General features: G+C 62.9%; 55 protein-coding genes. 32 read left to right on the plus strand and 23 right to left on the minus strand.

Annotated elements, in window-relative coordinates; genetic code table 11:
• Positions 1-184: 184 nt before the first annotated feature.
• The 3 genes from coaA to hisF are packed head-to-tail and all read right to left on the minus strand — an operon-like array spanning position 185 to position 2,296.
• Positions 185-1,177: a type I pantothenate kinase gene (gene coaA, locus K7H91_RS20235; protein WP_230722016.1), complete on the minus strand. Its 993-nt coding sequence runs from the start codon at positions 1,175-1,177 to the stop codon at positions 185-187.
• Positions 1,174-1,497, minus strand: coding sequence for a phosphoribosyl-ATP diphosphatase (locus tag K7H91_RS20240; RefSeq protein WP_230722017.1), 324 nt, complete (start codon positions 1,495-1,497; stop codon positions 1,174-1,176). The genes coaA and K7H91_RS20240 overlap by 4 nt, the downstream gene beginning before the upstream one ends.
• Positions 1,498-1,513: 16 nt before the next feature.
• Positions 1,514-2,296 (minus strand): imidazole glycerol phosphate synthase subunit HisF, encoded by a 783-nt coding sequence (gene hisF / locus K7H91_RS20245; RefSeq protein WP_230722018.1) that lies wholly within the window; start codon positions 2,294-2,296, stop codon positions 1,514-1,516.
• Between the two features lie 94 nt (positions 2,297-2,390).
• On the opposite strand from hisF, the gene K7H91_RS20250 reads away from it, so the two are divergent.
• A complete protein-coding gene (locus tag K7H91_RS20250; protein WP_230722019.1) occupies positions 2,391-3,131 on the plus strand; it encodes a DUF3800 domain-containing protein in 741 nt (246 codons plus the stop codon).
• Between the two features lie 146 nt (positions 3,132-3,277).
• Here K7H91_RS20250 and hisA read toward each other — a convergent pair whose 3' ends face one another.
• Genes hisA through hisB form a run of 3 tightly spaced genes read right to left on the minus strand, consistent with a single transcriptional unit; the run spans position 3,278 to position 5,318 of the window.
• Complete coding sequence (hisA, locus tag K7H91_RS20255; RefSeq protein WP_230722020.1) at positions 3,278-4,006, minus strand: 1-(5-phosphoribosyl)-5-[(5-phosphoribosylamino)methylideneamino]imidazole-4-carboxamide isomerase; 729 nt, start codon at positions 4,004-4,006, stop codon at positions 3,278-3,280.
• Between the two features lie 16 nt (positions 4,007-4,022).
• Positions 4,023-4,679 carry an imidazole glycerol phosphate synthase subunit HisH gene (hisH, locus tag K7H91_RS20260; protein WP_230722021.1) on the minus strand — a complete coding sequence of 219 codons (657 nt, stop codon included), beginning with the start codon at positions 4,677-4,679 and terminating at the stop codon, positions 4,023-4,025.
• Between the two features lie 30 nt (positions 4,680-4,709).
• Complete coding sequence (gene hisB / locus K7H91_RS20265; protein WP_230722022.1) at positions 4,710-5,318, minus strand: imidazoleglycerol-phosphate dehydratase HisB; 609 nt, start codon at positions 5,316-5,318, stop codon at positions 4,710-4,712.
• 142 nt (positions 5,319-5,460) lie between these two features.
• Here hisB and K7H91_RS20270 point away from each other — a divergent pair, with 142 nt between their 5' ends.
• From K7H91_RS20270 to hslU, 5 genes are all read left to right on the plus strand, one after another.
• Positions 5,461-5,940 (plus strand): DMT family transporter, encoded by a 480-nt coding sequence (locus K7H91_RS20270; protein ID WP_230722080.1) that lies wholly within the window; start codon positions 5,461-5,463, stop codon positions 5,938-5,940.
• Positions 5,937-6,365 carry a DMT family transporter gene (locus K7H91_RS20275; protein WP_230722023.1) on the plus strand — a complete coding sequence of 143 codons (429 nt, stop codon included), beginning with the start codon at positions 5,937-5,939 and terminating at the stop codon, positions 6,363-6,365. Before K7H91_RS20270 ends, K7H91_RS20275 begins: the two co-directional genes overlap by 4 nt.
• An 82-nt stretch (positions 6,366-6,447) precedes the next feature.
• Positions 6,448-7,008 (plus strand): ATP-dependent protease subunit HslV, encoded by a 561-nt coding sequence (hslV, locus tag K7H91_RS20280; protein WP_230722024.1) that lies wholly within the window; start codon positions 6,448-6,450, stop codon positions 7,006-7,008.
• On the plus strand, positions 6,998-7,501 hold the full coding sequence (locus tag K7H91_RS20285; protein ID WP_230722025.1) for a GNAT family N-acetyltransferase: 504 nt from the start codon (positions 6,998-7,000) through the stop codon (positions 7,499-7,501). Before hslV ends, K7H91_RS20285 begins: the two co-directional genes overlap by 11 nt.
• 13 nt (positions 7,502-7,514) lie before the next feature.
• Complete coding sequence (hslU, locus tag K7H91_RS20290) at positions 7,515-8,816, plus strand: ATP-dependent protease ATPase subunit HslU (RefSeq protein ID WP_230722026.1); 1,302 nt, start codon at positions 7,515-7,517, stop codon at positions 8,814-8,816.
• 177 nt (positions 8,817-8,993) lie between these two features.
• Here hslU and K7H91_RS20295 read toward each other — a convergent pair whose 3' ends face one another.
• A complete protein-coding gene (locus K7H91_RS20295; RefSeq protein ID WP_230722027.1) occupies positions 8,994-9,629 on the minus strand; it encodes a class I SAM-dependent methyltransferase in 636 nt (211 codons plus the stop codon).
• 115 nt (positions 9,630-9,744) lie between these two features.
• On the opposite strand from K7H91_RS20295, the gene K7H91_RS20300 reads away from it, so the two are divergent.
• Positions 9,745-10,653 (plus strand): LysR family transcriptional regulator, encoded by a 909-nt coding sequence (locus K7H91_RS20300; RefSeq protein WP_230722028.1) that lies wholly within the window; start codon positions 9,745-9,747, stop codon positions 10,651-10,653.
• Positions 10,654-10,784: 131 nt separating this feature from the next.
• Complete coding sequence (locus K7H91_RS20305) at positions 10,785-11,846, plus strand: aldo/keto reductase (RefSeq protein WP_230722029.1); 1,062 nt, start codon at positions 10,785-10,787, stop codon at positions 11,844-11,846.
• A gap of 195 nt (positions 11,847-12,041) precedes the next feature.
• On the opposite strand, the gene K7H91_RS20310 is transcribed toward K7H91_RS20305, so the two are convergent.
• On the minus strand, positions 12,042-12,446 hold the full coding sequence (locus K7H91_RS20310; protein ID WP_230722030.1) for a hypothetical protein: 405 nt from the start codon (positions 12,444-12,446) through the stop codon (positions 12,042-12,044).
• A gap of 515 nt (positions 12,447-12,961) precedes the next feature.
• Between K7H91_RS20310 and cyoA the strand changes: the two genes are divergently transcribed.
• The 9 genes from cyoA to nrdF all read left to right on the plus strand — a co-directional run bounded on the left by cyoA (position 12,962) and on the right by nrdF (position 22,596).
• Positions 12,962-14,068 (plus strand): ubiquinol oxidase subunit II, encoded by a 1,107-nt coding sequence (gene cyoA / locus K7H91_RS20315; protein ID WP_230722031.1) that lies wholly within the window; start codon positions 12,962-12,964, stop codon positions 14,066-14,068.
• Entirely contained in the window at positions 14,068-16,050 is a 1,983-nt protein-coding gene (gene cyoB / locus K7H91_RS20320; RefSeq protein ID WP_230722032.1) for a cytochrome o ubiquinol oxidase subunit I, read from the plus strand. Before cyoA ends, cyoB begins: the two co-directional genes overlap by 1 nt.
• Positions 16,047-16,664 carry a cytochrome o ubiquinol oxidase subunit III gene (cyoC, locus tag K7H91_RS20325; RefSeq protein WP_230722033.1) on the plus strand — a complete coding sequence of 206 codons (618 nt, stop codon included), beginning with the start codon at positions 16,047-16,049 and terminating at the stop codon, positions 16,662-16,664. Before cyoB ends, cyoC begins: the two co-directional genes overlap by 4 nt.
• Entirely contained in the window at positions 16,661-17,107 is a 447-nt protein-coding gene (gene cyoD / locus K7H91_RS20330) for a cytochrome o ubiquinol oxidase subunit IV (protein WP_230722034.1), read from the plus strand. The genes cyoC and cyoD overlap by 4 nt, the downstream gene beginning before the upstream one ends.
• 123 nt (positions 17,108-17,230) lie before the next feature.
• Complete coding sequence (locus tag K7H91_RS20335; protein WP_230722035.1) at positions 17,231-17,962, plus strand: SURF1 family protein; 732 nt, start codon at positions 17,231-17,233, stop codon at positions 17,960-17,962.
• Between the two features lie 690 nt (positions 17,963-18,652).
• Positions 18,653-18,874 carry a glutaredoxin-like protein NrdH gene (gene nrdH / locus K7H91_RS20340; RefSeq protein ID WP_018065714.1) on the plus strand — a complete coding sequence of 74 codons (222 nt, stop codon included), beginning with the start codon at positions 18,653-18,655 and terminating at the stop codon, positions 18,872-18,874.
• Between the two features lie 130 nt (positions 18,875-19,004).
• Positions 19,005-19,406, plus strand: a complete 402-nt coding sequence (gene nrdI / locus K7H91_RS20345) for a class Ib ribonucleoside-diphosphate reductase assembly flavoprotein NrdI (RefSeq protein WP_230722036.1) — start codon at positions 19,005-19,007, stop codon at positions 19,404-19,406.
• Positions 19,407-19,408: 2 nt separating this feature from the next.
• Positions 19,409-21,598 carry a class 1b ribonucleoside-diphosphate reductase subunit alpha gene (nrdE, locus tag K7H91_RS20350; RefSeq protein ID WP_269066405.1) on the plus strand — a complete coding sequence of 730 codons (2,190 nt, stop codon included), beginning with the start codon at positions 19,409-19,411 and terminating at the stop codon, positions 21,596-21,598.
• A 17-nt stretch (positions 21,599-21,615) separates the two neighbouring features.
• Positions 21,616-22,596 (plus strand): class 1b ribonucleoside-diphosphate reductase subunit beta, encoded by a 981-nt coding sequence (gene nrdF, locus K7H91_RS20355; RefSeq protein WP_230722037.1) that lies wholly within the window; start codon positions 21,616-21,618, stop codon positions 22,594-22,596.
• A 55-nt stretch (positions 22,597-22,651) separates the two neighbouring features.
• Here nrdF and K7H91_RS20360 read toward each other — a convergent pair whose 3' ends face one another.
• Positions 22,652-23,752: a DUF2778 domain-containing protein gene (locus tag K7H91_RS20360; protein WP_230722038.1), complete on the minus strand. Its 1,101-nt coding sequence runs from the start codon at positions 23,750-23,752 to the stop codon at positions 22,652-22,654.
• Here K7H91_RS20360 and K7H91_RS20365 point away from each other — a divergent pair.
• Both K7H91_RS20365 and K7H91_RS20370 read left to right on the plus strand, forming a co-directional pair.
• Positions 23,739-24,254 (plus strand): hypothetical protein, encoded by a 516-nt coding sequence (locus K7H91_RS20365; protein WP_230722039.1) that lies wholly within the window; start codon positions 23,739-23,741, stop codon positions 24,252-24,254. The genes K7H91_RS20360 and K7H91_RS20365 overlap by 14 nt on opposite strands.
• 10 nt (positions 24,255-24,264) lie before the next feature.
• Positions 24,265-26,091 (plus strand): SLC13 family permease, encoded by a 1,827-nt coding sequence (locus K7H91_RS20370; RefSeq protein ID WP_230722040.1) that lies wholly within the window; start codon positions 24,265-24,267, stop codon positions 26,089-26,091.
• A gap of 4 nt (positions 26,092-26,095) precedes the next feature.
• Here K7H91_RS20370 and K7H91_RS20375 read toward each other — a convergent pair whose 3' ends face one another.
• Together K7H91_RS20375 and K7H91_RS20380 are read right to left on the minus strand one after the other, a co-directional pair.
• Positions 26,096-26,470 (minus strand): DUF2147 domain-containing protein, encoded by a 375-nt coding sequence (locus K7H91_RS20375; protein WP_230722041.1) that lies wholly within the window; start codon positions 26,468-26,470, stop codon positions 26,096-26,098.
• A 213-nt stretch (positions 26,471-26,683) separates the two neighbouring features.
• A complete protein-coding gene (locus K7H91_RS20380) occupies positions 26,684-27,244 on the minus strand; it encodes a TetR/AcrR family transcriptional regulator (RefSeq protein ID WP_230722042.1) in 561 nt (186 codons plus the stop codon).
• A gap of 44 nt (positions 27,245-27,288) precedes the next feature.
• Here K7H91_RS20380 and K7H91_RS20385 point away from each other — a divergent pair, with 44 nt between their 5' ends.
• Complete coding sequence (locus tag K7H91_RS20385; protein WP_230722043.1) at positions 27,289-27,834, plus strand: dihydrofolate reductase family protein; 546 nt, start codon at positions 27,289-27,291, stop codon at positions 27,832-27,834.
• Here K7H91_RS20385 and nadC read toward each other — a convergent pair.
• The 4 genes from nadC to K7H91_RS20405 form a co-directional block, all read right to left on the minus strand.
• Positions 27,813-28,661: a carboxylating nicotinate-nucleotide diphosphorylase gene (gene nadC / locus K7H91_RS20390; RefSeq protein WP_230722044.1), complete on the minus strand. Its 849-nt coding sequence runs from the start codon at positions 28,659-28,661 to the stop codon at positions 27,813-27,815. The two genes, K7H91_RS20385 and nadC, sit on opposite strands and share 22 nt — an antisense overlap.
• 10 nt (positions 28,662-28,671) lie before the next feature.
• Positions 28,672-30,189 carry an L-aspartate oxidase gene (locus tag K7H91_RS20395; RefSeq protein ID WP_230722045.1) on the minus strand — a complete coding sequence of 506 codons (1,518 nt, stop codon included), beginning with the start codon at positions 30,187-30,189 and terminating at the stop codon, positions 28,672-28,674.
• Complete coding sequence (nadA, locus tag K7H91_RS20400) at positions 30,186-31,157, minus strand: quinolinate synthase NadA (protein ID WP_230722046.1); 972 nt, start codon at positions 31,155-31,157, stop codon at positions 30,186-30,188. Before nadA ends, K7H91_RS20395 begins: the two co-directional genes overlap by 4 nt.
• Before the next feature lie 154 nt (positions 31,158-31,311).
• Entirely contained in the window at positions 31,312-32,208 is an 897-nt protein-coding gene (locus K7H91_RS20405) for an NUDIX hydrolase (protein WP_230722047.1), read from the minus strand.
• Positions 32,209-32,676: 468 nt separating this feature from the next.
• On the opposite strand from K7H91_RS20405, the gene K7H91_RS20410 reads away from it, so the two are divergent.
• From K7H91_RS20410 to K7H91_RS20430, 5 genes are all read left to right on the plus strand, one after another.
• Positions 32,677-34,272: an ABC transporter substrate-binding protein gene (locus tag K7H91_RS20410; protein ID WP_230722048.1), complete on the plus strand. Its 1,596-nt coding sequence runs from the start codon at positions 32,677-32,679 to the stop codon at positions 34,270-34,272.
• 213 nt (positions 34,273-34,485) lie between these two features.
• A complete protein-coding gene (locus K7H91_RS20415) occupies positions 34,486-35,493 on the plus strand; it encodes an ABC transporter permease subunit (protein ID WP_018065701.1) in 1,008 nt (335 codons plus the stop codon).
• A gap of 10 nt (positions 35,494-35,503) precedes the next feature.
• A complete protein-coding gene (locus K7H91_RS20420) occupies positions 35,504-36,412 on the plus strand; it encodes an ABC transporter permease subunit (RefSeq protein WP_230722049.1) in 909 nt (302 codons plus the stop codon).
• Positions 36,413-36,416: 4 nt separating this feature from the next.
• Complete coding sequence (locus K7H91_RS20425) at positions 36,417-37,262, plus strand: ABC transporter ATP-binding protein (RefSeq protein ID WP_230722050.1); 846 nt, start codon at positions 36,417-36,419, stop codon at positions 37,260-37,262.
• Positions 37,259-38,104 (plus strand): ABC transporter ATP-binding protein, encoded by an 846-nt coding sequence (locus K7H91_RS20430; RefSeq protein WP_230722051.1) that lies wholly within the window; start codon positions 37,259-37,261, stop codon positions 38,102-38,104. Before K7H91_RS20425 ends, K7H91_RS20430 begins: the two co-directional genes overlap by 4 nt.
• A 117-nt stretch (positions 38,105-38,221) precedes the next feature.
• On the opposite strand, the gene K7H91_RS20435 is transcribed toward K7H91_RS20430, so the two are convergent.
• The 8 genes from K7H91_RS20435 to K7H91_RS20470 all read right to left on the minus strand — a co-directional run bounded on the left by K7H91_RS20435 (position 38,222) and on the right by K7H91_RS20470 (position 47,771).
• Positions 38,222-39,883 carry a glycerol-3-phosphate dehydrogenase/oxidase gene (locus K7H91_RS20435; RefSeq protein ID WP_230722052.1) on the minus strand — a complete coding sequence of 554 codons (1,662 nt, stop codon included), beginning with the start codon at positions 39,881-39,883 and terminating at the stop codon, positions 38,222-38,224.
• Positions 39,880-40,656, minus strand: a complete 777-nt coding sequence (locus K7H91_RS20440) for a DeoR/GlpR family DNA-binding transcription regulator (RefSeq protein WP_230722053.1) — start codon at positions 40,654-40,656, stop codon at positions 39,880-39,882. Before K7H91_RS20440 ends, K7H91_RS20435 begins: the two co-directional genes overlap by 4 nt.
• On the minus strand, positions 40,653-42,182 hold the full coding sequence (locus tag K7H91_RS20445; RefSeq protein WP_230722054.1) for an FGGY-family carbohydrate kinase: 1,530 nt from the start codon (positions 42,180-42,182) through the stop codon (positions 40,653-40,655). The genes K7H91_RS20440 and K7H91_RS20445 overlap by 4 nt, the downstream gene beginning before the upstream one ends.
• A gap of 86 nt (positions 42,183-42,268) precedes the next feature.
• Positions 42,269-43,123, minus strand: a complete 855-nt coding sequence (locus tag K7H91_RS20450) for a DeoR/GlpR family DNA-binding transcription regulator (RefSeq protein WP_230722055.1) — start codon at positions 43,121-43,123, stop codon at positions 42,269-42,271.
• Between the two features lie 271 nt (positions 43,124-43,394).
• Positions 43,395-44,348, minus strand: coding sequence for a D-ribose ABC transporter substrate-binding protein (locus tag K7H91_RS20455; protein ID WP_230722056.1), 954 nt, complete (start codon positions 44,346-44,348; stop codon positions 43,395-43,397).
• A gap of 75 nt (positions 44,349-44,423) precedes the next feature.
• A complete protein-coding gene (locus tag K7H91_RS20460; RefSeq protein WP_230722057.1) occupies positions 44,424-45,536 on the minus strand; it encodes an ABC transporter permease in 1,113 nt (370 codons plus the stop codon).
• A gap of 28 nt (positions 45,537-45,564) precedes the next feature.
• Positions 45,565-47,106 carry a sugar ABC transporter ATP-binding protein gene (locus K7H91_RS20465; protein WP_230722058.1) on the minus strand — a complete coding sequence of 514 codons (1,542 nt, stop codon included), beginning with the start codon at positions 47,104-47,106 and terminating at the stop codon, positions 45,565-45,567.
• Positions 47,103-47,771, minus strand: coding sequence for a DUF2291 domain-containing protein (locus K7H91_RS20470; RefSeq protein WP_230722059.1), 669 nt, complete (start codon positions 47,769-47,771; stop codon positions 47,103-47,105). The genes K7H91_RS20465 and K7H91_RS20470 overlap by 4 nt, the downstream gene beginning before the upstream one ends.
• A 480-nt stretch (positions 47,772-48,251) precedes the next feature.
• Between K7H91_RS20470 and K7H91_RS20475 the strand changes: the two genes are divergently transcribed.
• The 7 genes from K7H91_RS20475 to K7H91_RS20505 all read left to right on the plus strand — a co-directional run bounded on the left by K7H91_RS20475 (position 48,252) and on the right by K7H91_RS20505 (position 55,726).
• Positions 48,252-49,217 carry a sugar-binding transcriptional regulator gene (locus tag K7H91_RS20475; RefSeq protein ID WP_230722060.1) on the plus strand — a complete coding sequence of 322 codons (966 nt, stop codon included), beginning with the start codon at positions 48,252-48,254 and terminating at the stop codon, positions 49,215-49,217.
• Positions 49,218-49,229: 12 nt separating this feature from the next.
• Positions 49,230-50,846 carry an FGGY-family carbohydrate kinase gene (locus tag K7H91_RS20480; protein WP_230722061.1) on the plus strand — a complete coding sequence of 539 codons (1,617 nt, stop codon included), beginning with the start codon at positions 49,230-49,232 and terminating at the stop codon, positions 50,844-50,846.
• Complete coding sequence (locus K7H91_RS20485; RefSeq protein WP_230722062.1) at positions 50,843-52,345, plus strand: glycerol-3-phosphate dehydrogenase; 1,503 nt, start codon at positions 50,843-50,845, stop codon at positions 52,343-52,345. Before K7H91_RS20480 ends, K7H91_RS20485 begins: the two co-directional genes overlap by 4 nt.
• A gap of 23 nt (positions 52,346-52,368) precedes the next feature.
• Positions 52,369-53,301: a TIM barrel protein gene (locus K7H91_RS20490; protein WP_230722063.1), complete on the plus strand. Its 933-nt coding sequence runs from the start codon at positions 52,369-52,371 to the stop codon at positions 53,299-53,301.
• Positions 53,302-53,640: 339 nt separating this feature from the next.
• A complete protein-coding gene (locus K7H91_RS20495) occupies positions 53,641-54,066 on the plus strand; it encodes a cupin domain-containing protein (protein ID WP_018065737.1) in 426 nt (141 codons plus the stop codon).
• 17 nt (positions 54,067-54,083) lie between these two features.
• Positions 54,084-54,926 (plus strand): fumarylacetoacetate hydrolase family protein, encoded by an 843-nt coding sequence (locus tag K7H91_RS20500; RefSeq protein ID WP_230722064.1) that lies wholly within the window; start codon positions 54,084-54,086, stop codon positions 54,924-54,926.
• A complete protein-coding gene (locus K7H91_RS20505; RefSeq protein WP_230722065.1) occupies positions 54,923-55,726 on the plus strand; it encodes an SDR family NAD(P)-dependent oxidoreductase in 804 nt (267 codons plus the stop codon). Before K7H91_RS20500 ends, K7H91_RS20505 begins: the two co-directional genes overlap by 4 nt.
• The last annotated feature ends 159 nt before the right edge of the window (positions 55,727-55,885 follow it).

Genomic DNA, 55,885 nt, shown 5'->3' on the forward strand with positions numbered 1-55,885 from the left:
AACAATCCTCGTGCTTGACACGAGGATCCAGGCAACGCGGCAAGGGTTCGCAATAGTTTCTGAAATTCAATGGCTTAAGCCGCTTGGATGCTCGGATCAAGTCCGAGCATGACCCCTGTGAGGTGCGCCAACGAAGGTGCTGACCAGCGCATCCAGGGGTTTGTCCGCTAATTCGCGGTCGCGCTCAGAGCTTTCTCAGCGCGACCGTTTCCACCAGATGATCGCGGCCCTTGCGCAGGATCAGATCGGCGCGCGGGCGGGTTGGCAGGATGTTGTCGATGAGGTTCTTCATGTTGATGTTGTTCCAGAGATCCTCCGCCGTCGACAGCGCGTCCTCCTCGGTCAGCCGCGCATAGCGATGAAAGTAGGAGGCCGGGTCGCGGAAGGCGGTCTGGCGCAGCTTCATGAAGCGCTCGACATACCAGTGATGGATCAGGTCAGTGCTGGCGTCGATATAGATCGAGAAGTCGAAGAAATCCGACACCATCGGCACCATCCGGCCACCAGCCGGCAGGTCGCGGGCCTGCAGCACATTGATGCCCTCGAAGATCAGGATATCGGGGCGGTCGACGGTGACGAAGCCGTCGGGCAGGACGTCATAGCTCAGATGCGAATAGAGCGGCGCCTTCACATTCGGCATGCCGGCCTTGATCGCCGAAAGGAAGCGCAGGATCGCGGCGGTGTCGAAGCTTTCGGGAAAGCCCTTGCGGCGCATCAGCCCTTCCATCTCCAAGACGGCATTGGGATAGAGAAAGCCGTCGGTGGTGACGAGGTCGACCTTGGGGCTCGATGGCCATCGGGCGAGAAGCTGCTTCAACAGGCGCGCCGTGGTCGACTTGCCGACCGCGACCGGGCCGGCGATGCCGATGATGAAGGGCGTTTTCGCGTCCGCCTCGCCGAAATTGAGGAACCGGCCGCGCTGGCGGAACAGCATCTGCGAGGATTCGACATGGCTGGACAGCAATCGCGACAGCGACAGGTAGATGCGCCGCACCTCTTCCAGATCGATCGGGTCGTTCAGCGAGCGAAGCTTGTGCACCTCCTCGGCCGTCAGCGTCAGCGGCGTATCGGCGCGGAAATGCGACCATTCCTCGGCGGTAAAGAAGCGATAGGGCGACACCGTGCCGCCGGAACCATCACCGTCCGCGACGAGCGTTTCCTCGAAACCGGCGATCATGAGGGCGTGCGTCCCGCCTTCTCGGCGATGCCCGACTGGCCGGTGCGGCTTGCAAGTTCGGCCATGACGTCGGAGAGCGGAATGTCGGCGATCTTCAGAACCACGAGAAGATGGAACAGCACGTCGGCGCTTTCCTCAACAAGATTTTGCCTGTCTTGGGCAATCGCCGCGATCACCGCTTCGACGGCTTCCTCGCCGAGCTTCTTGGCGGCCTTGCGCTGGCCGCCGGCAACGAGTTTGGCGGTCCAGCTTTCCTCGGGCGAAGCCGCGGCGCGGGTTCTGACAATTGCCTCCAGATCGGCAAGTGTGAATTCTGACATGTCCTCTCCTTTGCCGTCAGTCGAGCCTGACGGCAATCCCGCTGTCAGCCATATACTGTTTCGCCTCGCCTATGGAATAGGTGCCGAAGTGAAAAATTGACGCAGCCAGAACAGCCGTGGCGTGGCCATCGCGTATGCCTTCCACCAGATGATCGAGCGTGCCGACGCCGCCCGACGCGATCACCGGCACGGAAACCGCATCGGCAAGCGTGCGGGTCAGGTCGATGTCGTAACCCGCCTTGGTGCCGTCGCGGTCCATTGACGTCAGCATGATCTCGCCGGCGCCGAGAGCGACGACCTTCTTCGCAAATTTCACCGCATCGATGCCGGTCGGCTGGCGGCCGCCATGGGTGAAGATTTCCCAGGCGCTGTCGCCTTCGCCCGCCGGCGTTTCGCGCCGCTTGGCATCGATCGACACCACGATGCACTGATTGCCGAACTTGTCGGCGGCCTCGGCCACGAAATCCGGGTTCTTCACCGCCGCCGAGTTGATCGACACCTTGTCCGCGCCGCAGAGCAGCAGCTTGCGGATATCGGCCACCGTGCGCACCCCGCCGCCGACGGTCAGCGGCATGAAGCAATGCTCGGCGGTGCGGGTCACAACGTCGAAAATGGTCTCGCGATTGTCGGAGGTGGCGGTGATATCGAGAAAGCAGAGCTCATCCGCGCCCGCCGCATCATAGGCTTCCGCCGCCTCCACCGGATCGCCGGCATCGATCAGATCGACAAAGTTTACCCCCTTGACGACCCGACCGTCCTTGACGTCGAGACAGGGTATGACGCGGGCTTTGAGGGTCATCGCCGGTACCTTTACAAGAGTAAGCGCCTGAGGCTTGCTGGCAGTTCAGAATTGAGAATGGTTTGTAGGACGTTGAAGCGGAAAGGGCAATAAATTGCGGTTCAGCGATTACATTGTTTATGTCGATGAAAGCGGCGATCACAATCTTGGGGCCATTTCACCGAATTACCCGGTTTTCGTGCTGGCTTTCTGCGTTTTTGAGAAGGCCTCCTATATCGAAGCCACCGTGCCGGCGTTTCAGCGGCTCAAGTTCAAATGGTTTGGCCATGATGCCGTGGTATTTCACGAGCGCGAGATGCGGCAGCAGAAACCGCCTTTCGCGTTCCTTCAGAATCGAGATCGCAGAGAGATCTTCATGACTGATCTGAACGAGGTTATTGATCAGGCCGAATTTACCGTCATTGCGGCCGCTATTGATAAAACGCGACTGAAAAGCAGATACGAGGACCCCGGCAACCCTTACGAAATCGCCCTGAAGTTCTGTCTGGAGCGCCTTTATCGCCTGATGATTGACCGTCACTCAGAGAATGACTTAACCCATTGTGTTTTCGAGAAGCGAGGAAAAAAGGAGGATGCAGAGCTGGAACTTGAATTTCGCAGAATATGCGACCGGTCGAATTATCACGGCGATGTCATGGATTGCTTTGATATTCGCTTTGTCGAGAAAACCGCAAATTCCTCTGGCCTTCAGATCTCCGATCTGATTGCCCGACCGATCGGGTTGCACGAACTGCGGCCAGAGCAGCAAAACAGGGCTTTTGATATTATCGAGCGTAAATTTCGCACAGGCGGAGAGGGAAGGTATCGCGGATATGGCCTCAAGAGCTTTCCCTGAAAAAGCGAAAGGCCCCGGAGCAACCTCCAGAGCCAGACGCCGACTGGGAACATCCCCCGGTCCACTTGACCTTAATATGAGGTCGCGGGGGCGAATTGTCAAGAACAGCGTTTGCATTCAACAATTTAGCGCCTAACTGATTCGTTTCATTGGCCTTTCAGCAGCGCCAGTGCCTCCGCCGGATCGATCCGGCCATCATAGAGCGCGCGGCCGGAGATTGCACCTTCCAGAATCTGGGCGTCCGGCTCTCTCATCCGGGCGATGTCGTCCATCGAGGCGAGGCCGCCGGAGGCGATGACGGGGATTTCGACGGCGGCTGCGAGCGCCAGCGTGGCCTCCCAGTTGATGCCGGTCAGAATGCCGTCGCGGTCGATATCGGTGTAGATGATCGCGGCGACGCCCGCGCCCTCGAAGCGTCTGGCAAGCTCCACCACCTCAAGCTCGGAGGCTTCCGCCCAGCCTTCGACCGCCACCTTGCCGCCGCGCGCGTCGATGCCGACGGCGATTTGGCCTGGAAACGCCTTGCAGGCGGCCTTCACCAGTTCCGGATCGCGCACCGCCACGGTGCCGAGAATGACGCGGGCAAGGCCCTTCGACAGCCAGTTCTCGATATGCGCCAGTGAGCGGATACCGCCGCCGAGCTGCACCGGGTTCTTCGTGGCCTTCAGGATCGCGTCGACGGCCGCGCCATTCACGCTCTCGCCGGCGAACGCGCCGTTGAGATCGACCACATGCAGCCACGAAAACCCCTGATCCTCGAAGGCCTTCGCCTGCGCGCCCGGATCGGGGTTATAGATCGTCGCCTGCGCCATGTCGCCAAGCTTCAGACGCACGCACTGGCCGTCTTTCAGGTCGATTGCGGGGAAAAGGATCATTTCATTCTCTCAAAATTCAGGGCGCCCACGTCAGAAAATTGGCGATCAGCTTGAGGCCGAGGGTCTGGCTCTTTTCCGGGTGGAACTGGCTGCCGGCCTTGTTGCCCTCAGTGACGAAGGCGGTGACGGGGCCGCCGTAATCGGTGGTGGCGATCACCTGTTCCGGCCTCTTTGCGGCAAGGTGGTAGGAGTGGACGAAATAGGCGTGGAGGCCGTCCTCGCCGGTTTCGATGCCGTCGAACAGCGGGTGCGGGGTCGTCAGCGTCAGCGTGTTCCAGCCGATCTGCGGGATCTTGAGCGCGGGGTCTGCGGGCGTGATCGGGGTGACATCGCCGGCGATCCAGCCGAAGCCTTCGGAGACGCTCTTCTCCAGCCCGCGCTCCGACATCAGCTGCATGCCGACGCAGATGCCGAGGAAGGGGCGGGCCTTCGCCTCCACCGCCTCGCGGATCGCCTCGACCATGCCGTTAACGGCTGCAAGGCCGGCGCGGCAATCGGCATAGGCGCCGACGCCCGGCAGCACGATGCGGTCGGCGCTTGCCACCACATCGGCCTTGTCTGTCAGCACGATTTCGGCATCCGCGCCGCTTTCGCGGGCGGCGCGTTCGAAGGCCTTGGTGGCCGAGCGCAGGTTTCCCGAACCATAGTCGATGATCGCGACTGTCTGGGTCATGGTGTCATTTCCGGTGTTATGGCGCGGCGCTCAGGCCAGCATGCCCTTGGTGGACGGCACGCGGCCTTCCTGACGGGGATCGATCTCGGCAGCTGCGCGCAAAGCCCGCGCCACCGCTTTGAAACAGGTCTCGGCGATATGATGGCTGTTGGCCCCGTAGTGGTTGAGCACATGCAGCGTGATACCGGCATTCTGGGCGAGCGCGTGGAAGAATTCGCGCATCAGCTCGGTATCGAATGTGCCGATCTTCTCGCTCGGGAAGGTGACGTTCCAGACCAGGAACGGCCGGCCGGAAAGGTCGAGCGCGGCCTTGGTCATGGTCTCGTCCATGGCGAGATCGATCGAGGCGTAGCGGGTAACGCCGGCGCGGTTGCCGAGCGCCTTCGCCAGCGCCTGGCCGATGGCGATGCCGACATCCTCCACGGTGTGGTGGTCGTCGACATGCAGATCGCCCTTGGCCTCGATCGTCATGTCGATCAGGGAATGGCGGGAAAGCTGGTCGAGCATATGGTCGAAGAAGCCGATACCGGTCGCAATCCGCGCTTCGCCGGTGCCGTCGACATTGACGGACACGGAAACGGCGGTTTCATTGGTTTTGCGCGAAATTTCTGCGCGGCGGGCTTCGGTCTGAGCGGCCATAATGCCTGATGCCTCCATCGAAACGGGATAATGGGCGTTTCTTATCAGGCAGGCTCGGGAAGCGCAAAAGAAAAGCGGGCGTGTTTCCCGCGCGCCCATTCTCGGCTAAGGGAGAAGTCGATCCGTGTTGAAAGCCCTTCCGATGCCCGCCGCCCAACGCCCCGCCTTGCTTTATTTCCTCGCCGCCTTCGCATCTGGCTGCGTGCTGGCGTTGATGACCCATCTGAACGCGGTCATGAGCTTTCACAGCAATGCGATGTTCGCCTCGTGGACGGCCCATGCCACCGGCACGGTGGTGTCGATCGCGCTGCTCGGGCTTCTCGGTCTCAGGAAGCGGGCAGGCGCGGCCGAGGCGAAGCCTGCCATACCGTGGTGGGCTTATCTCGGCGGCGTGTTCGGCGCGGCAACCGTGGTGTGCGCCGCACTTGCCGTCAACTCGCCGCTGGCGCTTTCCGGCGCGATTGCGATCGGGCTTGCCAGCCAGGTGCTGTTTTCGCTGGCCGCGGATTACTGGGGCTTTTTCGGCCTGCCGGCGCGCAGGCTCGACCGGCGTGACGTGATCGTGGTGGCGCTGATTCTGGCCGGCGGCCTGCTGGTCATCATGGCGGGGGCCACGGCATGATCGCGGCGATCATCTATGCCATCGTCACCGGGGTTCTGGTGATCCTCAGCCGGCAGGTCAACGGGCGGCTCAGCCTGTCGACCTCGCCGATGACGTCGTCCTTCTACAACCATCTGGTCGGCTTCGCCGTCATGAGCGCGGTTCTGCTTGCGCTCGGCGGGCTGTGGCCATCATCGCTTGCCGATATCCCGCCCTATGCCTGGCTCGGCGGACCGCTTGGCGTCATCTTCGTCGCCGCCGGCTCGTGGGTGATCCCGAAGATCGGCGCGGTCAATACGGCGGTGCTGATCATCGGCGGCCAGATGATCGCCGGCGCGGCCATGGATATGGCGGAGGGGGTGACGGCCTCGCCGGTGCTGCGGTTCTCCGGCCTCGCGCTTATTCTGGTCGGCATTCTTCTGGCGCAGGCCCGTCCGAGAGCCTGAGCGGATTGCAAATGTGGCATGGCTGCCTACATAGGGAGCCGGAAAGGCCCGTCCCGATGGGCCGCAATTGAGGTTTTTGATCATGAGCGAACACAATCCCTTCGGCACCATGCATGCGACGACGATCATCACCGTGCGTAAGGACGGCAAGGTGGTGATGGCCGGCGACGGCCAGGTCTCGCTCGGCCAGACGGTGATGAAGGGCAATGCCCGCAAGGTGCGCCGCATCGGCAAGAACGGCAATGTGATCGCCGGTTTCGCTGGTGCGACCGCCGATGCCTTTACGCTGCTGGAACGGCTGGAGCGCAAGCTGGAGCAATATCCCGACCAGTTGATGCGCGCCTGCGTCGAGCTTGCCAAGGACTGGCGCACCGACAAATATCTGCGCAATCTGGAAGCGATGATGCTGGTGGCCGACAAGGACATCACGCTTGCCGTCACCGGCAATGGCGATGTGCTGGAACCCGAGCAGGGCGTCATGGCGATCGGGTCGGGCGGCAATTACGCGCTTTCGGCGGCACTCGCGCTGATGGACGGCGACAAGCCCGCCGAAGACGTCGCCCGCCGGGCCATGGAGATCGCCTCGCAGATCTGCGTCTACACCAATGGCAACATCATCGTGGAAACGCTGGATGCCGCATAGTGACGGCGTCATAGGTTTCCGCCCGCTTGTCGAGGATGACCTCGATATGATGGCCCGCTGGCTTGCCGAACCGCATGTCGCCGCTTGGTGGCACCGTGCGGAAAAACAGGTCGAGCAGATGCGCTCCCATATCGATGATCCGACGGTGTCTCCCTTCGTGGTGCTGCTGGACGATGCGCCGTTCGGCTATATCCAGCTTTGCGATCTCGATCATGAGCGCGAAAAAGAGCCGGCGCTGGCGAGCCAGCCCATGGGCACGTTCGGCGTCGACCAGTTCATCGGCCCGGCGGAGATGATCGGTAAGGGCCTTGGTACACGGCTGGTTGCCGCCATGGCGGAGCGGGCTCTGGCAAATGGCGCAAGCCGCGTGCTCGTCGATCCGCATCCAGACAACGGCGCGGCGATCCGCGCTTACGAGAAGGCCGGCTTCGTCCGGCTTGGAACTTTCAGCATGACAAGCGGTCCGGCGCTGCTGATGGCCCGCGATCCTTGAGGAGCAGTGACAGATGACCAATTTTTCCCCCCGCGAGATCGTTTCCGAGCTCGACCGCCACATCATCGGCCAGCACGACGCCAAGCGCGCCGTCGCGATTGCGCTTCGCAACCGCTGGCGCCGCCAGCAGCTTCCCGACGACCTGCGCGACGAGGTGATGCCGAAGAACATCCTGATGATCGGCCCGACCGGCGTCGGCAAGACCGAGATCTCGCGTCGCCTCGCCAAACTCGCCGGCGCGCCCTTTATCAAGATCGAGGCCACCAAGTTCACCGAGGTCGGCTATGTCGGCCGCGATGTCGAGCAGATTATCCGCGACCTCGTCGAAATCGGCCTTGTTCTGGTGCGCGAGAAGAAGCGCCAGGAAGTGCAGGCCAAGGCCCATGCCAATGCCGAGGAGCGCGTGCTCGACGCGCTGGTCGGCAAGACCGCCTCGCCCGCGACCCGCGACAGTTTCCGTAAAAAACTGCGCGCCGGCGAACTCGATGACAAGGAAATCGACATCGAGATCAACGATACCGGCTCCGGCATGGGAGGCTTCGAAATCCCGGGCATGCCCGGCGCCAATATCGGCGTGCTGAACCTTTCCGAAATGTTCGGCAAGCAGCAGAAGACCAAGAAGGTCCGCACCACGGTCAAGGCCTCCCATGACGACCTAGTCCGCGACGAGTCCGACAAGCTGCTCGATGACGAAGTAATCCAGCGTGAGGCCGTGCGCCTGGTGCAGGAAGATGGCATCGTGTTTCTGGACGAGATCGACAAGATTGCCGCCGGTGACGGCCGCATGGGCGCGGGCGTCTCCCGCGAGGGCGTGCAGCGCGACCTGTTGCCGCTGGTGGAAGGCACGACGGTTGCCACCAAATACGGCCCGATCAAGACCGACCATATCCTGTTCATCGCGTCCGGCGCGTTCCATGTGTCGAAGCCCTCCGACCTCTTGCCGGAGCTTCAGGGCCGCCTGCCGATCCGCGTCGAGTTGCAGGCGCTGACCAAGGAGGATTTCCGTCGCATCCTGACGGAAACCGAGGCGAGCCTGATCCGCCAGTACAAGGCGCTAATGGGAACCGAGGAAGTCTCGCTCGACTTCACCGAGGACGCGATCGATTCGCTCGCAGATGTGGCGGTGCATCTCAACGCCACCGTCGAAAATATCGGCGCGCGGCGGCTGCAGACGGTGATGGAGCGGGTGCTGGACGAAATCTCCTTCACCGCCCCCGACCAGTCCGGTCAGGCGCTGACCATCGACAGCGACTACGTCCGCAAGCATGTCGGCGACATGGCCCAGGATACCGACCTGTCGCGGTATATTCTGTAGGCGCGCCGAGACCCGTAGCGGGGCCGTGCCAGCCCTCTCATGCGTGATGCTCGGGCTCGACCCGGGCATCCAGGCCGCACGGAGAGCGTTGTCTGGACCCTCGGGTCAAGCCCGAGGGAGACTTGAGCTACGATCGCGGTTCAAGGTGGACTCTGTCCGACCGGGTACAGAACCTTTCTATTCCGCCTTCCGTGCAATGAGGAAGGCCGCCTTGTTCTTGCCGGGGCACCATCGGTGGGCGATGGCAAAGCCGGCTGCTTCCATCTCCGCGACGAGTTCATCTTCGGTGAACATGCCGACATGGGGCGCCTTGCCGACCATCTGCATGAGCGGGATCGCCGCCCTGATATAGAAGGAGAAGTCGCCGAGACAGGCGGTCGACGAAATGAAGACGCCGCCGGGCTTCAGCATCGCGTGAACCTTGGCGATGACGCTCTTGCGGTCTTCCAGAAGGTGCAGGATCGAATGCGCCATGACGACATCGTAGAGGCCGGCGCTGCTTTCAAGCGCGTCGATATCGCCCTGCTGGAACCGGACATTGGCGATCCCCTGCTCCTCCGCCTTCTTGCGGGCAATCGCGATCATGGCGTCGGAAATGTCGAAGGCGTCGATCTCCGCCACGGCCGGGGCGTGGTAAAGCGCGGTCGTGCCGGTGCCGCAGCCGAATTCGAGCACCCGCATCTGTGGCCCCAGATAGTCACGCGTGACGTTGAGCTTGGTCCGGTAGGACGCCTCGTCGGCGATCGGATCCTTCGCATATTTTTCCGCTATCTTGTCCCAGAAACGTTTGGTTTTCGCCTTGGAAACCGGCATCGCACTATCCCCGCTGCTTTCGCTCTACCCTGCCTATTGATGTCGGGGCAGCTTCTATTGCGTTTCAGCCTATGCGGGAATTGCCTAAATTCCTAGAGCTGTTATACGCATATCGATGAAATGGAATGCCGTGACCTATGACTGGAACCAGGTGCGCGCCTTTCTCGCCACGGCCGAGGAAGGCTCGCTTTCGGCTGCGGCGCGGGCCCTGAAGCTGACCCAGCCCACGCTGAGCCGTCAGGTGGCGGGTCTGGAGGAAAGTCTCGGCGTCATCCTGTTCGAACGCGGCACCCGGTCGATGACTCTGACGGCGGCGGGCCTTCAGCTTCTTGCCGAGGCGCGTGCCATGACGGGCGCCGCCAACAGGATTTCGCTCGTCGCGTCCGGCCATTCACAGGCCGTCGAGGGGCTGGTGCGGATCGCCGCCACCGATGCGATGGCGACCTACCACCTGCCCGCGATCGTGGAGGCCGTGCGGCGCGAGGCGCCCGGCATCGCGCTCGAAATCAAGACATCGAACCATCTGAGCGACCTCATCCGCCGCGAGGCCGATATCGCCATACGCCACGCCCGGCCGACCGAGGCGGAACTGATCGCCCGACATGTCGGTGTTTCCTTCGCCGTCATGTATGCCTCGAGCGCCTATCTCGACCGGCTGGGGCGACCGGTCACCATCGAGAAGCTGCAGACCGCCGATTTCATCGGCTTCGAGTATCGCGAGCAGCTGCTGCCGCTCTATGCCGAGGCCGGGATCGACCTGACGGCCAACAACTTTCCGGTGATCACCGAGAGCGGAACGCTGGTGATGGAGCTGATGCGCGCGGGGCTCGGCATCGGTCTGATGATGCGGGAAGATGCCGGGCTCTTTCCCGAGCTGGAAGAGGTTTTTCCGACGTTCCGGCCGATCACGGTGCCGATCTGGCTGGTCACCCACCGCGAACTGCATTCGAGCCGGCGTATCCGGGTGGTCTTCGATATCATCGCCGACCGTCTTGGCGCGCTTTCGGCTGAGGCCGACCGGTAGCGCCGGGCGGATTTCTCCGCGGGAATTGATTTCACTTCGGCCGCTGCTTACGATGAGGCCACTCTCATTGTTGTGTCGCGCGTGGCGACGCCACCTTTCAAACATCCGAAAAGACATTCCGGAGGAACATCATGGAATATCGCCAGCTCGGCCGTTCGGGCCTGAAAATCTCGACCATCACCATGGGCACCATGACCTTTGGCGGGGTCGGCTGGGCGAAGACGGTGGGCGATCTCGGCGCCGACGACGCAAGACGCCTCGTCGATATCTGCCTCGATGCCGGCGTCAACCTGATGGATACGGCGGACGCCTATTCGCAAGGCGTGTGCGAGGAAATCATCGGCGAGATCATGGACAAGCCGCGCCGCGACAAGATGATGATCGCGACCAAGGCGCGCTTTGCCATGGGCGACGGGCCGAATGATGCCGGCCTTTCCCGCCACCACCTGATCGCCGCCTGCGAGGCCAGCCTGAAGCGCCTGAAGACCGATGTCATCGACCTCTACCAGGTCCATGAATGGGACGGGATGACGCCACTGGAGGAAACCATGGAGGCGCTCGACACGCTGGTGCGCCACGGCAAGGTTCGCTATGTCGGCTGCTCGAATTTCTCCGGATGGCATATCATGAAGGCGCTCGGGATTGCCGAACGCGAGCACCGCCAGCGCTTCGTCAGCCAGCAGATCCACTACACGCTCGAAAGCCGCGACGCCGAGAATGAGCTGGTGCCGATCAGCGTGGATCAGGGGCTCGGCATTCTGGTCTGGAGCCCGATCGCCGGCGGTCTTCTGTCCGGCAAGCATCGCCGCGACCGCAAGGCGCCGGAGGGCACCCGCCAGTTCGCCGGCTGGACCGAGCCGCCGATCCGCGACGAGGAGCGGCTGTGGACCATCATCGATACGCTGGTGGAGATCGCCGATGCCCGCGGCGTTTCGGCGGCCCAGGTGGCGCTGGCCTGGACGCTTGGCCGCAAGGGCGTGACCTCGGTGATCATCGGCGGACGCACGGAAGAACAGTTCCGCGACAACCTCGCCTCCGCCGACCTTACGCTTTCCGACGAGGAACGTAGCCGCCTCGACGCCGTCAGCCAGCCCTGGCTGCAATACCCCTACTGGCACCAGCGCAATTCGGCCAGCGAACGCCTCGGCGAAGCCGATCTGGCGCTGATTGGGCCTTATCTCGAAGGGAAGTGAGGCGGGACGCTCAGCGTTTTCAGAGCGTTCTTGATCGCGGCGTGATGTTGTTCGGCCGTCGTGAGAAGGAGGTCGACACGGTCGGATAAGACCGGACCGAAAAGCCGCGATCTCCGAAACGGAAAAAATTTCGCAACCAAAAAAGCCCCGGCAACACACCGGGGCTTTTCAATTTCCTCCTCCATCCTACGCCAATCAGGCGTGGGTGGGAGTCTGCTTGTGACGTTCGCTCTTGTGGGCGACCAGCATGAAATAGATGAACACGAACGGGATCGCCGACCAGTAGGCCGCCGATTTGTCGAGGCCCATGTTGCGGGCGCGGAACGCGGTGAAGCGGCCGAAGGCAAGGCCCGGCACCACGGCGTAGATCGAAAGGCCCAGGAAATAGGCGGTCGACAGCGCGATGCCCGAGCTTGTCACGGTTTCCATCGGGAAGGCGAATTCCAGAAGGAACGAGATCACGATATTGATGACGAAGATGAAGCAGGCGCGCAGGATATAATCGAGGCGGTTATATTCGCGGGCTTCGTTGGTCCAGTAGACGCCGAGCAGAACGCCCACGGCGCTCGTCACATAGGGAAAGAAAAATAGGCCGGTCATAGTCGTTTCCTCCTCGAAACGGTCATGCGCAATTTGTCACATGTGTCGTATTGTCGCATGAAAGTTTCCGGTACCGCAACTGCGAAAAGTGTTGTTTCGAGAATCAACGGCCGGGCAGCCCCGACGGTTCCCTGCAATCGCATCGCGGCCGGCGGCGTGAAATTTTCGCTTGGAAGGGTGGGGCGAGACGTGACAATCTGCCGCGCGGGGTGAGCCGCCGCCTTGCGACGTGGCAATTTTCACGCAATGCGGGCGAAAAAATCGGGGGTACAGGTGACGGGTCGGCACCCTTGTGCCAAAATGCCACAGCACGAAAGCGGTTTATTTTTGACGAAATTGGGTTACTAGCTGCCGCATGTGCGCCCGGCCCTTGAAGGACGGGCGGTCTCAACGGGAATGTCTGTGCCGCACCGGTGTCGCGGGGACCAGGGGCCGGCAGGCTGCAGACACGTCATCGAAAACAAGGCCCGCGTTTTTCCGCGAAACCCGGGCGTTTGGCAGAGAATGAAACGATTGTGAACCTTTCCAAGCTAATAAAACCGGCATTGCTGCTGCCGCTTGTGCTCGCTCTTTCGGGCTGTCAGCTGATCCTTCTCGACCCCGCAGGCTGGGTCGCCAATGAAGAGCGCGACCTGCTGATCGCCTCCACCGTGCTGATGATGGTCATCATCGTTCCGGTGCTGGTCATGGCGGTCTACATTCCGTGGCGCTATCGCGATTCGCGCAAGGCCACGGATGATTACGATCCGGAATTCGAGCATTCCAACCTGTTCGAGGCCTTCATCTGGGGCGTTCCGGTGATGATCATCATCGCGCTCGGCGCGCTGACCTGGGTCTATACCCACCGTCTCGACCCCTACAAGCCGCTCGACCATATCGCCGGCGAACCGCTGGAGATCGAGGCGGTCTCGCTCGACTGGAAGTGGCTGTTCATCTATCCGGAAGAAAACATCGCCGTGGTCAACCAGCTCGTGTTGCCGACCGACAGGGCGGTGAACCTGCGGCTGACCTCATCATCGGTGATGAACACGTTTTCGGTCCCCGCGCTCGCCGGCATGATCTACACCATGGCCGGCATGGAGACCAAGCTGCATCTGGTGGCTGACGACGCCGGCAAATATTACGGCCGCTCGGCCAATTATTCCGGTCCCGGCTATGCCCATATGGATTTCGAGACCTTCGCCGTATCCGAGGACGAGTTCGACAACTGGGTGAGCACGGTCAAGACCTCCGGTTCCGAACTTACGGTCGATGCCTACCAGACGCTGGCGAAACCGACCGTTGCCGACAGCGTGTCCTATTACAACGGCGTCGCCGACAACCTGTTCGACAAGATCGTCGGCCTGTGCGTCGAGCCGGGCAAGGTCTGCATCGGCGACATGATGATGCAGGACATGATGGGCGGCGGCGGACTGAAGGGGATCGAAACCAAGGATTCCTATGTCTATGACGAATTCGCGCCCGGCGAGGGCTTCGACCAGCACGCCTTCGAAGAGACGCTCCACGCCAATCCGGACGAGCCGACCAAGGGCCCGGTCAACGTCAAGAACCCTGACCAGACGGTCACAAACCTGGCCGGCGGCGACAATGCGCCGAACGCATCCGAATCCGCGAGGCAGTAATGAGATCTGATTTCTGGAACTTCATTTTCGGCAAGCTCACCTGGGCCGACATTCCCTATAATGTCCTGATCCTGGATGTGACCTTCGCCGCCGTGGTGATTGCCTTTCTGACGGTATTCGGCCTGATCACCTACCATCGCAAATGGGGCTATCTGTGGAGCGAGTGGTTCACCTCGGTCGACCACAAGAAGATCGGCGTGATGTATATCGTGCTGGCGCTGGTCATGCTGTTCCGCGGCTTCACCGACGCCTTCATGATGCGCACCCAGCAGGCGATTGCCGCCGGCGGCGCGCAGGGCTATCTGCCGCCGCACCATTTCGACCAGATCTTCACCGCCCACGGCACGGTCATGATCTTCTTCTTCGCCATGGCCTTCCTGGTCGGCGTGATGAATATCGCGATGCCGCTGCAGATCGGCGCGCGCGACGTCGCCTTCCCGTGGCTCAATAACTTCTCGTTCTGGATGACAGTTTCGGGCGCCATCCTGCTCAACGTGTCGCTGTTCATCGGCCTTCTCGGTCGCACCGGCTGGCTCGCCATGCCGCCGCTTTCGGGGATCGCATACTCGCCCGATGTGGGGGTCGACTATTACATATGGTCGCTACAGATAGCGGGGATAGGAACGACGCTATCGGGCGTCAACATGGTCGCGACCATCCTGAAGATGCGCGCGCCGGGCATGACGATGATGCGCATGCCGGTGTTCGCCTGGACCACGCTTGCCGCCAACGTGCTGATCGTCGCCGCCTTCCCGGTGCTGACGGCAACGCTCGCCATGCTGGCGCTTGACCGCTATCTCGGCATGCACTTCTTCACCAACGACATGGGCGGCAATCCCATGATGTATGTGAACCTGATCTGGATCTGGGGCCATCCGGAAGTCTATATCCTGATCCTGCCCTGTTTCGGCATCTTCTCCGAAGTGGTCGCGACCTTCTCGGGCAAGCCGCTGTTCGGCTACCGCACCATGGTCTACGCCACGGCCTGCATTCTGGTTCTGTCCTTCGTCGTCTGGCTGCACCACTTCTTCACCATGGGTTCCGGCGCCAGCGTGAACACCTTCTTTGGCATTTCGACGATGATCATCGCGGTGCCGACGGGGGCGAAGATCTTCAACTGGCTGTTCACCATGTATCGCGGGCGGATCCGGTTCGAGACCCCGATGTACTGGACGGTGGGCTTCCTGATCACCTTCACCATCGGCGGCATGACCGGCGTGATGCTGGCGGTTCCGCCGGCGGATTTCCAGCTCCACAACTCGCTGTTCCTGATTGCCCACTTCCACAACGTCATCATCGGCGGCGTGGTCTTCGGGCTGATGGCGGGCTACCAGTACTGGTGGCCGAAAGTGTTCGGCTTCAAGCTCGACGACAAATGGGGCCGCCGCTCGTTCTGGTTCTGGTGCATCGGCTTCTACGTCGCCTTCATGCCGCTCTACGTGCTCGGCCTGATGGGCGTCACCCGCCGGCTGCAGAGCTACACCGATGCCGGCTGGCAGATTTACTTCATCATCGCCTGCATCGGCATGCTGCTGATCGGCTGCGGCATCGCCTCCACCGTGATCCAGCTCGTCGTATCCATCAAGAACCGCGATGCGCTGAAATGTGGTCCCGATCCGTGGAACGGCCGTACGCTGGAATGGGCGACCACGTCTCCGGTTGCGCCCTACAACTTCCCTGCCGATTTCGTGGTGACCGGTCGTGATGCCTGGTGGCGGATGAAGAAGGAAGGCTTCCAGTGGCCGACGGAGTACAAGCCGATCCACATGCCGAAGAATACCTGGGCCGGTATCGTGCCCGCCTTCTTCTGCCTCGCGCTCGGCTTCGCGCTGGTCTGGCACATGTGGTGGCTGGTGGTGCTGAGCTTCGTGCTGGCTGTCGGCTCGATCATCTACCATACCTTCGATTTCGACCGTGATTACTACATTCCGGCCGAACAGGTCGCCCGCGACCAGGAAAAGGCCAAGGAGGCACTTGTATGACGACGATCGCTGATACGGGCGCCGATACGAGCGCGCATCACGACGACCACGCCCATCACGATAGTCCGACGCAGCTTGGCTTCTGGATCTACCTGATGAGCGACTGCCTGATCTTCGGCACGTTGTTCGCGACCTATGCCGTGCTCGGCCGCTCCTATGCGGGCGGGCCGGCGCCGAACGATCTGTTCCATCTGTGGTTCGCGCTGGTGGAAACGGCGCTGCTGTTGTTCTCCTCGGTCACTTTCGGCATGGGCATGCTGCGCATGGACAAGGGCGACAAGGCCGGCGTGATGAAGTGGCTGATCGTCGCTGGCCTGTTTGCCGTCGGCTTTCTGGCGATGGAAGTCTACGAGTTCCACGACCTGATTTCCGAAGGCGCGACGCCGGACCGTTCGGCCTTCCTGTCGGCCTATTTCACGCTGGTCGGCACCCACGGCCTGCATGTGACCTTCGGCACGATCTGGCTGATCGTCCTGCTTTTCCAGGTTTCGAAGCGTGGCTTGAACGAGCCGATGCGCCGCCGCGTCTCAACGCTTTCGATGTTCTGGCACTTCCTCGACCTGATCTGGATCGGCGTCTTTTCGCTGGTCTATCTTACCGGAGCGATCCTATGAGCAGCGCTGAACACACTTCCCACGGCCATGGCAGCTTCAAGGGGCTGATGACCGGCTTCGTGCTGGCGGCGGTGCTGACCATCATTCCCTTCGGGCTGGTGATGGCGGACGCAATCTCCAGCAAGGCCTTCCTGCTGACGGTGGTGATGATCTGCGCCGCGGCCCAGATTCTGGTGCATCTGCGCTATTTCCTGCTGCTCAGCACCAATCAGGAACAGGGCTGGACCATGGCGTCCTCGCTGCTGGCGCTGATCCTGCTTCTGATCGTGCTGGCTGGCTCGCTCTGGGTCATGCACAACATGAACAAATACATGATGCCGCTGCCGGAAAGCGGGTTCACCTATCTCGACGACGGCACCATCGTCTGCGCCACGCCCGAGATTGCCCAGCAATTGCGCGATGCCGGCGTCACCGGCAATATCATCGTGCAGGGCCAGCAGTAACCGGCTTTTCAAGCCTCTTTCCGGCCCCGCCAAAGGGGCCGGACGGATCGCCCGGTCCGCAGTTGAAGCCGACATGCTTTGTCAGCGCTCCCGGCCTCCGGCGCGCGAAAGGTTTTCCCGCTCATGGCTTCGATCTCTCGAAAAAAACTGGTTCTGATCGCCGTTATCGCCGCAATCCTGTTTGCCGGCTTCACGGCGCTCGGCATCTGGCAGGTCTATCGCCTGCAATGGAAGCGCGATCTGATCGCCGCCGTCGATGCCCGCGTTGAGGCGCCGGCGGTGCCCGCGCCGGGGGTAGGCGAGACGGTGACGCGCGAAGACGATGCCTATCGCCATGTCAGCGTCACCGGGCGCTATATCGAGGCGGCGCAGACGCTGATCTACTATCCGACCCAGCTCGGCGCCGGCTATTTCGTAATGACGCCGCTTCTGCGCGATGACGGCAGCTATGTGCTGATCAATCGCGGTTTTGTGCCGGAGGGCAGGCAGGACAATCCCGCCAATTATCGCGCCCCCGAGGGCGAGGTCACGGTCGCGGGGTTGCTGCGCATGTCGGAGAGCATGGGCTGGCTGTTTTCACGCTCCAACGATCCGGCCGATGGCAAATGGTATCGCCGCGATGTCGCCTCGATCATGGGCACCCGCGGCCTGGTGCCGTTCGCGCCCTATTTCATCGATGCCGAAGCGAGCGGCCCGACGGGCAAGCTGCCGATCGGCGGCCTGACCGTGGTCTCGTTCCGCAATGCACATCTGAGCTATGCGCTGACATGGTTTGCGATGGCGCTCGGCACGCTCGGGCTCTATGTCTTCGTGCTGCGCTATGAACGGCGACCATCGTCGCCCGACGACGAATAGGGCTGGCTTCTCAAAGGCTTGTCCTGTGGCCGTGTTCTTGCCGGCCTGAAGTTTCGGTCATCCCCTGCTTTTTTGTCCCCTGTGGAAAGCGCGAAAGAAATCCCGCGTGCATGACGGTTCAACTCTCGGTTGGTAGCCGTTGCCGGTGGCGAGGGGTCATCTTCACGGTCATCGGCAATTTCCCAAGACCGATTCGCCGGGCCGGCACATGCTGCATCAGCACTGTTCGCCCGTTCCGGCCTGTATTTTTTCCCTGTCACAATGCGTTAACCCTGAATGTGGAAAACAGGTCCACGAAACACTATATATGGTTGGTTCAGGCATTCCAGTTCGCAGATATTGTGTTATGGTGAGTCTATCGAATCAATGCTGACACGTCAGCGGCGTCCGGTTCTCAGGTTTTTTGAGTCTCCATAGGCATATGTCGGATTGGTGTTCCTCGTGGACAGCGCGATTTCTGCCGGCTTCCGGAGAGCCAAAATGCCAGTCCGGTCAATGTGTTCGAGATGTCTGTTGAGAAATGGCGGCGGCGGCCGTTTGCAACCGCCGACGTTTTGATCAGGCGGAAGCCGGCCATGGGTCCGGGACGAGGCTATGCCGTGTTGGTTGCCAGCCTCGCCAGATGCGCGGGAAGCGCCGAGGGTTCGCCCGGCGGCGCTTTTTGAAGAAAATGATTATGCGAGGATAACGATGAAGATCACTGTCTATTCCAAACCGGCTTGCGTGCAGTGCAATGCAACGACCCGCGCGCTGGAGCGCAAGGGCCTCGACTATGAAGTGGTTGATGTGTCGGTGGACAACGATGCCTATGATCAGGTCGTTGGCATGGGCTATCGGCAGGTCCCGGTCGTCGTCGCTGGCGAACAGCACTGGTCGGGCTTCCGTCCGGACATGATCGGCGCACTTGCCTGACCATGAATGCCGCCGGCTGATAAGCCGGCGAAGCCTGAAGAAGGCGTTGCGCCGCATCCATGCGGCGGGCGCCTGAGCGATCAGACGGCGCGTCAGACGGGCGCGCCGTGTTGGTGAAGAGGATAAGAGGATGACGGGCATGCTCGTCTATTATTCCAGCGCTACGGGCAACACCCATCGTTTCGTGACCAAGACAGGCCTTCCGGCAAAGCGTCTCGGCCCTCAGGGCGACACGAAAAAGGTGGACGAGCCCTATGTGCTGGTCGTTCCCACCTATGCCGGCGGGGACGGCAGGGGAGCGGTGCCGAAACCGGTCATCCAGTTCCTCAACGATCCGGAGAACAGGGCGCTGGTTCGCGGCGTCATCGCCTCCGGAAACACGAATTTCGGAAATACATACGGCATTGCCGGCGATATCATCGCGGCAAAATGCAAGATACCGTACCTCTATCGTTTCGAGCTTCTCGGCACGGAAGAGGATGTCAACAACGTCAGACAGGGGCTGGAAGAGTTTTGGAAACGGCAGAATTGAGGATGGCCACAAGCGCCGAGGAAGAAACCGTGCAGGGCACCGAGAAGGTCGCGGAAAAGGGCGCCGCCAAGGCGAAGCCCGCGACGCTGGACTATCATGCCCTGAACGCGATGCTCAATCTCTATGACGAGAACGGGCACATCCAGTTCGACAAGGACCGGCTGGCGGCGAAGCAGTATTTCCTGCAGCACGTCAACCAGAACACGGTGTTTTTCCATAATCTTCGGGAAAAGCTCGATTATCTGGTGGACGAGGGCTATTACGAGCAGGAAGTGCTCGACCAGTATTCGTTCAATTTCGTGCGCGATCTCTGGGACCATGCCTTCGACAAGAAGTTCCGGTTCCAGACCTTCCTGGGCGCCTTCAAATATTACACCGCCTATACACTGAAGACGTTTGACGGCAAACGCTATCTGGAGCGCTATGAAGACCGCGTCTGCATGGTCGCGCTCGCGCTTGCCAAGGGCGACGAGGCGCTTGCGACCGCGCTCGTCGATGAAATCATCGCCGGCCGTTTCCAGCCCGCGACCCCGACCTTCCTCAACGCCGGCAAGAAGAGCCGCGGCGAACTGGTCTCCTGCTTCCTGCTACGCATCGAAGACAATATGGAGAGTATCGGTCGCTCGATCAATTCGGCGTTGCAGCTTTCCAAGCGCGGCGGCGGCGTGGCGCTGTCGCTGACGAATATCCGCGAGCATGGCGCGCCGATCAAGAAGATCGAGAACCAGTCCTCCGGCGTCATCCCGGTGATGAAGCTGCTCGAAGACAGCTTCTCCTATGCCAACCAGCTCGGCGCGCGCCAGGGCGCGGGCGCGGTCTATCTGAACGCCCACCACCCGGACATCATGCGCTTCCTCGACACCAAGCGCGAAAATGCGGACGAGAAGATTCGCATCAAGACGCTGTCGCTCGGCGTGGTGATCCCCGACATCACCTTCGAACTCGCCAAGAACAACGAGGACATGTATCTGTTCTCGCCCTATGACGTCGAGCGCGTCTACGGCAAGGCGATGACCGAGGTCTCGATCACCGAGCATTACCGCGAGATGGTCGACAACCCGGAAATCCGCAAGAAGAAGATCAATGCCCGCGCCTTCTTCCAGACGCTGGCCGAGCTGCAGTTCGAAAGCGGCTATCCCTATATCCTGTTCGAGGATACCGCCAACCGCGCCAACCCGGTCGCCGGCCGGATCTCGATGAGCAATCTCTGCTCGGAAATCCTGCAGGTCTCGGAAGCCAGCGAATTCGACGAGGACCTGTCCTACAAGCATATGGGCAAGGACATTTCCTGCAATCTCGGCTCGATGAACATCGCCATGGCGATGGATTCGGCTGATTTCGGCCGCACCGTCGATACCGCGATCCGCGCGCTGACGGCCGTGTCCGACATGAGCCACATCTCCTCCGTCCCGTCCGTCGAGAAGGGCAATGACGAGAGCCACGCGATCGGCCTTGGCCAGATGAACCTGCACGGCTATCTCGCCCGCGAGCGCATCTTCTACGGCTCGGAAGAAGGCGTCGACTTCACCAACATGTATTTCTATGCCGTGACCTATCACGCGCTGAAGGCCTCGAACCGCATCGCCGTCGAGCGCGGCGTTTCCTTCGCGGATTTCGAAAAGTCGAAATATGCCAGCGGCGAATATTTCGACAAATATACGGAAGCTGAATGGGCGCCGGCGACCGAGCGCGTGCGCGACCTGTTCGAAAAGGCCGGGATCGACCTGCCGACGCAGGAAGACTGGCTTGAGCTGAAGGACGCGGTGATGAAGGGCGGTCTCTATAACCGCAATCTCCAGGCCGTGCCGCCGACGGGTTCGATCTCCTACATCAACAATGCCACCGCCTCGATCCATCCGATCGTCTCCAAGATCGAGATCCGCAAGGAAGGCAAGATCGGCCGCGTCTATTATCCGGCGCCGTTCATGGACAATGACAATCTGGAATATTACCAGGACGCCTATGAAATCGGGCCGGAGAAGATCATCGACACCTATGCGGCGGCGACCCAGCATGTCGACCAGGGCCTGTCGCTGACGCTGTTCTTCCGCGACACCGCCACCACGCGTGATGTCAACAAGGCGCAGATCTACGCCTGGAAGAAGGGCATCAAGACCATTTACTACATCCGTCTTCGGCAGATGGCGCTTTCGGGCACCGAGGTCGAAGGCTGTGTTTCGTGCAGCCTGTAATGCGCGGGGGAAAAACCATGAACATGCAGACAAAGAAGCCCGCCATCGCCGTGCCGCGCGCGGTCAACTGGAACCGTATCGTCGACGAGAAGGACCTTGAGGTCTGGAACCGTCTGACAGGCAATTTCTGGCTGCCGGAAAAAGTGCCGCTGTCGAACGACATTCCGTCCTGGTCGACGCTCAAGGAAGACGAGCAGAAGCTCACCATCCGCGTTTTCACCGGTCTGACGCTGCTCGACACCATCCAGAACACGGTCGGCGCGATCACGCTGATGCCGGATGCGGTGACCCAGCACGAGGAAGCGGTGCTGACGAACATCGCCTTCATGGAGGCCGTTCACGCACGCTCCTATTCCTCGATCTTCTCCACGCTATGCTCGATGCCGGAAGTGGACGATGCCTATCGCTGGTCGGAGGAAAATGCCTTCCTCCAGGAAAAATCGCAGCTCATCCTGCAGGAATACCGCGCCACCGATCCGCTTCGTAAGAAGGTCGCCAGCGTCTTCCTCGAAAGCTTCCTGTTCTATTCGGGCTTCTATCTGCCGATGTACTGGTCGAGCCGCGCCAAGCTCACCAACACCGCCGACCTGATCCGCCTGATCATCCGCGACGAGGCCGTGCACGGCTATTATATCGGCTACAAGTTCCAGCAGGGACTGAAGAAGGTTTCGGATGCCGAGCGCGAGGCGATCAAGGATTTCACCTTCGGCCTGCTGTTCGAACTCTACGAGATCGAATCCAAATATACCGAACAGCTTTACGATGCGGTCGGGCTCACCGAGGACGTGAAGGCGTTCCTGCATTATAACGCCAATAAGGCGCTGATGAACCTCGGTTACGAGGCGCTGTTCCCGCCGGAAGCCTGCAAGGTCAACCCGGCGATCCTCTCGGCGCTGTCGCCGAACGCCGACGAGAACCACGACTTCTTCTCCGGCTCCGGCTCCTCCTATGTCATCGGCAAGGCGATCGCCACCGAGGACGACGACTGGGATTTCTGATCCCCTTCACCAGAGTCTCGGGTATTTTGCGGCCAGGCGGAGACGCCTGGCCGCGTCAGTTTGACCGGTTCGCCAGCAGCGTGCTGGCCCCTTCCTCAAGACTCGGAACCGCGACGATATAATCGACCTTGTCGGCCTTCCACGCTTTCAGGAACTTGTAATAGTCCTTGAACACCAGGCAGCCATGGGAATCGCCCGGCGTGCGGAGCATGTAGGTGTGGGCGAGAATACCGGTGCGGCCGAGCGGATTGGTGCCGTCGACAGAGGTCATGCGCAGCGCCGGCACGCCGTGAAACAGCGATTCGCGCATGGTCAGCTTGTAGGTCGCCGCCGGCACCGCGCCGGCCATCTTGACATGGGTGCCGTTCGGGTTGTCGCGATACTTGCCCTTGCCGGAATGGGCTTCCATCACCTCGCCGTCCGGCATGTAGACCTTGGCAGCGGAGATGTCATAGACGGCGACCTTCTTGGTGCGGCCGGGAACCTCGCCCATGATTTCGTCGAGATCGTCGTGACCGAAATCGGCATAGGCAAGCTGCATGCCTGCGGGCCGTTTGGCGGGCACCGGCACTTCACCCGGCGAGAGACGGGATGAATCGGCCCCCTGGAGCACCAGTTTGAAGGCATCGTCGGCATTGGTGTCGCTGCTCGGGGCGAGTGCCGCAAGCGTGGTGGACGGGGCGGCGGGCGTCGGGACCGCCACCGCTTTCGGCTGAAGCTCCGGCGGAACCCCGGCAAGCGCGATTTCGGAACCGGCATTATCGGCGATCTGGCGGCCGACAAGGCCGCGCTGGAGATCGGCGAGCGCCATGCGCCCGGCCTGTTCCAGCCGGCCCGCCAGAAGGGCCTGCCTGATATCATCCGGAGCAAGCGCCGGCTTGGCGCGGGCCTGTCCGGTCCTTGCGGCAAGCAGGCGCGCTTCCTTGGCGCTCTGGGCGCGCTCGGGCGCCTTGAACGCCGGGTTGACCGTGAGGCTGATGCCGCGCGAGGAGGCGAATTCGGGCTTGGAGACCGTCGCCGAGATGATCGGCGATGAGGCGATGGTGATGATCGCGCCGCCGGCGATCGCCGCCATGATGCCCGCGAGCGAAAGCCGCAGCAAGCCGTTCCTGCGATCACGCCCGGGGCGGGATTTCGAATTCTTGATCGACGTCACGAAACACACTTCCTACGCAAAACTCAAAGACGGTGTGACAGGTGCCAGTCGGAAAAATACTGCGCGCAGGGTAAATTTTTCCTTACGACCTGCGCGGACGATCAGAGACTGGCGGGTGTCACAACGGCCTGAACAGGCGGAGGCGCCTTTGGCTGCCGGGTTTTTGCGAACGGAAAAAAAGTTGTGTGGCGGCATGCGGGCTTGGTCCTCTAACACTGGATTTGGCCTTCTTGGTATTGGGTCATTTGACCTTTACGTTTGCGTCACTGGGCTCAAGGAGCGCCTAGAACCCAAAATGGGAGAAAATGCGGCCACGCCAGATAAAGCCCGAAAATGCGGCAGGCTTGAGGACGGTGCAGTTGCGGCGGTCTTTTTAGCCAACACTTGCGGAAGCCGCGGGAATGCTGTCAAAGTCGCCTTTTCGATGATGGAAGGACAGTCGGTTTTGCGGGAGCGGGTGCATCGCTTCGGTCGCGGGGCAGGCGTGTCCGGATTTCTTTGATGAGGCTCTTTTGATCGAACATTTTCATCTTGTGGCGACAATGGCGATTATCGTCGGGACGATCGGTCTCTATTCCCTTGACCGGTTCCCGATCGAGGCGGTGTCGCTCGCCGCGCTCGGCATGCTGCTGGTGCTGTTCGGCGCGTTTCCCTTCACGATGGAAGGCGGAAAGCCGCTGCCGATCGAGGATATGCTCGCCGGCTTCTCTTCGCCGGCGCTGGTCACGGTGCTGGCCCTCCTGATCGTCGGCCAGGGCCTGTTTGCGACCGACGCGCTGGAGGGCGTGACCAACCGGATCGGGCAGTTCTACGGCGCCAATCCGCGCATGCTGATCATCGTGATCCTGGCGACCTGCGGCATCACCTCGGCCTTTTTGAACAACACGCCGGTCGTCGTGATCTTCATCCCCGTACTGGCCTCGCTTGCCGCGCGGTTCCGCCTGCCGCCCTACCAGATATTCATGCCGCTCTCCTTCATCACCATTCTGGGCGGCATGACCACGATGATCGGTTCCTCGACCAACCTGATCGCGGCCGGCATCGCCAGTCGCGAGGGCGTCAATCTCGGCTTCTTCGACATCACCGGCATGGGCGTCATTCTCGCCGGCGCCGGCGCTGTCTATGTGCTGTTCGTCATGCCGCGGATCTTCACCCGGGAGCGGTCGCAAAAGCGCTTCGAACAGGAGAGCGCCGGCACCCAGTTTCTCGGCGAGGTGGTTCTGCTTGGCGAAAGCCGCTATGTCGGGGAACGCGCCCGCTCGGGCTTCTTTCCCGTGCTGACGCCGATGTCGCTGCATGCGCTGGTCCGTGGCGAGACGGTGCTGCTGCCGCCCTACGATGACGGCCTGACGCTGCAGCCGGGCGACCGGCTGCAGATGACGGGCACCCGCAAGGGGTTCATGGATCTGCTGGCCAAGGGCGAGATCAGCCTTACGGCGCCGCCGGATGGAACCGTACCATCGGCGGAACGGCGGGTCGGCGCGCATTATCATCTGGCCGAAGCGGTGATCACGCCCGGCTCGCTATTCGAGGGGCGCACGGTGCGCTTCAGCGGCATTCAGCAGCGCTTCAACATCACCATATTCGGCGTCCGCCGCAAGAGCCGGATGGCGCGGACGCCGTTCTCGCAACTGCGTTTCGAGGCGGGCGATACGCTGCTGATCGGCGGTCGCGAGGACGATCTGCGCGCCATGCGCGGCAATCACGATATCCTGCTGCTCGAGCATTCCGCCGAAAGCGTGCCGCCGCGCGACAAGGCGCTGCTGGCGAGCGGCATCTTCGCGGCGATCGTCATTCTCTCGGCCACCGGTCTCACGCCGATGGTGGTCAATGCCGTTACCGGCGCGCTTCTGATGATCCTGTTCGGCTGCCTGACGCTGCAACAGGCCGCGCGCGCCTTCGACCGCCAGATATACCTGCTCGTCGGCGCTTCTATTGCTATGGCCACCGCGCTTCAGGCGACCGGCGGCGCGCAACTGATCGCGGAGGGCATCGTCGCGCTTGCCGGGGGCTCATCGGCCTGGCTGATGATCGTGCTGCTGTTCGTCGGCGTCTCGATCCTCACCAATGTGCTCTCCAACAACGCGGCGGTCGCATTGTTCATTCCGATCGGCCTCAGCATGGCGCGGCAGATCGGCGCGCCGCCGGAGGCCTTTGCCGCAGCCGTGATCTATGCCGCCAACTGCTCGTTCGCGACCCCGATCGGCTACCAGACCAATCTCATGGTCATGGGGCCGGGCCATTACGGTTTCGGCGATTTCATCCGCGCCGGCGTGCCCTTGATCGTGCTGCTCGCCGTGGTTTTCGCGCTGACGGCGCCCTGGTATTACGGGCTGTGAACCCTCAGTTCATGCTGGTCCAGTTCGCCGATTTGCAGATCAGCTTACCGAGGATACAGCCGCGCGTCTCCATCGCCGCGCCATCGAGCGAGATCTCCATCGAATAGGTCAGGCCGCGCCGCACATCGCGGGCCTGGCCCTCGTAGCGCGACGGCCCGACCGGGTCGACATCCATGACCAGCGTGTCGCCGACGCGTTCGTTGCGCGTGCCCGGCCTGACCCAGACATTGGTGGCGCAAAGGTCGTTGCCGCACTGCTCGACCAGAACCCGCGCCTTGCCATCGCCGCGCGCCCACACGCCGGCAAGGTCGGAGGCTTCGGCAAGCCCGGGCGCGGCCGCCAGCGGAAGCGCAAGCAAAAATGAGTTTCTCCGGTTCATCCCTGTCTCCTCTCACGGTTTTGCGCGCGACCGGCAAAGGCGGGCTTTTGCGCGGCGCGCATCAACAACAACCAGACAAGGGGAATTACGGGAGAAAATGCCTGCCGGTTCGTTCGGCGGCGTTTTTATTGTCGGGCACGCCACCGGAACCCGGACCCGGATGGGGCGGCCAGCCGATCGAGATTGGATTGATGCCGGCTCTTGCGTCCGCACTCACCGTTTCGGGCTGTGATCGAAGCCGGCGGTGCGGCACCAGCCTTCGAGAGCCTCGCCGATAGCCGCCTGCGGCGGGCCGTTGCGGTCGAAACCCCACCAGATGATCGCGCCCTGCCACAGGTTCGCCATCTGCCGGCCCAGCGACGGATTATCGCCGAGCCGGCGCGAAAGCGCGGCTGCAAGCCGCTCGCCCCAGGCGCTACCGCGTGCCCTCAGCGCCGAGTTGCGCATGTCCTCGCGCAGAAGCGGCAAGCCGCCATCAAGACCGTGTTCGGCATCGGGCGTGAGATGCAGAAGCAGGTCGACCGCGCCGCGCGGCGAGACCGGAAAGGCGGCATCGGCGGCTTCGGTTGCCTCATCAAGCCGGTCCCAGGCAAACATCAGGATGGCCTCGACCATCGCCGCGCGGTCGCCGAACCGCTGTACCAGGGTCGGCGCGGAAAGGCCGCTGTGCGCGGCGGCTTTGGCGAAGGTCAGGTTGTCCGGACCGGTCTCGGCGATGGCGTCGAGCAGTATGGCGAGAAGGGCCGGTTCGGAAATTGACTTGTTTCTGGGCATGAGGCGTTTATAAATGAATATTCATTTATAAACAAGGAGCGCTTATGGCAAAGATTGTGGGTTATATCGCAACCAGCCTCGACGGGTTCATTGCCGGACCGGACGACACTCTCGATTGGCTGTTCCGCTATGACGGGCTCGATCTCGGCGAACACGATTACAATCTCTTTCTGGAGCGGATCGGCACCCTTGTGATGGGGCGGGGAACCTATGACTTTCTGGACCGTATGGAAGGTCCCTGGCCCTATGAGGGCAAGCGGGCGCTGGTCGTGACGTCACGCCCCATCGACCGCCCGAAGGGGGCAATCGAGACGAGGACGGACGTCGACAGCCTGATCGCGGAATTGCGCGCGCTCGACGATGGCGACGTCTGGATGCTCGGCGGCGGAAAACTGCAGATGGCGTTCATGGAGCGCGGCGCGCTCGACGAGATCGAGATCTATGTCATGCCGGAACTGATCGGCGGCGGAGCGCCGCTGTTTCCGGCGACGGGGTTTGCGGCGCAACCGCGCCTGCTGAGCGTCAAGGCGCTCGACCGGGGCTGCGTCCGGCTGCATTACGCGTTCCCTCAGGCCTCCGCCGTCCGGTAGTCGAGCCCGATATCGAGCACGGGGGCGGAATGGGTCAGCCAGCCGATCGAGATCAGATCGACGCCGGCTTTTGCGACCGCGCCAGCGGTCTCGGGCGTGATGCCGCCCGAGGCCTCGGTGATTGCGCGGCCGGCGACGATCGAAACCGCTTCAGTGAGCGTTTCCGGCGACATGTTGTCGAGCAGCACGGCGTCGACGCCCTCATCCATAGCCTCGCGGAGCTGATCGAGCGTGTCGACTTCGATCTCGATCTTGACCATATGGCCGGCATGGCGCTTGGCGGCCTGAAGCGCGGGACGGATGCCGCCGGCGATCGCGATGTGATTGTCCTTGATCAGCACCGCATCGGCGAGCGAGAAGCGGTGATTGCCGCCGCCGCCGGCCTTCACCGCGTATTTCTCCAGCGCGCGCAGCCCCGGCGTGGTCTTGCGCGTGCATACGATCGCCGCATCGGTGCCCTCGACGGCCGCAACGACCCCGGCGGTGACCGTGGCGATGCCGGAGAGATGGCCGAGGAAATTGAGCGCGGTGCGCTCGCCCGTCAGAAGCCCGCGCGAGGGGCCGGTGACGGTCGCGACGATATCGCCGGATTCGACCTTGTCGCCATCCTCCACATGCCGGGTCATGATGATGGCCGGGTCGACCAGCGCGAAGGCGAGTTCGGCGGCATCGAGGCCGGCGATCACGCCGGGCCTGCGCGCGGCCATCACCACGGTGGAGCGGTGACCGGCCGGGATCACGGCATTGGCGGTGATGTCGCCGGCAAGGCCGAGGTCTTCCTCAAGCGCGCGGCGCACGGCGGGTTCGATGATCAGGCGGGGCAGCATGGCATGGTCCTCAGGCGCTACGGGCAAGCGCGGGGCGCGCGGAAAGCGCGCGGGCATGGGCGAATACGGCGTCGAGCGTCATGGCCCGGCGTCGGCTTTCCGGGTTCTTCTGCGGAAAATCTGTGCGCGCATGGCCGCCGCGCGATTCTTCGCGCATCGCGGCGAACACGGCTATCGAGAGCGCGACGATCGCCGGGTCGGCGTCCGCGCCATCGCTTTCGGCGAGCGGCAGTAGCGCGGCGATCGCCTCGCCAAGGGCGGCGTGATCGCGGGTGACGCCGAGCGCGCCGGAGACGATGCCGCGCATGGTGGCAAGCCCGGAGGCGGCGGGCAGCGCCAGTGCCGGAAGTGCTAGTTCGGGCGCGGGCGGCGCGGCGGCGATATCGGCGGCGGCGGCAAGCCCGGTGACGGCGGCCTCCAGCAGCGAATTGCTCGCCAGCCGGTTGGCGCCGTGAAGCCCGGTCGCAGCGCATTCGCCGACGGCATAAAGACCGCCGACCGAGCTGCGGCCCGAAGCATCCACGGCGATCCCGCCCATGTGATAATGCTCGGCCGGACGCACCGGAATGAGGTCGGTCGCCGGGTCGATGCCGGCGCGGGCGCAGATCGCGAAGATCTCCGGAAAGCGGTTCTTGAAGCGGATGCCAAGCGCGGCCCGCGCATCAAGGAAAACGCGGCCGCCCCGGGCGATCTCGGCGGCGATCGCACGGGCGACGACATCGCGGGGCGCAAGCTCCGCGCCCGGCGTCGCGGCCAGGAAGCGCTCGCCCTTCTCGTTCAGGAGCAAGGCCCCTTCGCCGCGCACCGCCTCGCTGATCAGCGGCAGCGGGCGGATATCGGTTGCGAGCGCCGTCGGGTGGAACTGCACGAATTCCATATCGGCAAGGGCTGCCCCGGCGCGGGCGGCAAGCGCCACGCCCTGGCCGAAATTGCCCGCCGGATTGGTGGATGCGTCATAAAGCCCGCCAATGCCGCCGGTGGCGATCACGATGCGCGCGGCGGCGAGCCGGAACGGTTGGCCATCCTTCACGCCGGCAAGCCCGCAGACCGCCTTGTCGCGCACCAGCAGGCGGCGAACCTCGGTCCCGGAGACGACCGTAATCGAAGGGGTTGCGGCAACGGCCTTCGTCAGCGCCTTGACGATCGCCGCGCCCGTGGCATCGCCGCCGGCATGGATGATGCGCCGGCGGGAATGGGCGGCTTCCAGCCCGAAGGCGAGCCTTCCATCGGGGGCGCGATCGAAGGCGACGCCATGGCGTTCGAGAAAGGCGATCGCCTCGGGCGCGCCCTGCAATATCCGCGCTGCCGCCTCGGCGTCGCAAAGCCCGTCCCCGGCGGCGAGCGTATCGGCGAGATGTAGCTCCGCGCTATCGTCGTCGCCAAGGGCGGCGGCTATGCCGCCCTGCGCCCAGCCGGTGGAGGTCTCCGCGCCGAGCGCGGCCTTGGTCACCAGCGTCACCGGCATAGGCGCAAGCGCGAGCGCCGCCGCCAGCCCGCCGATCCCTGATCCGATGACGGCGATGGTCATACCGCGAGCATCCGCTCGACGGCGCGGCGGGCATCATCGGCGATCGCCGGATCGACGGTGACCTCGTGGCGCATCTCCTGAAGGGCGGTGCGGATATTGCCAAGCGTGATCCGCTTCATATGCGGGCACAGATTGCAGGGCCGGACGAAATTCACGTCCGGATGGTTGACCGCGACATTGTCGCTCATCGAGCATTCGGTCAGAAGCACGACACGGCCGGGCCTGGCGTCGCGGACATAATCCGACATGCCGGCGGTGGAGCCGGAAAAATCGGCCTCGGCCACCACTTCGGGCGGGCATTCCGGGTGGGCGATGATGGTGACGCCCGGCCAGGCCGCGCGCATCTCGCGCACGTCTTCCGCCGTGAACAGCTCGTGCACCTCGCAATGGCCGCGCCAGGCGATCAGTTCGACATCGGTCTCGCGGGCGACGTTGCGGGCGAGATATTCGTCCGGCAGCATCAGCACTTTCGGCACGCCGAGCGATTCCACCACCTTCTTGGCATTGCCCGAGGTGCAGCAGATGTCGGAAGCGGCCTTCACGGCGGCCGACGTGTTGACATAGGTGACCACCGGCGCGCCGGGATGGGCCTGCCGCATCAGCGCGATATCCTCGGGCGTGATCGAATCTGCCAGCGAACAGCCGGCGGCCATGTCGGGGATCAGCACGGTCTTTTCCGGGTTCAGCAGCTTCGCCGTCTCGGCCATGAAGTGGACGCCGGCCAGCACGATCACATCGGCATCGACGCGGGTTGCCTCACGCGCCAGCGCCAGGCTGTCGCCGACGATATCGGCGACGCCGTGGAAGATTTCCGGCGTCTGGTAATTGTGGGCGAGGATGACGGCATTGCGCTCCCGCTTCAGGCGGTGGATCGCCTCGATATCGTCGGAAAAGCTCAGCCATTCCGCCTTGGGAATGACATGGGCGACCCGGTCGTAAAGGCTTTCTGCGGAAAAGGGCGCGTTCATCGGCGATATCTCCTGTGTTCGGCCCGGCGCGGAAGAATCGGGGAAGCCGCGCCGGGCCTGCCAGGGGAGGCGTTGGGGAAACCTCGCGCTGGTCGATTAATACTCAGTATGAGTATATCATGGGCGCAAGCATTACGCCCTTATTGACGGGGAGTCAAGAACGCGCGAGCGGGAGCCTTGAGAGCGTCAGTGCCCGTTCTTCGACGATCGCGTGGCGATAGCGGTAAAGCCTGGCCGGGCGGCCGCCGGCCTTGTCGGAGGTCTGTCCGGTTTCCTCGATCAGGTTCTGCTGGTCGATCTGGCGGCGGAAATTGGGCTTGTGCAGCTTGAGGCCCGCCAGCGCCTCGACGCATTTCTGAAGTTGCAGCAGGGTGAAGCTTTCCGGCATCAGTTCGAAGATCACCGGCCGGTATTTGATCTTGGCGCGCAGCCGCGCGATCGCGGTCGCCAGAATACGGCGGTGATCGGCGGCCATCGGCTTGCCGAACCAGAAGGCCGGCGTCTGTCCGGCCTCGGCGATCAGGCCCGCCTCATACATCAGCTCGAAGCGCTGCAGCACCAGTTCCTCGTTCCAGGCCATGCCCTCCATGCCGAAGGCGAAGCGGATGCGCTGGCGGCGTTCGGCGCGGCCCGGCCGCTCGCTCATCGCCCACTGCATCATCAGCTCGCTGACCTGTTCCAGGATTTCCGGCCGGCCGCCGCGCAGGTCCTCCCACGGAAAATAGGTGTACCAGTCCTTCCACAGCGGCCCGCCGCCGCCGGGCGGCGGCTGTTCGCGCACAAGGCCCAGATAGCTGATCGAGATGGTGCGCTCGCCGTCAAAGCCGCGATCGCGGTCGGCGAAGGTGTAGAGCTGCTCGAGATAGCCGACGGGATGCCCGGTCTGGGCCCTGACCCAGGAATTCAGCCCGCCCTGCAACGTGCGGTGGCCGTTTTCGAACGGGCCGGAGGGAAGGGCAGCACCCATGCGCACGGTCATCACCCGCGGCGCATCATTGGTGAGCGCGGTCAGGACGGCGATCAGTTCGGCATGGACGCGGGCTTCGGTCACGGGCGCTCCGGATGGGTATCGGGGCAGGATATCACCTTATCGAGTATGGCGGTACGTCACGAAATCAAGGGCGGGTCATCTCAGACTTTCGCATGATTGGCAAATAGCGGCCTGCTTGTATGGTCGCCTGTGGAAAGCAACTTTCGGCAACGCGGCGCCTATTGTCGTGAAACAGAATTACGCGCTTTGCCGCCACATTTTGCCAAAAATAAGCAGGTCAGGGAAAATTCAAGGATTTCATGTGTTTGCCACGCCTGACGCGAGAGCGGTAACATGTTTTTTGATTGCATGGTCAATAAAAAGCGCTAGTCTCGCCATCAGTGTGACGTCTGCGGTTGGGCGCAGACCCGCATGCCGTTCAGCCTGTTTCGGGACCGCCACGGGGTGAAAACCCGAAAACGGTGCCGGACGAGGCGAAACCTTTGGCGGCGAGATGCCGTCGACGATATGAACCACAAGGGGAAAATGATGAAGAAACTGAAGGCTTTGGCGCTCGCCACGAGCGTCTTCGTATCGCTTGGCGGCGCCGCCAGCGCATCAACGCTGGTCTACTGCTCGGAGGGCTCCCCCGAGGGCTTCGATCCGGCGCCCTATACCGCGGGCACGACATTCGACGCCTCCTCGCGCGCCATCTACAATCGCCTCGCCGAATTCAAGCACGGCTCCACCGAGGTCGAACCCGGGCTTGCCGAGAGCTGGGACGTTTCCGATGACGGGCTGGAATACACCTTCCACCTGCGTCCGGGCGTCAAGTTCCAGACGACCGACTATTTCACCCCGACGCGCGAGATGAACGCCGACGACGTGATCTTCTCGTTCATGCGGCAGATGGATGAATCCAGCCCCTGGTACCAGTATGCGCCGGGCATCTCCTGGGAATATTTCAACGGCATGTCGATGCCGGACCTGATCAAGAGCATCGAGAAGGTCGATGACATGACGGTCAAGTTCGTGCTCAACCGGCCGGAAGCGCCGATGATCGCGAACCTCGCCATGGACTTCGCCTCGATCATGTCGAAGGAATATGCCGACCAGCTTGAAGAGGCCGGCAATCTGGAGCAGTTGAACCAGAAGCCCGTCGGCACCGGCCCGTTCACCTTCGTGAACTACCAGCAGGATGCCGTCATCCGCTACAAGGCCAATCCGGACTATTACAAGGGTCAGGAAGACCTCGACACTCTGATCTTCGCGATCACCACCGACGCCGCCGTTCGCCGCCAGAAGCTGGAAGCCGGCGAGTGCCAGATCATGGTCTATCCCGCGCCCGCCGATCTGGAAGCGCTGGAATCCAATGACGACATCACGGTCATGGCCAAGGAAGGTCTGAATGTCGGCTATCTCGCCTACAACACCAAGGTCGCGCCCTTCGACAATCCGAAGGTCCGCAAGGCGCTGAACATGGCCGTCGACAAGCAGGCCATTCTGGAATCGGTGTTCCAGGGCGCCGGCGAGGTTGCCAAGAACCCGATCCCGCCGACCATGTGGTCCTATAATGACGACGTGCAGGACGACCCCTACGATCCGGAAGCCGCCAAGGCGATGCTGGAAGAGGAAGGCGTTACCGATCTTTCGATGAAGATCTGGGCCATGCCGGTTCAGCGTCCCTATAACCCGAACGCCCGGCGCATGGCCGAGCTGATGCAGGCCGACCTCGCCAAGGTCGGCGTCGATGCCGAGATCGTGTCCTACGAGTGGGGCGAGTATCTGGCCCGGTCTTCGGCCGAAGACCGCGACGGCGCCGTGCTTCTCGGCTGGACCGGCGACAATGGCGACCCGGACAACTTCCTGGCCGTTCTGCTCGGCTGCGATGCCGTTGGCGGCTCCAACCGCGCCCAGTGGTGCTACGAGCCGTTCGAGGAACTGATCCAGAAGGCCAAGGTCACCTCCGACACCGAGGAGCGCACCGAGCTTTATAAGGAAGCGCAGGTGATCTTCAAGGAACAGGCGCCGTGGAACACGATCGCCCATTCCAAGGTGTTCATGCCGATGACCAATTCGGTCGAGGGTTTCGTCATGGACCCGCTCGGCTATCACCGCTTCGATGATGTAACCATCGCCGAATAGGGCCTCGCACAAGAGAAGGGGGCCGAAAATGCGGCCCCGGTTTGCAAAAACCTCTTCCCGATCGGGAGTCACCCTCGGGCTTGACCCGAGGGTCCAGGCAGCGCCCACCGCGCCGCCTGGATGCTCACCAGAGCATGACGCCTTTCGGGATGGCAGGCCGAAAAGCAAGCCGGATGCCGGTCATGCGGCCCCCTTCCGTTTTCGGGAATCGTCATGCTCAGATTTCTGTTCAGCAAGCTTTTGCTGATTATCCCGACCTTTATCGGGATCACCATCGTTGCTTTCGGCTTCGTGCGCGTCCTGCCCGGCGATCCCGTCCTGCTTCTGGCCGGCGAACGCGGCATGGACCCCGACCGCTACCAGAAGCTCCTACACCAGTTCGGCTATGATCGTCCGATCGTCGTTCAGTATCTCGATTATGTCTGGGGCCTGCTGCATGGCGATTTCGGCGTTTCGATCGCCACCAAGCAGCCGGTGTTCCAGGAGTTCCTGAACCTGTTTCCGGCCACCGCCGAGCTTGCGATTTCCGCGATGCTGCTCGCCATCATCATCGGCATTCCGGCTGGCATCATCTCTGCGGTCAAGCGCGGATCGGTGTTCGACCAGGCCACAATGGGCATCGCGCTCACTGGCTATTCGATGCCAATCTTTTGGTGGGGCCTGCTGCTGATCATCCTGTTTTCCGGGATTCTCGGCTGGACGCCGGTCTCCGGCCGCATCTCGCTGCTCTATTATTTCCCCTCGGTCACCGGCTTCATGACGATCGATTCGCTGCTCTCGGGCGAAAAGGGCGCTTTCACCTCGGCGCTGTCGCATCTGATCCTGCCGTCGGTCGTGCTTGCCACCATTCCGCTGGCGGTGATTGCCCGCCAGACGCGCTCGGCGATGCTGGAAGTGCTGGGCGAGGACTATGTCCGCACCGCCCGCGCCAAGGGGCTTTCCGGAAGGCGCGTGATCGGCATCCATGCGCTTCGAAACGCGATGATCCCGGTCATCACCACGATCGGCCTGCAGGTCGGCATGCTGATGGCCGGCGCGATCCTGACCGAGACGATCTTCTCCTGGCCGGGCATCGGCAAATGGATGATCGATTCGATTTCGCGCCGCGACTATCCGGTCGTCCAGGGCGGGCTGGTGCTGATTGCCGGGCTGGTCATGCTCGTCAATCTGCTCGTCGATCTCGCCTACGGCCTCATCAATCCGCGCATCCGTCACCAATAGGAGCTCAGCCATGTCAGACAGTACGCTGGGCCAGCCGGTCCAAAAACGGAATATCCGCCTGCAGATGCTCTCCGAATTCTGGCACTATTTCAGCCAGAACAAGGGGGCGGTCGCCGGCCTTGTGGTCATCGTCCTTCTGGTGCTGATGGCGGTCTTCGCGCCGCTGCTGGCGCCGCATAATCCCGATCAGCAATATCGTGACATGTTCCTGACCCCGCCATTCTGGCAGGAGGGCGGAACGTGGACTTTCCCGCTCGGCACCGATGCGGTCGGCCGCGACATGCTCTCGCGGCTGATCTACGGTTCGCGCTATTCGCTGGTGATCGGCCTTGTGGTGGTGTCGGTGGCGCTGCTGCTCGGCATCACGCTCGGGCTGCTCGCCGGCTTCTTCCGCGGCTGGGTCGATGTCGCGATCATGCGCGTCATGGACGTGATCCTCGCCTTCCCGCCGCTGCTTCTGGCGCTGGTTCTGGTCGCCGTCCTCGGCCCCGGCCTGTTCAACGCCATGATCGCCATCGCGCTCGTGCTGCAGCCGCATTTCGCGCGGCTGACGCGGGCGGCGGTGATGGCGGAAGCGCGCCGGGAATATGTGGTCTCGGCCCGTGTGGCCGGAGCGCGCAATCTCAGGCTGATGTTCAAGACCATCCTGCCCAATTGTCTGGCACCGCTGATCGTGCAGGCGACGCTCTCCTTCTCCAACGCCATTCTGGAGGCGGCAGCGCTGGGCTTCCTCGGCATGGGCGCGCAGCCGCCGACGCCGGAATGGGGCACGATGCTGGCAGAGGCGCGTGAATTCATCCTGCGCGCCTGGTGGGTGGTCACCTTCCCCGGCCTTGCGATCCTGATAACGGTTCTGGCGATCAATCTCGTGGGCGACGGCCTGCGCGATGCGCTCGATCCCAAGCTGAAGCGGAGCTAGGATCATGGAACCACTCCTCGACGTTCAAAATCTCTCCGTCAGCTTCCCGACCGCGAACGGCGAAACGACGGTGCTGCACAATGCCTCCTACCGGATCGACACGGGCGAGGTGCTGGCGATTGTCGGTGAAAGCGGCTCAGGCAAGTCGGTCGCCATGCTCGCCGTGATGGGCCTGTTGCCGACGACCGCCACCGTGAAGGCGGATCGCATCGCCTTCGAGGGCCGCGATATCTCGAACCTCTCGGCGAAGGATCGCCGCCGGATCATCGGCAAGGATATCGCGATGATCTTCCAGGAGCCGGTGGCGAGCCTGAACCCGTGCTTCACCGCAGGTTTCCAGATCGAGGAAGTGCTGAAACAGCATACTGATCTCGACAACAAGGCCCGCCACGCCCGCGCCATCGAACTGCTGGAAGCCGTAGGCCTGCCCAACCCGGAAGACCGGCTGAAGGCCTATCCGCACCAGATGTCGGGCGGCCAGTGCCAGCGCATCATGATCGCGATCGCCATGGCCTGTTCGCCGAAGCTCCTGATCGCCGACGAGCCGACGACGGCGCTGGATGTGACGATCCAGAAGCAGATCCTCGAACTCCTGGCCAATCTTCAGGCCGAGACCGGCATGGCGCTGATCATGATCACCCACGACATGGGCGTAGTGGCCGAAACCGCCGACCGGGTGACGGTGCAGTATAAGGGTCGGCTGATGGAAGAGGCCGACGTGCTGTCGCTGTTTGAAAGCCCGAAACACGCCTATACCAAAGCGCTGCTTTCGGCGCTGCCGGAAAACGCCACCGGCGACCGGCTGCCCACCATCGATTATTCCGCCGACTATACGGGAGGCGCGGCATGAGCGAGATCGTTGCTGAAGGAAAGAACATCGTCCGCGACTATGTCGTGCCGGGCGGCATGTTCAAGTCCGCCCGTACGGTGCGGGCGCTGAAGGGCGTCGACTTTTCCGTCGAGCGCGGCAAGACGCTGGCGCTTGTCGGGGAATCCGGCTGCGGCAAGTCGACGCTCGCCCGGATCATCACCATGATCGATGCCCAGACGGCGGGCGATCTTCAGATCGAGGGCCAGACGATCGACATTGCGAAGACCCGGCCCACGCCCGAACAGCGCCGCAAGGTGCAGATCGTGTTCCAGAACCCATATGGATCGCTGAACCCGCGCCAGAAGATCGGCGACGTGCTGATGGAGCCGCTGCTGCTCAACACCGACGACACGGCAAGCGACCGTCGCGACAAGGCCCACGACCTTCTGAAGAAGGTCGGTCTCGGGCCGGAGCATTTCGACCGCTACCCGCATATGTTCTCCGGCGGGCAGCGCCAGCGCATCGCGATCGCGCGCGCGCTGATCCTCAATCCGAGCCTGCTGGTGCTCGACGAGCCGGTCTCCGCGCTCGACCTCTCGGTGCAGGCGCAGATCCTGAACCTGCTCGCCGATCTCCAGGACGAGTTCGACCTCACCTATATCTTCGTTTCCCACGACCTTTCGGTGGTGAAATATATCTGCGACGAGATCATGGTGATGTATTTCGGCGAAGTGGTCGAACGCGGCAGCCGCGACGCGGTGTTCTCCGACCCGCAACACGAATACACCCAGACCCTGTTCAAGGCGACGCCGAGAGCCGATGTCGAAAGCATCCGCGCAAGGCTTGCGGCCAAGCAGGCGAAAATGGCGGCGGGGAGCTGAGGGCGAGGCCTTGCCTCTCCAGTGCAATCACCATTCCTTTCTCCTTCCGGGATGAAAGGAGCGATGGCGCGCCCGTAATGCGTGGGAGATATCGGGCCGGCGGCGGCGATCCACCGACTACAGCCGCACCCGGTTCACCGAGCGCAGGTGCTCCTCCACCGCCGCGATTTCGGCCGCGCGGGTTTCTGCGCTCCAGCCGAGCACATCGCCGGCCACTTCCGCAATCCGCTCGATATCGCTCTTGTGCAGCCGTCCGGTGATGGCGAGGGTGGTGCGGCGCATGACGATATCAGCGAGGTGGGTGACGAATTCGTTGCGGACGATCCAGTCGATCTCGGCCACGGAATAGTCGCTGGCCTGCGGCAGGCGCTCCTGATTGCCGAAGCTCGCCTCATAGGCGGCGATTGCGCGGGCGGTGGTGCCGTAGCGGGTCAGCAGTTCGTCGATCCGGGCTTCCGAAAGGCCGGTTGCACGGGCCACATCCGCAATCCATGTCCGCCGCGCCGCAGCGTCGGTCGGGAAATCCCGGCCGCCGCCGATCGGGCTGTTCTCGGTGGAGATGCGCCGGTCGCGGCCGAGCCGTTCGAGAATGGTATCGGCCACTTCCTCGGCAAAGCCACGGAACGTCGTCCACTTTCCGCCGATCAGCGGAATGATCGCGAAATGTCGGCCCTCATCGGCCTCCAGAGCCGGGGCGGAATGGTCGCGGCTGATCAGGCCTGGAATATCGGCATCGGAGGCCGGCAGCGGGCGGATTCCGCTATAGGCGTAGACGATCTGCTCCTCGTCGATATCGATGCCCGGCAGCAGCGCCTTGAGGCTGTTGATGAAATAGGCGATCTCGTCATCCTCGCAGCGCACGTCATCCGGATTGTCGGCGGGAATGTCGGTGGAGCCGGCAAGGGCGAGGCCGAGATATTCGTAGACCAGGCAGATTCGCCCGTCATCGGCCTCGAAATAGATCATCCGTCCGGCAAGCCGCCGCACCAACTCGTCATTGCGCAGCAGCACATGGGAGCCCTTGGTGCCTCCGATCAGCTTCGTCTCGAGCCCGAGCATGGCGTTGACGTGATCGATCCAGGGGCCGGCGGCGTTGACTACAAGGCCGGGTTTGACGGAGAGGGTTTCGCCGGCTTCGGATGCGAAGACGATCCGGTCGGCATCGGCTTCACGGATAGTCGCGGCGTTGAACGCCGCCGAGCCGGGATTGGCGGCGAGCCCGTCGCGGATCATTTCCATGACGAGGCGTTCGGGCTGGGTGATGCGGGCATCGTAATAGGTGCCGGCGGCGACGATCGCCTCTGTCAGGCCCGGCATGTCGGCAAGCGCCCGGCGTCTGCCGACGAGCTCGTGGCGCGGCATCACCCGGTGGCGCGCGCCGTAGAAATCATAGAGCCAGAGCCCGATCTTGACGAGGACCGCGCCGCGGCTGCGCGGCGCGCTGGTGGAGCCGAACAGCGTGCGGATCGCCGCCCATATCCCCTTGGTCCAGGAAAAGATCGGGATCATGGTCGGCAGCGGCTCGACGCAATGCGGCGCGTTGCGCAACAGCAGGTTGCGCTCCAGCGTCGACTGGGCGACGAGGCCGAACTCGCCGGTCTCGAGATATTTGAGACCGCCATGGATCAGCCGCGAGGGGGCGGCGCTGGTGCCGGCGCCGAAATCGGCCTTCTCGGTGATCAGGCAGTTGACGCCCTGCAGCGAGAGGTCGCGGAACAGGCCGGCGCCGTTGACGCCGGCGCCAATGATGACCACGTCGAAAGCGGTATCGTCGCTCATTTGGAAGCGCCCTTCACGATCTGGAGATTGACCCCTGCCTTCCGCAGCCGCTCGATTTCGCCCGGATCAAGGCTGTCGGTCACGATCACGGTGTCGAAGTCGGTAAGATCGCCGAACACATTGAGGGCGACCTTGCCGAACTTGGTGTGGTCGGCAAGCAGGATGGATTTGCTGGCGGAGGCGACCATGGTCTGCTTGACGCGCGCGACCTGCTGATCCTGGATGAAGGCGGTCGTGCCCTCGATCGCGGAGGCCGAGCAGATCAGGAGATCGGCCCGCAAGGCCTCGATCGCGCGCAGGCAGATATGGTCGATATAGGCGTTGTAGGTGCGGTGATACTGGCCGCCGAGGCAGATGAAATCGACCACGTCGGCATCGACCAGCGCGTTCGCCACCGCGACGCTGTTGGAGATCACGGTCAGCGGGTCGATCTCGTTCAGAAACGGCGCGATCGCGCCGGCGGTGGTGGAATCGTCGAGAAAGATCACCTGGCCGGGCTCGATATGGGCGAGCGCGGCTTTCGCCAGCGCCTGTTTCTCAGTGGTGGCGACGGTGGCGCGGTAGCGATGGAGGCTTTCATAGATGCCGGAGGGCTGGGCGGTCACCGCACCATGCAGCTTGCGCAGCACGCCCTTGGCGGCGAGCTGGTCGATATGGCGGTGAATGGTCATGCGCGATACGCCGAAATGCTCGACGAGCTTGTCGATGCGCACCTGGCCGTGGGCGATGACGTAGTCCGCGATTTCCTCGCGTCGGCTGTCGGCCGTGGTCATTGTCCGTTCTCCCTGTCGCCGAGCGCTTCGAGCTTCGCCCAGTGTGGCTTGAGCGCTTCCGATATATCCCGGTAGACGGCGAAGCGGCGGTCATAGGCCGCAGCCCTTTCGGCATCCGGCCGGAATGTCCGGCTGATGGCATCGAGATCGCGCGGGTCGTCGGTCGGGCTGTTGTAAAGGCCGACGGCCGCACCCGCGCAAAGGGCGGCCCCCCATGCGGCGGCCTCCTCGGTCGCGGTCACGGTGACCGGGTGGTTGAGAATATCGGCGAACATCTGCGCAAAGGCGGCATTGCGCGAGATGCCGCCGGTGAGCCGCACCTGCTCATACGGAAACCCGTCTTCCAGCGCGTCGACATGTTCGCGATGGTTGAAGGCAATGCCTTCCAGCACCGCTTTCAGCATGTCGCCGCGATTGTGCCAGCCGTGAAGGCCTACGAAGGAGCCGCTGCTTGCGCCCCCGTGCGGCGAGCCGAACAGATAGGGGTGGAACAGCACGCTGGAGGGCCGCGCGATCGCGGCCTCGATGTCGCCGGCAAGGGCCTCATGGATCGGCGGCCCGCCGGCAGCGGCCTTGTCGTGCTCCCCCTGGCAGAGCGTGTCGAGGAACCAGTCGTAATTGGCGGCAGAGGCCGGAGAAATCGACATCGCGTTCCATTGGCCGGGTTCGATGGCGTTGCGGCAGAACCAGCGCGGATCAGTGAGCGGCTTGTCCGATACGATCTCGTTGATCGAGTAGGTTCCGGCGACAACGCCCATGACGCCGCTTTTATGCGCGCCGATGCCAAGCGCGGAGGCCGTTACGTCATGCAGGCCGGCGGCCACCGGCGTTCCGGCGACAAGGCTGGTCGCCCGCGCCGCCTCATCGCTGACATGGCCGATGATTGCGGCGGAATGGGCGCTCGGCGCAAGCCTGTCGAAAATCCGCCCGAGGCCGTAGAGTTCAGCCGCTGCTCTGGAATAATCCTGGGTGTTAACGTCGGTGAACGATGTGCTGGCCTCGGTGCGGTCGGTGCCGACATGGCCGGTCAGGCAGAAGGTCAGCCAGTCCTTGCAGCCGAGCACCGCGCCGATCCGGGCATAGCGCTCCGGCTGATCGCGCCTGATCCAGGCGAGCAGCGCCGATGGGGCGGAGAGATGCGGCCTCTGTCCGGTCAGCGCCAGCGCCTTGTCGGCAGTGCCGTCCTTCTCCCAGTCAGCGATGATGTCGCCGGCGCGGCTGTCGAGCGAGAGAATACCGGGGCCGAGCGGCCTGTCGTCTTCGTCGAGCAGATAAAGCCCGTCGCCATGGGCGGTTGCGGCAATGGCGGCGATATCGGCGGCGGGGCGGCCGCTCCTGGAGATTGCCTCGGCAATCGCCTCGGCGGTGGCGCGCCAGAGCCCGTCCATGTCGCGCTCGACAAAGCGCGGCGCGGGTATCGACTGCGGCACGCGGCGTCTTGCGACGGACAGCACCGTGCCGTCCGTGTCGAACAGCACCGCCTTGGTGACCGTCAGACCGTTATCGATTCCAAGAAGGCTCGGCATGTCGCGCTCCGATGACCGTATCGGCCAAAATTAACGGAATAATTTGATAAGTTAATATCAAAGAGCGTTACATCGAGTCAATTATATCATTTCATGTGTTTGTCGTGCTTGCGTGGCGCGACGACCACGTTGATGCCCTTGGCGTGCATCCGTTTGATGTGGGCGGGCGGCGTTCCGTCATCGACGATGACGACGTCGAAATCCGTCAGCGCGGCAAGGCTGTGCAGCGCGCGGCGCTCGAACTTGGTGTGATCGGCCAGAAGAATGCGCTTCGAGGCGGCATCCAGCATCGCGCGCTTGGCGTCGATCATCTCGGAGGATTGGTGAAACACCATGTCGTCGGTGATCGCCGCCATCGACAGAAACACGGTATCGGCGCGCAGATTGGCGATTTCATTGGTGGTCATGCGGCCGAGAAAGGCGTTGCACCAGTTGCGGAACTCGCCGCCAAGCGCCAGCAGCGTGATGTCGCGCAGACCGCGCAATTCGTTCATCATCGTCAGCGAATTGGTGATCACCGTCAGCGGCGCATGGTCCTGCAGATGCGGCACCATGTGGAGAACGGTTGTGGAATCATCCACGAAGATCGCCTGGCCGGGCTCGATGAAGCCCGCGGCGGCGGCGGCGATCGCGGCCTTTTCGGGCGACTGGCGGCTGGAGCGGTAGACGTCGCTCGCCTCGATCAGGCTTGTCGGCGCCGCCGATACCGTGCCGCGGGTCTTGCGCAACAGGCCGCGGCTCACCAGATCGTCGAGGTCGCGATGGGCCGTCATCAGGCTGATGCCGAACCGCTCGGTCAGGTCCTCGATCCGCATCGGCCCTTCCAGCATCACGGTTTCGGTGATCAGCTGGCGGCGGGCGAGTTGGCGGGCCTGTCTGGAATCGGAGGGCATCTCCTCCGACATCAGATGGTCCATGGCGTCGTTGCTCTGACTCGTCATTCCCGTTCCTGTCGGCGGCATTGGTCTCGCGGCTGAAGGATGTTGTTATAGGCGGCTCTTGCCTGCAGGTGAATGCCTTTCGCAGGCGGTAAGCGCGGAACCGGCGCGCTGGCTGAAGGGCGGTTTGCAAACGCCCCTCAGAGTATTGAAAAAGCCTGCCCCCCACGCTTCCGTCACCCTCGGGACAAGCCCGAGGATGACGCCCGGAAAGGGGTGGCTTTGTAACCAAATTGGGGGGGCGCCCCGAGAGCGCCCCTCCCGTCGCTACACTTTACTGTGCCAGCACAAACGGGCCGGTATAGTCGTCGACATTGTCCTTGGTGATCAGCAGGCAATCGAAGAGCTGCTTTTCGGCGTCGACGCCGGTGCTGCCGGTCCTGATGAAGGAGTCCGCCTGCTTGACGGCTTCCTTGGAGAAGATCGCGACCGGCTGCAGCACGGTGTATTCCAGCTCGCCGGCCTTGATCGCGTCAACGGCATCCGGAGAACCGTCGAACCCGCCGACCTTGATGTCTTCCAGACGGCCGGCTTCCTTCAGCGCCGCGATCGCGCCAAGGGCCATCTCGTCATTGCCGCTGATCACGCCGATGATGTCCGGATGGGCCTGCAGCAGGCTCTGCATCTTGTTGTAGCCCTGGGTGCGGTCCCAATTGGCGACATCCTGACCGACCTTGACCAGATCCGGGTACTGGCTCAGCACGGTTTCATAACCGTTGGAGCGGGTCTGGGCATTGTTGTCCGACGGCGCGCCGAACAGTTCGACGTAATTGCCGCTGTCGCCGACATCTTCCACCCACTGCATGGCGCCAAGTGCGGCGCCCTGGGCATTGTTGGAAACGAGCTGCGACTTGGCGAGGCCCTCCTGGTTGATTTCGGCGTTCACGAGGAACACCGGAATGCCGGCATTGACGGCCTTGCGCACCGCGCCGACCGAGCCGTCGGCATTGGCCGGGTCGAGGATGATCGCGACCGCCTTGTTGGTGATGGCGGTGTCGATCAGGTTGCTTTCGGTGTTGGTGTCGCCCTTGTGGGCGGCAACCGTCGCCGAATAACCGAGGCTCTCGGCTTCCGCCTTGGCCACTTCGCCTTCCGTGTACCAGTAGGGGTTGGACGGATCGTTGACGATGATCGAGATCAGGCCGTCGGCCATCGCCGCGCCCGCGCCAAGCGGAACCGCAATGATGGCAGCCGCCATGGACATCAGAAACTGTCTCTTGTTGAACATGGTATTCTCTCTCCCTTGGTTGAATAGCTCAATGCTTCTCATTGGCCGTTATCCGGCCGGGTTTTCCGCGCTCTATCAAGCCGTTTTGGTCTTGGCCCCCGCGGCGGAAGGGGTATTGGTCGAAGCGTCGCCATCGGCCGGCTTTGCGGCCCGGCGGCGGCCGTACTGGATGCTGTTCAGCAGCACCGCGAGAATGATGACCGCGCCGGTGAACACGGTCTGCCAATAGGACGACACGCCGATGATCACGAGACCGTCGGACAGAAAGCCGATGACGAAGGCGCCAAGCAGCGTGCCGCGGACATTGCCGCGCCCGCCCGTCAGCGCCGCGCCGCCGATCACCACGGCGGCAATCGCGGTCAGCTCATAGGTGGTGCCGGCGGTCGGTCCGGCCGAGGTCAGCTGCGATGACAGAACGAGGCCGGCAATCGCGGCGCAGATGCCGGAAAGCACATAGACCGATACCGTCACCCGCTTGACCGGAACGCCGGAAAGCTCCGCCGCGCGGGCATTGCCGCCGGTGGAATAGACCCAGCGGCCAAAAGCCGTGCGGGTCAGAAGAATGCTGCAGATGATGGCGACGACGGCCATCACCAGCACGCCGATCGGCACGTCGAACAGGCGGTTGAAGCCGAGCCAGTCGAAACCGGTATTACCGAGCTCCGGCTTGCCGCCGAGATTGTTGTAGGTCAGGCCGTTGGTCATCAGCAGCGCGGCACCGCGTGCGACATAGAGCAGGCCAAGCGTCGCCACGAAGGCCGGCACCTTGAAGAAGGCGATCAGCACACCGTTGATGGTGCCGATCAGCGCGCCCACCAGGCAGGTCAGGATCACCACCACCCATACCGGCGGAAACAGCACCACGCCGAACATGTCGAGCTGAACGCCCTGCATCAGGAAACCGGCAATGCAGCCCGCAAGCCCGAGCGTCGAGCCGACCGAAAGGTCGATGCCGCCCGTCAGGATCACCAGCAGCATGCCGATCGCCAGCAGGCCGAAAATCGCCACATGCGAGGACATGATCAGGAAGTTGTTGGTCGACAGGTAAACCGGCGACAGCAGCGAGAACACGACGATGATCGCGATCAGCGCGAAGAACGCCCGGCCTTCCAGCAGAATGCGTCCGAGGCTGAAGCCGCCGCGCCGGCCGGAGCTGGAGGATTTTTGAACTTGACGTGTGTCGGTCATTATTATGCTCCGAAATTTTAGGCTGAAATCACGCGGCCACGGCTTCGCCGGATGCGGCCATGATTTCCTCTTTTGATACCGACGGGTCGAACTCGGCGACGATCTGCCCGCGCGCCATGACGATGATGCGATGGGCGACGCTGAAGCATTCGCCGACTTCCGAGGTCGAATAGATCACCGCGAGGCCGCGCGCGGCGCGTTCGCCGAGGAGCCTGAACACCTCCGCCTTGGCGCCGATGTCGATGCCGCGCGAGGGCTCGTCCAGCAGCATGACGCCCGGATGGGTGGCGAGCATCTTGCCGATCACGACCTTCTGCTGGTTGCCGCCCGAAAGCGAGCCGATCGGCGCGCCGCCGCCATCGGTCTTGATATGCACGTCGTCGATCGCGCCCTCGACGATGCCGCGCTCGGCCTTGCGGGAGGTGAAGACCCGGCGGGTGAAGGTCGGGATCGAGGCGAGCGAGAGATTGCGGCCGACGGTCATGGTCTGCACCAGTCCGTCGCGCTGCCGGTCTTCCGGCACCAGCACCAGCCCGGCCTCGATCCGCTGGGCAATGCTGAGATGCGACACGTCCTCGCCATTGAGCAGGATCTCGCCGCCGACGCTGCGGCTGCGCCCGGCAATGCATTCCAGCATTTCGGTGCGCCCGGCGCCCATCAGCCCGTAAATGCACACGATCTCGCCGGCGCGCAGGTCGAGCGACAGATGATCGACGGCCAGCCGGCCGGTGCCCGAAGCATCCTCGACGCAGAGATCGCGCAGCGAAAGCTTCACGTCGCCGAATTCATAGCCGGTCGGCGGCGAGCCGAGGTCGAAATTGTCGCCGACCATGTTGCGCACGATCCATTCGAGATCGATGTCCTTGCGCTCACCGAAGGCGGTCATGGTGCCGTCGCGCAGAACCACGGCGTGGTCGGTAATCTGCAGCGCTTCTTCCAGATGATGCGAAATGTAGACGATCGAGACGCCCCGGCTTTTCAGGTCCGCGATCACCTTGAACAGCACCTCGACCTCCGAGGCGCTGAGCGCCGAGGTCGGCTCGTCCATGATCAGGATGCGGGAATTGACGGAGAGCGCGCGGGCGATCTCGACGATCTGCTGCTGGCCGAGGCGCAAATCCTCCACCGGCGTTAGCGGATCGATGTCCTCTTCCAGCTCCTCCATCAGAATGCGGGTCTGGCGCTCTTCCTCGGCAAAATCGACGCCTTTCGCGGTTCGGATCTCGCGGCCCATGAAGATATTGTCGCGCACATTCATATTGGGCGCGAGGCTGAGTTCCTGGTGGATGATCGAAATGCCCTGCGACGTCGCATCGGCGGCGGAGCTGAAGGTCACCGGCGCGCCGTCGAGAATGATCTCGCCGGAGGTGGGGCGCACGATGCCGGAAAGCACCTTCATCAGCGTCGACTTGCCGGCGCCGTTCTCGCCGAAAAGCGTGGTGACGCTGCCGTAATGAACGTCGAAATTGACGCCCTTCAGGGCATGAATATTGCCGTAGGACTTGGCGATGTTGCGGGCGGCGAGGACGACCTCGTCCCTGCTGCGCGGGCTTTCGGCTGTCTTGGTCATTTCACGCTCATCTCCACCGGCGTGACCAGCCAGTTCTTCGGATTGATCAGCTTGAAGACGCCGGTGACGGTGATCGTCTTGCCGGAAAGGTTCGCGGTGTCGATATCGGCGAGCACCGCCTTCTTCATCTCGTTGTTCAGCGCGGAACCGGCATCCTGATATTCGATCTGGTTCTTGAACTGGCCAAACGCGATCGTGCCGGTGGCATCGCGCAGATCGGTGCCGTTGATCGCCGGTCCGGTCTGGACGCGGATGGTGATCTCTTCCGGCACGCCGTCCACGGCAACGGGGTAGATGCCGCCCTTGGCCTCGCCGGCAACGCCGGTGAAGCTGACCGGCATGACCGCGCCGATTCCGGCCTTGACGCCGTATTTCTCGATCGCCGCGTCCTTGTCGGCGGCGATGTCGCTCGCAAGCGTTGCCGCATCCACGGCCCGGTCCTCGACGCTTTTCTGGACAATGGGGAAGTTCTCGGCGCCGAAGGCTTCCGGCGAGAAACCGTCTTCCGTCACATGCTCGGCGGTGCCGATGCGCACGACCTTGGTGTCGAAGGCCATCGCGGCAACGACGACCACGACCGCGAGCGTGCCGATAATCATCGGCAGTTTCGAGCCACGCGGCCGGGCGGAATGACCGGAAGAAGGGTTTGTGGTTTGTGCACTCATCAGGAGGTGACCTTCAGACGCTGGAATTTTGAACATGAAAGCGCGCCGCCGGCCCCGCGGGCAGCAGGCGACGCCGGAAGGCGGACACGGCAGAGTGATGGCAGTGTTGGCATCAGGTCGCTCCTCCCTTGCGGCCTCCTTGATGGCGCGCCTCCGCAACGTCCTCTCGCTGCTTCGGCACGGCCGGCTGAACCGGCGGCCACGGATAACAGTTCGTGTTATCGCTATGTTATCTATTCGGCAAACTATGTTATAATTAAACTTGGCTGTCAATCACCGGCATCAAAATCCGGTCGTCGGGCATTTGATAGCCGCTGAATTCCGGCCTCTCCTGATACGCTATTCCTTATGATGCTGGTGATTAAGGGCCGCTTATACGGCGTGCCTTCTCATGCGTGACCATGTTGGCTTCATTGACAGAATGCGGTTCTGGTGAAATAAATTGCCATAAATATAAAAAATTACAAAAAGGGAGAGAGCATGGCGCGAGCGGGTCGACGGCGCGATTTTGACGAGAGCATGGCGCTGCGCGCCGCGTGGCTGCATTACGGCGGCGGGCTGACCCAGGCCGAGGTCGCCGCGCGTCTGGACATCTCCACCGTCAAGGCCCACCGGCTGATCGCCTGGGCCAATCAGAGCGGCGCGGTGAAGGTCTCGATCGATGGCGATGTCGCCGAATGCGTCGCGCTCGAAACCCGGCTTGCCGATGAATTCGGCCTGACCCATTGCGAGGTCGTGCCCGATCTCGGCGAACGCGGCATGCCGCTCCGAGCCCTCGGCATTGCCGGCGCGCGCTTCATCCGCCAGGAAATCGAATCCGAGCGCTCGGAGGTGATCGGCGTCGGCCATGGCCGGACGCTGGCGAGCGCGGTTGATGCGCTGCCGCGCATCGCGGCCAATGGCGTGCGCTTCGTGTCGCTGATGGGCGGGCTGACCCGCAACTATGCAGCCAATCCGCATGACGTCATCCACCGCCTTGCCGAAAAGACCGGCGCCTCGGCCTATGTCATGCCGATCCCGTTCTTCGCCAACACGGCCGCCGACCGCGAGGTGTTTCTCGCCCAGCGCGGCGTGTCGCAGGTGATCGATCTGGCCGCCCGCTCCGATCTGATGCTGGTCGGCATCGGCACCGCCAATCCGGGCGCGCAGCTTGTGGCCTCCCACATGATCGATGTCGCGGAGATCGGCGAGGTGCAGGAGCGCGGCGGCGCGGGCGAGGTGCTCGGCCACTTCTTCGACCGCGACGGCCAGCTTGTCGAGACATCGCTTTCGGCCCGCACCGTGTCGCTTGATATCAGGGCGCTGGGCAAGCGCCGGATCGTCGCGATCGCGGGCGGCGAAGAGAAGCTCAATGCCATGGCCGCGGTGCTGCGCAGCGGCACGATCAGCGGCCTGATCACCGACGAGGCGACCGCCGCCGCGCTGGCGGACGGCAGGATCGGATAGGGAGGCGGCGTTATGACCAGTCACAATGGACGCGGCGACATTCTGATCGGCATCGATGCCGGCACCTCGGTCATCAAGGCGGTGGCTTTCGATCTTGGCGGAAGGCAGATCGCAGAGGCGGCGGTGAAGAACCGCTACCGGACCGGCCATGACGGTTCCGCGACCCAGTCGATGGAAGAGACCTGGCAGGACTGTGCGCAAGCGCTTCGGCATCTCGGGGAAAAACTCGAGGGGCTGGCGGCCCGCACGGCGGCGATTGCCGTGACGGGACAGGGCGACGGCACCTGGCTTGCCGATGGCGACCACAGGCCGGTCGGCGATGCCTGGCTGTGGCTCGATGCCCGCGCGGCACCCACCGTCGACCGCGTGGAGAAGGAAGCCGGCGCGCGCGCCCGGTTCGAGGCGACCGGCACCGGTCTCAACACCTGCCAGCAGGGTGCGCAGATGGCGCATATGGCGGCGACGCGGCCGGAGCTTCTGGCCAATGCCGCCGTGGCACTGCATTGCAAAGACTGGCTCTATCTCAATCTCACCGGCGCGCGGGCGACCGATCCCTCCGAGGCGAGCTTCACCTTCGGCAACTTCCGCAACCGCGCCTATAACGATGGCGTGATCGAGACACTTGGCCTGACGGACTTCCGGCATCTTCTGCCGGAGATCGTCGATGGCACCAAGACCACGCATCCGCTGAGCCCGGACGCGGCCAAACAAACCGGCCTTCTGGCGGGAACGCCGGTCAGCCTCGGCTTTGTCGACATGGTGATGACCGCGCTTGGCGCCGGCGTCTATACCGGCGATGCGGGTACGGCCTGTTCCACCATCGGCTCGACTGGCGTGCATATGCGCGCCGTCCACGCCTCGGGCGTCAGGCTGAATGACGACAATACCGGCTATGTCATCGCGCTGCCGGTTCCGGACATGGTCACCCAGGTCCAGACCAATATGGCGGCGACGCTGAATCTCGACTGGGTGCTGGAGGTGGGCCGTGGCCTGCTGGCCGATATGGGAGTCGAGGTCTCCCATCGCGACATGGTGGCGAAGATCGATGACTGGCTTTCGCGCGCAAGGCCGGGATCGCTCATCTACCACCCCTATATTTCCGAGGCCGGCGAGCGCGGCCCCTTCATCAATGCCAATGCACGGGCGGGGTTCATCGGCCTTTCCGCCGGCCATCGCTATCCCGATCTCGTGCGTGCGGTGGTCGAAGGCCTCGCGATGGCGGCGCGTGATTGTTACGCCGAAATGGGCGACATGCCGGGCGAGTTGCGCCTCACCGGCGGGGCCGCGCGTTCGCGGGGGCTGCGCGGCGTGTTGTCGGCAACGATCGGCGCGCCGGTCAGGGTTTCCGCGCGCGAGGAGGCCGGCGCTGCCGGGGCCGCGATGATGGCGGCGGTCGCGATCGGCGTCTATCCCGACATGGAGCGCTGCATCGGCGAATGGGTGACGCCGCTTCTGGGCGATGCCGAGCGCCCCGATCCGGCGCTGAGCGCACTCTATCAGCGGCGCTATCCGACCTATGCCGCCGCGCGCCGCGCGCTGGAACCGATCTGGAATGCAATGGCGCGCGATCGCCGCGCCGAACGCGATGGCGCGGCCGATGCCGCCGGCGATGAAAGGATTACGAAATGAGCGAAGCCGGGATGATCGATCTGTTTGTGATTGGCGGCGGGATCAACGGCGCGGGCATTGCCCGCGATGCCGCAGGCCGCGGGCTTTCCGTGGTGCTGTGCGAAAAGGACGACCTTGCCGAGGGCACCTCGTCGCGCTCCGGCAAGCTGGTTCATGGGGGCCTGCGTTATCTCGAATATTACGAGTTCCGGCTGGTGCGCGAGGCGCTGATCGAGCGCGAGGTGCTGATGAACAACGCGCCGCACATCATCTGGCCGTTGCGCTTCGTGCTGCCGCATTCGCCGGATGACAGGCCGGCCTGGCTGGTTCGCCTCGGCCTGTTTCTCTACGACCATCTCGGCGGCCGCAAGAAGCTGCCCGGCACCCGGGTGCTCGATCTGAAGCGCGATCCGGTCGGCGCGCCTCTGCTCGACAAATATACCCGAGGCTTCGAGTATTCCGACTGTTGGGTGGATGATGCTCGCCTCGTGGTGCTGAACGCGGTCGATGCCGCCCGCAAGGGCGCCACCGTGCTGACGCGCACGCCCTGTCTTTCCGCCCGCCGCGAGGATGGCGGCTGGACGATCGAGACGAAGGACATGATGACCGGCGAGAGGAAGACCTTCCGGGCGAAAATCCTGGTCAATGCGGCGGGACCCTGGGTGAACGACGTGGTGCGCCGCGTCGCCGGCTCCAATTCCAGCCGCAACGTCCGGCTCGTCAAGGGCAGCCATATCATCACCGAGAAATTCTGGGAGGGGCCGCACAGCTACCTCGTCCAGAATCACGACAAGCGTGTGATCTTCATCAACGCCTATGAGGGCAACAAGGCGCTGATCGGCACCACCGACATCGCCTATGAGGGCCGGGCCGAGGACGTGCAGGCCGACGAGGGCGAAATCCAGTACCTGCTCGATGTGGTCAACCGCTACTTCAAGCAGAAGCTTACGCGCGACGATGTCGAAGAAACCTTCTCCGGCGTCCGCCCGCTGTTCGATGACGGCCAGGGCAACCCTTCCGCCGTGACCCGCGATTATGTCTTCGATCTCGACGAGACCGGCGGCGCGCCGATGCTCAATGTCTTCGGCGGCAAGATCACCACCTTCCGCGAGCTAGCCGAGCGCGGCATGCACAAGCTGAAGAAATTCTTCCCCGGCATGGGCGGCGACTGGACCGACAGCGCGCCGCTGCCCGGCGGCGACATGGAAAACGCCGATTACGAGACGTTCCGCGACAGGATGAAGACCGACTATCCGTGGATGCCGGCCGCACTGCGCCGCCATTACGGCCGGCTCTATGGCACGGCGATTGCCGATATCGTCGGCTCGGCGGACGGGATCGAGGGTCTGGGCCGCCATTTCGGCGGTGATCTCTATGAGGCGGAGGCGCGCTATCTTGTCGAACACGAATGGGCCCGCACCGCAGAGGATGTGCTGTGGCGGCGCACCAAGCACCGCCTGCATCTGAGCGATGCCGAGCAGGCCGCCTTTACCGTCTGGTTCGATGCCGAGCTGAAGTAATTTTCAAACGAAAGGCCAGAGCGATGCCGCTGACGCTTTCCCTGAACACCAATCCGCTCGTCAATCGCTTCGCCGACCCGGTGGACCTGATCGAGACCACGGCGCGCGACCTGAAGCTGCGCGACCTTCAGCTCACCCATGAATTCATCAACCCGTCCTGGCCGGCCCCCGTCATCCGCCGGCTGACGCGGGCCATGGACGGAGCGCTGCAGCGCACCGGCGTCCGGGTCACATCCGGCATGACGGGCCCCTATGGCCGGCTCAACCATTTCGGCCATCCCGACCGCGACGTGCGGCGCTATTATGTCGACTGGTTCAAGACCTTCGCCGATATCATCGGCGATCTCGGCGGCACTTCGATCGGCACCCAGTTCGCGATCCTCACTTTTGCCGATTACGACGATCCGACGCGCCGCGAGGAGTTGATCACGATTGCCATAGACTGCTGGGCCGAAGTGGCCGAGCACGCGAAGGCCGCCGGTCTTTCCTATGTGTTCTGGGAGCCAATGTCGGTCGGCCGCGAATTCGGCCACACGATCGCGGAATGCATGGCCCTGCAGAACCGGCTGACGGCCGCCAATATGGCGGTGCCGATGTGGATGATGGCCGATATCGACCATGGCGACGTCACCTCCGACAATCCGGACGACTACGACCCCTATGCCTGGGCGCGGGCGGTGCCGAAGGTCTCGCCGATCATCCATATCAAGCAGAGCCTGATGGACAAGGGCGGTCATCGCCCGTTCACCGCCGCGTTCAACGCCAAGGGCCGGATCCAGCCGGAGCCGCTGCTTGCCGCCTTCGCCGAGGGCGGCGCGCGCGACAATGAAATCTGCCTTGAACTGAGCTTCAAGGAGCGCGAGCCCAATGACCGCGAGGTGATCCCGCAGATCGCCGAAAGCGTCGCCTTCTGGGCGCCCTATATCGATACCGGGGCCGGTGATCTGAAAATCTGAAACCTCGGAAAGCCCCTGACATTCCGGCCTTCCCGCAAACGGAAAGCCGGTTCCTGCATTGCGCCAGTTTGTCGCAGTCAAAGGTTTGCCGGTTTGTCGGCAGGCCTCATTGATATTCTATGCCAATTCCGGTGGCGATCTGATGAATGTCAATCTGGCCTGTGAATTGCTGTGGCTGCGACTAATAATTTAAATTTAAAATATATGGACGGCATTCTTGTAATTTCGAACCGTCGATTATATCGTTTCTCCATCAAGGTCTTGAAGGACGGTTGCTGATTGTTCTTGCCAGCACAAAAGCCGTCGTCCGGTGTAGAAATTTTAAATTTGGAGGAAACCATGAGCGCTAAAGTCGTACCCGTCGTCACCCGCAGCAGCGAGCTTGGCGAACAGACCCTGCAATCGGGCGAATGCGTCCGCAAGTCCGGCGTCAGCCCGCAGCACACGCCCGCCACCAAGATCTGGTTCGGCCGGGTCAGCAACGAACCGGGCCACCGTTCCCCGCCGCATCATCATGAAGAAGCCGAAACCGGCGGCTATGTGCTTTCCGGTCACGGCCGCATCTATTTCGGCGAGGACTACAAGGAATATACCGACATGTATCCGGGCGATTTCGTGTTCGTTCCGCCGTTCATGCCGCATGTCGAAGTCAACATGAGCACGACTGAAGAGCTGGTCTGGCTTACCTGCCGTACGCCGGACAATCTGGTCACCAACCTGCCGGATGTTCCCGATGAGCAGCTTGAAGGCTATCGTCGCGCCTGAACAAACTGGAGTAGAGCATGAAACTGGTACGATATGGTGAAAAGGGCGCCGAAAAGCCCGGCGTCCTCGATGCGAACGGTGCGATCCGCGATCTTTCGGGCGTGATCGGGGATATCTCCTCGGAAACGCTGTCGCCGGAGCTGCTTGCCCGGCTTTCCGGCCTCGATCCCGAAACCCTTCCGCTCGTCGACGGCAGCCCGCGCTATGGCGCGCCCGTCGGAAAGATCGGCAAATTCATCTGCGTCGGGCTCAACTATGCCGACCACGCCGCCGAAACCGGCAAGGCGCCGCCGCCCGAGCCGGTGCTGTTCGCCAAGGCGACGACGGCCGTCTGCGGCCCGAACGACGATGTCGAAATCCCGCGCGGCTCGACCCGCACCGACTGGGAGGTCGAACTCGGCATCGTCATCGGCAGCCGTGCGAAATATGTCTCCGAGGACGACGCGCTTTCCCATGTGGCCGGCTATGTTCTCGTCAACGATGTCTCCGAGCGGGAATTCCAGTCGGAGCGCGCCGGCCAGTGGATCAAGGGCAAGAGCCATGACACGTTCGGCCCGACCGGCCCGTGGCTGGTGACGCCGGACGAATTCGAGGATATCCAGAATATCGATCTCTGGCTCGATGTCGACGGCGAGCGCCGCCAGACCGGCAACACCCGCACCATGATCTTTTCGGTCAAACACCTCGTCCGCTACATCTCGCAGTTCATGACGCTGGAACCCGGCGATGTCATCTCCACCGGCACGCCCCCCGGCGTCGGCCTCGGCATGAAGCCGCCGACCTTCCTGAAGGAAGGCCAGATCGTCACGCTTGGCGCTGCCGGGCTGGGCGAACAGCGTCAGAAAATGGTGCAGGCATGAGCATGGTAAAGGCGAAGGCGGCGCTGAACGATCTTTCCGGCAAGACCGCGATCGTCACCGGCGCTGGGCGCGGGCAGGGGGCTGTGGAAGCGGCTCTTCTCGCCGAGGCCGGCGCGCGGGTGATGCTGTGCGACGTGCTCGTTGACGAAGGCGAGGCCGAGGCTGAAAAGCTGCGGATCGCAGGCCATGACGCGCGTTTCCTGAAGCTCGACGTCACCTCCGAGGCGGACTGGCAGGCGGTGATCGACGCCGTGCGTGACTGGACCGGCAGCCTCGATATCCTCGTCAACAATGCCGGGATCATCAACCGCAAGACGATTGCCGACATGTCGGTTGATGAATGGCGCAAGGTGCTGGACGTCAACGCCACCGGCGCATTCGCAGGCCTCAAGGCGGCGCTGCCGCTGATGGCGGAAACCGGCGGCGGCTCGGTTATCAATATCTCCTCCAACAGCGGCTTTTCTGGCCATTACGACCCGGCCTACACCGCCAGCAAATGGGCGCTGCGCGGGCTGACCCGCACGGCGGCGATGGAATATGCAGAAAAGGGCGTGCGCGTGAATGCGATCTGCCCCGGCCTGATCGTCACCGATCTCAACCGCAACTCCCCGCATCTGAAGCCGATGATCGAGATGACGCCGATGGGACGCAGCGGCGAGGCCGAGGAAGTGGCCCAACTCGTGCTGTTCCTCGCCTCAGACGCCTCCGCCTTCATCACCGGCGAGGACTTCGTCATCGACGGCGGCTTCACCGGCGGCGCGGCCTATCGCCGCGTGGCGCGGGAGACGGGGATTTACTGAGGGGCTGTGTCGCGGGGCGGGGCTGTTGCCCTCATCCGGCCTTCGGCCACCTTCTCCCCGGTGGGGAGAAGGGGAAGACGGCGCGGCACTGTCTTGCCGCTTGCTCTGAAAACGCAGCATTGTCCCCCTCTCCCCGCAGGGGAGAGGGTGGCGCGAATG

The organism is Martelella mediterranea (assembly GCF_021021415.1).
In the GTDB taxonomy this organism is placed as follows: domain Bacteria; phylum Pseudomonadota; class Alphaproteobacteria; order Rhizobiales; family Rhizobiaceae; genus Martelella; species Martelella mediterranea_C.

Bases quoted from the DNA above. Each gene is read 5' to 3' on its own strand.
- K7H91_RS20305 (WP_230722029.1), top strand. From the start codon at position 10,785: ATGGAATATCGCCAGCTCGGCCGTTCGGGCCTGAAAATCTCGACCATC.
- K7H91_RS20485 (WP_230722062.1), top strand. From the start codon at position 50,843: ATGAGCGAAGCCGGGATGATCGATCTGTTTGTGATTGGCGGCGGGATC.
- hisF (WP_230722018.1), bottom strand. From the start codon at position 2,296: ATGACCCTCAAAGCCCGCGTCATACCCTGTCTCGACGTCAAGGACGGT.
- K7H91_RS20240 (WP_230722017.1), bottom strand. From the start codon at position 1,497: ATGTCAGAATTCACACTTGCCGATCTGGAGGCAATTGTCAGAACCCGC.
- K7H91_RS20470 (WP_230722059.1), bottom strand. From the start codon at position 47,771: ATGAGTGCACAAACCACAAACCCTTCTTCCGGTCATTCCGCCCGGCCG.
- K7H91_RS20475 (WP_230722060.1), top strand. From the start codon at position 48,252: ATGGCGCGAGCGGGTCGACGGCGCGATTTTGACGAGAGCATGGCGCTG.
- K7H91_RS20410 (WP_230722048.1), top strand. From the start codon at position 32,677: ATGAAGAAACTGAAGGCTTTGGCGCTCGCCACGAGCGTCTTCGTATCG.
- K7H91_RS20480 (WP_230722061.1), top strand. From the start codon at position 49,230: ATGACCAGTCACAATGGACGCGGCGACATTCTGATCGGCATCGATGCC.
- K7H91_RS20385 (WP_230722043.1), top strand. From the start codon at position 27,289: ATGGCAAAGATTGTGGGTTATATCGCAACCAGCCTCGACGGGTTCATT.
- K7H91_RS20465 (WP_230722058.1), bottom strand. From the start codon at position 47,106: ATGACCAAGACAGCCGAAAGCCCGCGCAGCAGGGACGAGGTCGTCCTC.
- K7H91_RS20460 (WP_230722057.1), bottom strand. From the start codon at position 45,536: ATGACCGACACACGTCAAGTTCAAAAATCCTCCAGCTCCGGCCGGCGC.
- K7H91_RS20445 (WP_230722054.1), bottom strand. From the start codon at position 42,182: ATGCCGAGCCTTCTTGGAATCGATAACGGTCTGACGGTCACCAAGGCG.
- K7H91_RS20495 (WP_018065737.1), top strand. From the start codon at position 53,641: ATGAGCGCTAAAGTCGTACCCGTCGTCACCCGCAGCAGCGAGCTTGGC.
- hisH (WP_230722021.1), bottom strand. From the start codon at position 4,679: ATGACCCAGACAGTCGCGATCATCGACTATGGTTCGGGAAACCTGCGC.
- K7H91_RS20435 (WP_230722052.1), bottom strand. From the start codon at position 39,883: ATGAGCGACGATACCGCTTTCGACGTGGTCATCATTGGCGCCGGCGTC.
- K7H91_RS20500 (WP_230722064.1), top strand. From the start codon at position 54,084: ATGAAACTGGTACGATATGGTGAAAAGGGCGCCGAAAAGCCCGGCGTC.
- hslU (WP_230722026.1), top strand. From the start codon at position 7,515: ATGACCAATTTTTCCCCCCGCGAGATCGTTTCCGAGCTCGACCGCCAC.
- K7H91_RS20275 (WP_230722023.1), top strand. From the start codon at position 5,937: ATGATCGCGGCGATCATCTATGCCATCGTCACCGGGGTTCTGGTGATC.
- K7H91_RS20300 (WP_230722028.1), top strand. From the start codon at position 9,745: ATGAAATGGAATGCCGTGACCTATGACTGGAACCAGGTGCGCGCCTTT.
- nadC (WP_230722044.1), bottom strand. From the start codon at position 28,661: ATGCTGCCCCGCCTGATCATCGAACCCGCCGTGCGCCGCGCGCTTGAG.
- K7H91_RS20455 (WP_230722056.1), bottom strand. From the start codon at position 44,348: ATGTTCAACAAGAGACAGTTTCTGATGTCCATGGCGGCTGCCATCATT.
- K7H91_RS20375 (WP_230722041.1), bottom strand. From the start codon at position 26,470: ATGAACCGGAGAAACTCATTTTTGCTTGCGCTTCCGCTGGCGGCCGCG.
- K7H91_RS20425 (WP_230722050.1), top strand. From the start codon at position 36,417: ATGGAACCACTCCTCGACGTTCAAAATCTCTCCGTCAGCTTCCCGACC.
- hisA (WP_230722020.1), bottom strand. From the start codon at position 4,006: ATGATCCTTTTCCCCGCAATCGACCTGAAAGACGGCCAGTGCGTGCGT.
- K7H91_RS20395 (WP_230722045.1), bottom strand. From the start codon at position 30,189: ATGACCATCGCCGTCATCGGATCAGGGATCGGCGGGCTGGCGGCGGCG.
- nadA (WP_230722046.1), bottom strand. From the start codon at position 31,157: ATGAACGCGCCCTTTTCCGCAGAAAGCCTTTACGACCGGGTCGCCCAT.
- hisB (WP_230722022.1), bottom strand. From the start codon at position 5,318: ATGGCCGCTCAGACCGAAGCCCGCCGCGCAGAAATTTCGCGCAAAACC.
- K7H91_RS20380 (WP_230722042.1), bottom strand. From the start codon at position 27,244: ATGCCCAGAAACAAGTCAATTTCCGAACCGGCCCTTCTCGCCATACTG.
- nrdF (WP_230722037.1), top strand. From the start codon at position 21,616: ATGAACATGCAGACAAAGAAGCCCGCCATCGCCGTGCCGCGCGCGGTC.
- K7H91_RS20270 (WP_230722080.1), top strand. From the start codon at position 5,461: ATGCCCGCCGCCCAACGCCCCGCCTTGCTTTATTTCCTCGCCGCCTTC.
- K7H91_RS20430 (WP_230722051.1), top strand. From the start codon at position 37,259: ATGAGCGAGATCGTTGCTGAAGGAAAGAACATCGTCCGCGACTATGTC.
- coaA (WP_230722016.1), bottom strand. From the start codon at position 1,177: ATGATCGCCGGTTTCGAGGAAACGCTCGTCGCGGACGGTGATGGTTCC.
- K7H91_RS20420 (WP_230722049.1), top strand. From the start codon at position 35,504: ATGTCAGACAGTACGCTGGGCCAGCCGGTCCAAAAACGGAATATCCGC.
- K7H91_RS20285 (WP_230722025.1), top strand. From the start codon at position 6,998: ATGCCGCATAGTGACGGCGTCATAGGTTTCCGCCCGCTTGTCGAGGAT.
- K7H91_RS20450 (WP_230722055.1), bottom strand. From the start codon at position 43,123: ATGACGAGTCAGAGCAACGACGCCATGGACCATCTGATGTCGGAGGAG.
- K7H91_RS20490 (WP_230722063.1), top strand. From the start codon at position 52,369: ATGCCGCTGACGCTTTCCCTGAACACCAATCCGCTCGTCAATCGCTTC.
- K7H91_RS20310 (WP_230722030.1), bottom strand. From the start codon at position 12,446: ATGACCGGCCTATTTTTCTTTCCCTATGTGACGAGCGCCGTGGGCGTT.
- nrdE (WP_269066405.1), top strand. From the start codon at position 19,409: ATGGCCACAAGCGCCGAGGAAGAAACCGTGCAGGGCACCGAGAAGGTC.
- K7H91_RS20335 (WP_230722035.1), top strand. From the start codon at position 17,231: ATGGCTTCGATCTCTCGAAAAAAACTGGTTCTGATCGCCGTTATCGCC.
- nrdI (WP_230722036.1), top strand. From the start codon at position 19,005: ATGACGGGCATGCTCGTCTATTATTCCAGCGCTACGGGCAACACCCAT.
- K7H91_RS20440 (WP_230722053.1), bottom strand. From the start codon at position 40,656: ATGACCACGGCCGACAGCCGACGCGAGGAAATCGCGGACTACGTCATC.
- K7H91_RS20295 (WP_230722027.1), bottom strand. From the start codon at position 9,629: ATGCCGGTTTCCAAGGCGAAAACCAAACGTTTCTGGGACAAGATAGCG.
- cyoC (WP_230722033.1), top strand. From the start codon at position 16,047: ATGACGACGATCGCTGATACGGGCGCCGATACGAGCGCGCATCACGAC.
- K7H91_RS20415 (WP_018065701.1), top strand. From the start codon at position 34,486: ATGCTCAGATTTCTGTTCAGCAAGCTTTTGCTGATTATCCCGACCTTT.
- K7H91_RS20505 (WP_230722065.1), top strand. From the start codon at position 54,923: ATGAGCATGGTAAAGGCGAAGGCGGCGCTGAACGATCTTTCCGGCAAG.
- cyoB (WP_230722032.1), top strand. From the start codon at position 14,068: ATGAGATCTGATTTCTGGAACTTCATTTTCGGCAAGCTCACCTGGGCC.
- hslV (WP_230722024.1), top strand. From the start codon at position 6,448: ATGAGCGAACACAATCCCTTCGGCACCATGCATGCGACGACGATCATC.
- cyoD (WP_230722034.1), top strand. From the start codon at position 16,661: ATGAGCAGCGCTGAACACACTTCCCACGGCCATGGCAGCTTCAAGGGG.
- nrdH (WP_018065714.1), top strand. From the start codon at position 18,653: ATGAAGATCACTGTCTATTCCAAACCGGCTTGCGTGCAGTGCAATGCA.